Raw genomic sequence first — 56,080 nt, 5'->3', positions numbered from 1 at the left:
CCGCCTCGGCAAAATACCCTTGTACCTGCTCTGCTTCTTCCCGGGTGAAGTCGGCAATGGCGTCCCGGAAGCCGGGGTGCTGTATACCGTGCCAGGAATGGGTGATCACCGGTTCAAACCCCCGAACCAGTTTATGTTCGCCTTGGGCGCCGGCATCAAAATGTGTCAGCCCAAGCGCCAGCGCCAGCTCGATGCCCTGATAGTAACAGGTCTCGAAATGCAGGTGATTGTATTCGTCCAGACAGCCCCAGTACCGGCCGTAAAGCGTGTTTTGCCCCGACAGAAACAGGGCCCCGGCGATCATTTCGCCCTGTTTGATCGCCATGATCACGTGCATATGCTCGGGTAGCTGCTCTCTCAGTAACTCGAAAAACTGTTTGTTCAGGTATGGTCTCTGGCCCCGCTTCAGATAGGTGGCCTGGTAGAACACATAGAAGGCGGCAAGAACCTGGTCTGGAATATCCTTGCCATGGAAGCAGGCAAAAGTGATGCCCTGTTCCGCCACTTGCCGGCGTTCCTTGCGAATGGATTTACGCTTGCGGGAATTCAACGCTGCCAGATAATCGTCGAAGCTGTGGTAGTTGTGGTTGTGCCAGTGGAATTGGCAGCCGATGCGATGCAGTTCATCGTCATGCGTCAGCAGTTTCTGGTCCTCGGCGTTGGGAAACAGCAGGTGCCAGGAGTGTGCCCCAAGGTGGTGTGTCAGGGTATCCAGCAAGTCGTGCAGGCGTTCGGGTGTCAGCTGTCGCCGCACCTCAGCGTCCAGCAGCAGCCGGGGTCCGGCAGACGGTGTGAACGGAATGGCGAGCAACAGCTTTGGATAATAGGGCAGGCCGTATCGCTGGTAGGCCTCGGCCCAGGACCAGTCGAACACATATTCACCCATGGAGTGGGTTTTCAGGTAGGCGGGTGCCAGGCCCACAATCCGGCCTTCGTGTTTGAATACCAGGTGGCTGGGGGTCCAGCCCGTTTCGGTGCGGGTGCAGCCGCTCTCTTCCAGTGCCTGAAAGAATTCGTATCGAAGAAACGGGTTGGAGACCCCCGCCAGTCGTTGCCAGTCCGATTTCGGGATGTCGGCAATACTGGCTCGGGTCTCCAGAGTGAGCTCGCGTGGCGCGTTTTCTGACATGGTTGGTTTCAGGTCGTTGACGAATACCTTCTACCATACGCCAGAACCCGCCATTTGATCACTCCTTGTCTTGCTTCCCACTGTTGCTACAGCGTTGCTGCATTTTTTCCTGCCACTGATTCATGCGTTTTTCCTGTTTGATCTGTCTTTCCTGGTGGATCTCCGCCCAGATCTGGCGCTGCTCCTCATTCAGTTTCAGGCGATCGGCCATTTCTGCCCGGTACGTTTCCCTCTCGGCCTGGCGCTCTTCACGGTTAAAGGGGCCTTTGCCTTCACGGAAGTTCTCGCACAGTTCCTGTTTGTCCCACTTGCCGTTCTGGTGGTGTTTGCCGTGCCGTTCCGCGAGAACAGCCGTGCTGGCGGCCATCAGACTTGCCATCAGTACACCGGCGGTTAACAGGGTGGTTTTTGCTTTCATGGGTCTTTCCTCGTCGTTGTTCACAATGGATGATGACCATGCTACGTCGGTGCAACGTCAGATGGTGTCAGGGCTACGTAAAGGTTCGGTAAAGGCCGGGAGCCCGCCCGCAGCGGTACAGAAGGGCCATGCTAGACTGTGGCCGTCACATCCCAGAGAGAAGACTATGCAGAACCGGGTACTGTTGATTGAAGATGACGACGAGTTACGGGAGCTGCTGGCCCGTTACCTTGCCAGCCAGGGCTTCAGTGTGCGTGAGGCCGCCAATGGTCGTGATGGACTGGCTCTCGCTCTGGGCCAGGATTGTGACATTGTGGTGCTCGATATCATGCTGCCCGATATCAATGGTCTGGATGTTCTGAGGCAACTTCGGGGCAAGACGCACCTACCCGTGATCCTGTTGACGGCCCGTGGCGATGAAACCGACCGAGTCGTCGGCTTTGAAGTGGGCGCCGATGATTACATTCCCAAGCCCTGCAATCCCAGAGAGCTGGTGGCGCGGCTTCAGGCCCTGCTTCGTCGTATCGCCTGGGATCAGAAAACCGAGGTAGACGCCAGCCGGACTTATGGCGACTTGCGGGTGGAGCCCGGCCAGCGCCGCATCTACCAGAATGACGCGCCCGTGGAACTGACGGGCACCGAGTATGAAGTGCTTCAGGTGTTGCTGGCCCATGCCGGCAGTGTGGTCCGCAAGACCGATCTCATGCAGTGGGCGCTGGGGCGCCGCCTTGAGGCCTACGACCGCACTCTGGATATGCACATCAGCAATCTTCGCAAGAAACTGGGCAATGATGACCCACCCCGCATCGAGACGGTGCGAGGACTGGGATACAGCTACCGGATACCCACATGATGAAGCGTTTCATGTTTCCTCTGTTCTGGCGGATTTTTCTATCCATCTGGCTGGCCATGGCGGTAACCGTGGTGGCCAGCCACCTTGCCTCGCGTTATCTGTTGGACCGGGAACGGCAGGCGATTGAACGCCAGGTGGGTTTACAGGAACTGGCTCGCGAAGCTCTAGTCATTCGTGAACAGCGGGGTCGGGGGGATGCCTGGCGCTTTTTGCGTTCGGAAGGTGAACGCCTGGATTTGCACCTGATGCTGATCGAAAAGGAGCAGGGCCAGCATCGACTGCCCCGGGCGATTCGGGAACGTATACAGTCCGGTTGGTACCCCCACAAACCAGCCGTTCTGGATCTGCAGGAGGGCTATCAGCTAGTTGCCTGGCCCCGGATGGGCGGCGATGGTTGGCTGGACCCGAGAATGTTCCGGTTTGTGGAGATGGGGCTGGCGTTCCTGTTGATCTCCCTGGCCTGTTGGTGGATTGCGCGAATGGTCTCGCGGCCGTTGAGACACATGGAGGGAACCGCCCGGGCGATTGCCGGGGGGGATACTGGTCTGCGGGTTGCTGGTCGCATTGCCCGGCGCCGTGATGAAGTGGGCCAGTTGGCGACGGCATTCAACGGTATGACAGACCGGCTGTGCCAGCTGCTGGACCGTCAGAACCAGCTGTTGCGGGATATCTCCCATGATCTTCGTACCCCGCTGGCACGCCAGCGGGTGGCGATTGAACTGGCTTCGGACAGCGGCGCCGATGAGGCATTGATGACCAGTATTCTGCGCCAGAACGAGCGGCTGGAAACCATGACCGGCCAGATTCTGACCCTGTACCGGGTGTCCGAGAACGGCGATGATATGGCGCGTGAGCCGGTCAAGCCGATGGTCCTGGTCAATCACGTGCTTCAGGATGCCGCCGATTATGCTGAGCACCAGCGCGTGGACTGCAAACTGGTGGCCTCGGAGGAGAGCAAAGCGGTGTCTGTGCTTGGCGACGGTGGTTTATTGCAGCGTGCGTTTGATAACGTGCTGCAAAACGCCCTGGATCACACGCCGCCGGGCAAATCGGTGAAGCTCTCTCTGTCCACGGGCAATGAGAGAATCCGTTTGATCGTCGCTGATGAGGGACCGGGTGCTCCTGAAGACCTGCTACAACACTTGTTTGAGCCTTTTTTCCGGGCTGACAAATCCCGTGGTGGCAAAGGTTGGGGGCTGGGGCTCGCTATTGCCCGTGATATCATTCAGGCCCACGACGGGCACATCAGTGCCCGCAACCGGGACGAGGGTGGCCTGGAAGTGATCCTTGAGCTACCGGTCTTTGTCGGAGGCTGAGGAATCGGCGTTCGGGCTTTGATCCGGTGCGTTGTCACTGCCCGGTTTCAGCTTGCTGGCGGCAGAAAAATCAATGCCTTCCTGCAGCTCGTCCTCATCAAACCGGATGCCGCAGGCGGCCTTACGTATCCGCGCAGGGGCCGCGGTCCCGGGTTGGGTCTGTTCGTTGTCTTCGGTCGTCATAGGATCGCCCATGAGTAAGGATTACCCGATTCCTGCAGGATACCTTGAGCGGGAAACGGAAGTGAAGAAAAGCCGTTTTATTGCCCGAGTGTATCCCGTCAGTGACCGGGACGACGTACGAACATACGTTGACCAGGCCCACCGTGACTACCCCGATGCCCGTCATGTCTGCTGGGGGTATCAGATCGGCCGGCCCGGCTCTGCGGCCGAGGCTGCCATGAATGATGATGGTGAGCCTTCCGGAACCGCCGGCAAACCCATTCTGGGCGTGATCCAGCACAAGGATATGGGAGACGTGCTGGTGATCGTTATCCGCTATTTTGGTGGTATCAAGCTTGGAGCCGGTGGCCTGGTTCGGGCCTATGCCGGCGCCGCTGAAAGTGTCTTGTCCGCCGTTGACCGCGTGGTGCAGCAGGCACGTGTGCAGGCAACGGTGCAGTTCGGGTTTGCCGATGAGCAACCGCTGCGGCACTGGTGCGACGGGCATGAAGGGCGCATCGACGCGATTTCCTATACTACGCGGGTGACAGCCAGCGTTTCCTTGCCTGTGGCTCAGCAACAGGACTTCAGCGCGTTTTGCGAGTCCCAGAAGATGGATTACCGTTTTGAAACCTGACTCACTGAGGCAGGCCGGTAGCCCTGGGCACGCGTATACTGGAGACATATGAGAGCAACGGAGTTAAGCCTATGCGTATTATCATGATCGCTGCTTTGGCGTTGGCCATCACCGGCTGTGCCAGCAATGTGGTGACCGACTACAATCCAGCCACCGTTTTTGGCAATTACAGCAGCTGGGCCTTTGCCAGCAACGCCCAGGACTCTGGTTTCACCTCGCTGGATGACGCCCGGGTTCGGGACGCGGTAGAGCGCGAGCTGAACCGGAAGGCCATGAAAAAAGTGACGGAAACTGAAGCTGATCTTCTGATCAGCTGGCAGATTGTGGCCGAGGAACGGCTTGAGCAGGTAGGCGTTGGCCTGGGGTTCGGGTTCGGCCATGGCAACTTCGGCTGGGGCCTCTCATCGCCGCCACCGGTGCGAGAGGTAACCGAGGGCAAACTGGTGGTGAGAATGGTTGATCGGACCACCGAGGAAGTGGTCTGGCAAGCCGCGAGCCGGCGCTATCTCAATGAAAACCAGTCGCCGGAAACCCGTCGGAAACTGATTGACGAGGTTGTCTCGGAAATGTTTTCCAAATACCCTCCGGGCCTGAACTGATTGCAGATAAAGGCGTAACCATGGGTATGAACAAGCGCAAAGGCGGCCTTGTGTTCTCCACGGACCAGGGGCGGATGTGCCCGGAGTGCCGTAACCCGGTGGATGACTGCACCTGCCGGGGAGCGCAGAGGCCGGCCGGAGACGGTATTGTGCGCGTCAGCCGGGAGACAAAGGGGCGCAAAGGCAAGGGCGTGACCCTGGTGACCGGTATTCCGCTCGACGACAAAGAACTGAAAGCCTACGCCAAACAGCTAAAGGCCAAATGCGGTACAGGTGGTACAGTAAAAGACGGAGTGGTGGAGATACAGGGCGACCAGCGAGATATTCTGGTGCCGTTACTGGAGCAGAAAGGCTGGACCGTCAAGCGCGCGGGCGGCTAACGTTCTGAAGCTACCACAGTTGATCAATCAGGGGAGGCAGGCATGCACATAGCGGTACTTGGGGCAGGCGTCGTTGGTATCACCACCGCGTGGTACCTGCAGAAACAGGGGCACCAGGTAACCGTGGTCGACCGACAGAACCAGTCAGGACTGGAAACCAGCTACGCCAATGGCGGGCAGGTATCGGTGTCCCATGCCGAGCCGTGGGCCAATCCTTCGGCGCCCCTGAAAGTCGCAAAATGGCTTTTCCAGCCGGATGCCCCACTGTTGTTCCGGCCCCGGCTGGATCTTTACCAGTGGCGCTGGGCGCTGTCGTTCCTGGCTCAGTGTACCTCTGCCAAAGCCGCCCATAATATCCGCCAGATGGTCAATCTCGGTACTTACAGCCGTTCATGCCTGCAGTCACTGCGAGACGAACTGAAGCTCGATTATGACCAGTTAGCCAAGGGCATTCTGCATTTCTACACCAACCCTGCCGAATTCGATGCGGCCCTGGAACCTTCCCGCATCATGCGTGATCTGGGCTGTGACCGTCAGGTTATCGATGCTGGTCGTGCGGTTGAGCTGGAGCCGGCCCTTGAACCGATCCGTCATCGTATTGCCGGCGCGACTTACACCGCTGATGACGAAAGCGGCGATGCCCGAAAATTTACCCAGGCTCTGGCTGAGAAATGTAAAGAAGCCGGGGTGGCTTTTGAATATGGCACCGAAGTGCTGGGTTTTGATCGGGCGGGTGACCGGATCCTGGGAGTGCTGGCGCTCAAGGACGGCAAACACCACACGCTTCGGGCGGACAGCTATGTGTTGAGCCTGGGCAGTTTCAGTGCGGTACTTGCCCGCCAGCTCGGGATGTTCCTGAATATCTATCCGGCCAAGGGTTACTCTATTACCGTGCCGGTGAAAAACGAAGAAGCAGCTTTTAACGTCAGCCTGACCGACGATGAATACAAGCTCGTGTACTCGCGTCTGGGTGACCGAATGCGTGTCGCTGGCACGGCAGAACTGAACGGTTACCGTCGCGACCTGAACTTTACCCGTTGTCGGGCGATTGTCCGTCGGGCTGCGGAAGTCATGCCCGAGGCTGGCTATTGGGATCAGGCCGAATTCTGGACCGGTTTGCGGCCCGCAACGCCATCCAATGTGCCCTACATCGGTAAAAGCCACTTCAGCAATCTGTACCTCAATACCGGGCACGGTACCCTGGGCTGGACCCACTCCTGTGGCTCGGCGGCCGCTCTGGCGGATATTGTGGCTGGCAAGAGTCCCGAGGTGGACTTCACCTTCTCCGGTCTCTGAGCAGCCGACGATTCCGGCAGTGCACAAATAAAAACGCCGGCGTCTGTTGCCAGGACGCCGGCGTTTTTGCTTCCCCGGAAGATTAGTCTTTCAACTGATCTCGAATCAATTTCTTGTTGATCTTGCCGACGCTGGTCTTGGGAATGTCTTCCACAAAACGCATCTGCTCGGGAATCGCCCATTTATTAATGTCGCCACTGTCGACAAACTGTTGCAGGTGCTGCTTGATATCCTGCTCAGAGATGGATTCTCCGGGCTTCAGGGTGATCAGGGCGTAGGGACGTTCCCCCCATTTCTCATCGGGCACACCTACCACCGCAGCCCCGGCAACGGCAGGGTGCTGGCTGATCATGTTCTCCAGGTCGAGCGACGACAGCCATTCGCCTCCGGTCTTGATCACATCCTTGATGCGGTCTTTGATGGTCAGCGTGTTGTCCGGCTCCATGGAGGCGACATCACCGGTGTGCAACCAGCCTCCTTCCCACAGCTCCTCGCCTTTGTCCGGCTGTTTGAAGTAGCTCTGGGTCAGCCAGGGGGCCCGGGCGACCACTTCACCCTTGGCTTCGCCATCATGGGGTACCGGTTTGCCATCAGGATCGACAATTTCCAGTTCCACCATGGGCACGGCTTTACCGGTCTTCACCCGGATTGCGGTTTGCTGCTCCAGAGGCAGTTCAAAATCCGCCGGGGTGAGGTGCGTGGTGCTCAGCAGCGGGCAGGTTTCGGACATGCCGTAGCCGGTGAATATCTTGATGCCGAGTTTTGCCCCCGCATCGCACAGGCCCTTGGTCAATGCGCTGCCACCGATGAGCACATGCCAGTTGCTCAGGTCGGCGGTCTTGATGGACTCGGTGGCCATCATCATCTGCATGATGGTGGGCACGCAGTGGGAGAAACTGACTTTGTGCTCCTTGAGCAGATCCACCAGCAACTCGGGTTCATAGCGACCAGGATAGACCTGCTTTATTCCCATCATGGTGGCCGCGTAAGGCACGCCCCAGGCGTGAACGTGGAACATGGGCGTGACCGGCATATACACCGACGATGAACGCAACAGCGGCATTTCGTCGAAATGGGAGATGCTGCCGGCCATGGAAAGCGTATGCAGTACCAGCTGGCGGTGGCTGAAATACACGCCTTTCGGGTTACCGGTGGTGCCGGTGGTGTAGAAAGTGGTGGCGACGCTGTTCTCGTCGAAATCCGGGAAGTCGAAGTGGTCGCTGGCCCCCGCGAGCAGGGCTTCGTACTCGCCGTGGGTGTCGAAAGAGGCGTTGCCCGGCTTGTCGCTGTCGGTTACCTGAATCCAGGTTTTGACGGTTTTGATCTCGTCTTTCACGCCCTCGATGATGGGCAGGAAGTCATCGTGCACCAGTACCGCGTCGTCTTCGGCGTGGTTCATGGTGTAAACGATCTGCTCCGGCGACAGGCGCACGTTGACCGTGTGCAGTATGGCGCCAATCATCGGAATCGCAAAGAAACACTCCAGGTACCGTGGGGTATCCCAATCCATCACAGCCACGGTATCGCCGGGTTTTATACCGGCATCTGTCAGGGCATTGGCAAGTCGATGGATGCGTTCGACAAGGTCCTTGTAGGTGTACTTGCTGCGATCGGCGTAAACGATTTCCTGGTCCGGGTTGTAGCGGGGGCCGGACATCAGTAACCGCTTGATCAGGAGCTGGTACTGGTGGGCATTGTCAGCCGGTTTGAGAATTCGGGGTTGAGCCATGTTGTTGTCCTCTTTCTCTGCTTATGTTTGTTGTCACGGTAAGAAAGACGGGCTGAGTGGGGCTTATCCGTAGGTACAGAGATAAGCAGTATCGGCATCCGTTTTTGCTTTGAAGCTTGCTTGCCCCGCTACCTCAAAGCTCTCGCCGGCGCCGAAAGTTTGCCAGTCTTGCTGGCCTGGCAGCAGCACGGTCAGTTCACCGCTGACGACCGTCATGGTTTCTTTTTCTGAGGTGCCGAATTCGTATTCTCCGGCACTGATAACACCGATTGTGGCAGGCAGTGTGCTGGACTGGAAAGCCACTGATTTTACCTTGCCATCGAAGTATTCATTGACTGTCAGCATGTCTGGTATTCCTTGAAATGGTTTGCAGCCTACTATACTGGAAATTCCTGTGCTGCCAATCACAAACTATTGGTTTGAGGTACCTTTTCCAGTTCGGGTTGGCTGCCCGTGCTTTAGCTCCTCGAGCCCGCTATTGAGTTTGTGGGTAACCGGGTCATATCGTTCCTGCAGCTCATCCTTGATGGTGCCGGCCCAGAGTTTGGTGCCGGTGAAATAACCGGCCCGGCCTATGACATGAGCGGCGATCGGAGCTGTCAGAAAAATGAAGATAACAATGGCAACCGCCCGCGCGGCCACGGTACTGTCCCCGAAATAGAACGCCACGCCACCCATGGTCATCATGGCGCCCAGGGCACCGGCTTTGGTGGTGGCGTGCATGCGGGTGGGGAGGTCGGGCAACCTCAGAACGCCGATGGCGGCCAGTACCATGAAAGCAGCGCCCACCAGGAGCAGGACCGATACCAGTATTTCAATCATTCTTTACGCCTCCCCGCTCGACGAATCTGGCGAAGCCGATGGCTGCCAGAAAGGCAGTCAGAGCGATAACGATGGCAACATCCAGAAAACTGGCCACGCCGGTGTCAATCGCGTGCACTCCCACATAGCCGACCACGATGGAGGCGATCAGCTCCAGTGCGACCACCCGGTCCGGCAGGGATGGCCCCCGGGTGAGCCGAATGAAGGCGAAGAGCAACGCCAGTGACAGCATGAGATAGACAATATTGATCACCACATTCAGCATGACTGGCCTCCTAGCGCGTCACCTTCAGGATTCGGCGTTCGAGTTCTCTCAGGTCGTTTCTGAGCTGCTCTTCGTCGTGAAGAAACATGGCGTGGATAAACAGCACCTTCCGATCGTCAGAGACATCCAGGCTCAGTGTCCCGGGTGTGAGAGAAATGACACTGCTGACAAACAGAATTTCCATGTCGGTCTCAGCCCGGAGCGGAAACGCGATCACCCCCGGCTTCATATGCCAGACGGGCGTTGCGATGTCATAGGCGACCCGCAGATTCGACTTCACCAGTTCTTTCAGAAAATACAGCAGGAAAGCGACAAGGCGGGGTATCCGGCGGGAATACCCTTTCAAAACCGGGACCTGTTTTTGCAGCACCATGAGGGCGACATAGCCAAAGATAAAACCAGCGAGCAGGTTCATGGCTGTGATACTGCCCGTGAGGGTTACCCACGCGAGCGCCAGCAACAGGTTCCAGAACAGACCGATCATTCAGGCTGCCCTCCCAGAACGGCTGCGATGTAAAGCTGCGGGTTCATCAGCTGTTCGGCGGCGGATTCTGCAAGCATGTATATGGGCTGACCATAGAGGCCGATAATCAGAGTGCACACCGCAAGCGCCACCACCGGGGTGTAGTAGGCCCAACTGCGTTTTTCCCTGATCTCACCATTGAGCCGGCGCACATCAGTAACGTGCTCCGGGACTTTCTTCCAGAACACTTCCGCCCAGATCTTGATCATGGAGTAGAGCGTCAGCAAGCCCACCAGCAGGGCGACCGCTGCGACAAGATATTCGCTGGATTCCAGTGTGGCACGGACAACAACGAACTTGGCGAAAAAGCCGGACAAGGGCGGAATACCTGCCAGCGACAGGGCCGGAATCAGGAATAGTAACGCCAGGTAAGGGCGCTGCCGATACACGCCACCCAGGTCTTTCAGCTCATAGCTGCCCAGCAGGCGATAGGTGATGCCGCTCACCAGGAACAGATTCGTTTTAACGATGATGTGATGCATGATGTAAAACACACCGCCAATCAGCGCCAGGGGCGTAAACAAGGCTAGTCCCAGAAGCATGTAGCCGATCTGGCTGACGATGTGGAAGGACAGAATCCTGCGGAACTCGAACTGTGCGGCGGCGCCGAGTACACCGGTCAGCATGGTCAGTGCCGCCGCCCAGAGCAGGATGGTGTGGGTGTATTCCACATCCTGGGTGAATATCAGTGTAAATACCCGATAGAGCGCATACACCCCGACCTTCGTCAGCAATCCCGCAAACAGTGCGGATACTGCGACCTGAGGGGTGTGGTACGAGGCCGGGAGCCAGAAAAACAGTGGGAATGCCGCCGCCTTGATGCCAAACGACACCATGAACATCAGCGACACAACGGTGATCATGCCGGGATCTTCAACCCGGCTTACCTTCTGGGCGATATCCGCCATGTTGAGGGTGCCCACCATGCCGTACAGCAGGCCGACGGCTGACAGGAATAGGGCCGATGAAAACAGGTTCAGGGTAACGTATTTGATGGCGCCTTCCATCTGGGCTCGCTCGCCACCGAGGGTGAGCAGGGCGAATGAGGCCAGTAGCATGACCTCAAACCAGACGAAGAGGTTGAAAATATCGCCGGTCAGAAAGGCGCCAGCGACTCCGGCAAGCAACAGGTGCATCAGCGGGTAGTAGCCGAATCTTTCATGCCCCGGAGGCGTTGAAGCCAGAGAATAGACGGCGATGGCGAGCCCGATCATGCCAGTCAGCACAATCATGATGGCGCTGAGGATGTCCGCTACCAGCACAATACTGAACGGTGCCGGCCAGCTGCCCATTTCCACCACCAGGAAACCTTTGTCGATGGTTGAACGCAGCAGCCAGATGCTGGCAACAAGCAAAAGAGCGGTGGCCACCACGGCAACCAGGCGTTGCAGCTGAACCGAGCGCCACAGCGCCAGGGACAGGGCACCGGCGGTCAGGGGGATCAGGATCGGGAGAACAACTTCCAGGCTCAAGTGTCGGTATCCTTCATCTTGTCCAGATCATCGGTGCCTACTACCTCGTAGGCCCGGCGGATCAGAACCACGGCAAAAGCCAGAACACTGAATGCGATCACAATGGCCGTAAGGATGAGCGCCTGGGGTAGCGGATCTGCCACCGTTCCAGCCACCTGTTTCGCGCCGTCGGCTATGAGAGGCGGTGCGCCCCGGGTAAGCCCCGACACTACAAAAATCAGCAGGTTTGCCGCGTTACTCAGAATGATCAGGCCAATTACGATTTTCACGATCGAGCGCCTGAGCATCATGTAGATGCTGGCCGCGAAAAGGGTGCCAACCACCAGTGCCATCAGGCTCCCCATTGCAAGGCTCCCCGTTCCAAAAAGTGTGTTCGACTCATCCCTCAACCTCCATCAGACCGATCACGAATGTCATCAGTGTGCCAAGGACCGCCAGATACACGCCAATGTCGAAGACGAGTACGGTCGATAGCTTCAGGTAGCTGTCACCGGGCAGCGGAAGCTCCCACCAGTGGGCAGTCAGCATGGCCTGGCCGGAAAGCAGGGCCGGAATGGTTGAGGCCAGTCCGAACAGCAGGCCGGCTGCCAGGAGATCTTTGGGGTGCACCCTGAGGAGTTTCCGGGTAGCTTGCGCGCCGAAGGAGAAGGCATAGAGGACAAACGCGCTTGCGGCGACCAGGCCGCCGATGAAGCCGCCGCCAGGTTCATCGTGCCCGCGCAACAGCAGGAAAACCGAGAACATCAGTTGCAGCGGCATGATCGCCAGTGCCGCGGTGTGAAGGATCAGGGTATTGGGTTTCATGACTTGTACTGATCCTCCGCCCTGAGCTTGATCATGGAGTAGACGCCAATTGCTGAAAGGCCCAGTACAAAGATTTCTCCGAGGGTGTCCAGTTGCCGGAAGTCCACCAGAATGACATTGACGATATTCTTGCCAAACGCCAGGGTGTAGCTGTTTTCAACGTAGTAACTGGAAATACTGTCAAAGTACTGAATATCCAGTACCGCCATCATAATGAGTGTCATCACCACGCCTGCAAACACTGCGACAGACAGGTCCCGGTAACGTTCCCAGGAAGAGGAGAGCTTGGCGAACGGTGGCAACCGAAACAGTACCAGCACCAGCAGGATGACGGTGAGCGTTTCCACCAGCAGTTGGGTGATACCCAGATCCGGGGCACTGAAGTGAATGAAGGTCAGGGCCACACCAAACCCTGCAACCCCCAGCGACGCCACAGAACTAAGGCGGGATCGGGTGACACAGGCAAAAACCGTCGCCGCGACAATCAGCAGCGCGATGCCCCATTCGTAGAAAAAACTGTCGCTGAAGTCGAAATCCAGCTGCAGACCGTGCCGCGTCAGCAGCGTGAAGCCCGTCAGAGAAAACGTGACAAGAACCAGAACCAGTAAATAGGTGCCGAGCACGCCGTTCTGCAGGATTCGTGTCTGCCAGCCAGCAACCTGACTGATCCCTTCCATTAAGCGGAAATAACCGGCTTCCGGGCCGAATCGGCTGGCTGCGGTATTCATCGCATACAGGGTTGGCTGAAGTCTGTGCCAGGCCGCCACGAGGAACGAACCTGCCAGGAGACTGAGACCGGAAAGCATCAATGGAATGTTAATGCCATGCCAGAGGGCGAGGGCAGTTTCCACCGGGTAGCCGGAAATGGCCGAAATAGCCGCATCCAGAACCAGACTGGCGGGTAAAGATGGCATGACGCCGAAGATCAGGGCCAGCAGTGTCAGCACACCGGGGCCGACGAGCATCGCAAACGGAGCCTCGTGGGGCAGTTTGGGTGTTTTGACAACCGGGCCGAAAAAAGGCTTGATAATCACCAGGCCGGCGACGGCTACCACAAGAATGGCCGAGAGAACGGCTGCCACCAGCAGCCCGGTTTGCCATACCGGCGCATTCAACAACGACTCCAGCAACAGCTCCTTCGCCACGAAACCGAACAACGGCGGCAGGCCCGCCAGCGATAAGGCCGTGAGGCCGGTGATCACGGCTGTTTTGGGCATGCGATGCCTGAGGCCGCCCATCCTGGTAATGTCTTTGGTGCCGGTTTCGTGGTCCAGTGCGCCGGCGAGCATAAACAAGGCGCCCTTATACAGCGAGTGGGCCACCAGGAAACAGATGAAAGCTGTGATGGCCAGTTCCGTCCCCACGCCCACCAGCATGGTCAGGGTGCCCAGCGCCATCACCGTGGAATAGGCCAGAACCTTTTTGATGCCGGTGCTGCTGTAGGCAAGATAGGCGCCGGTGAGCATAGTGACGGCACCAAACACCAACAGCGAGCCGCTCCACAGCATGTCTCCGTTCATTGACGGGTTCAGGCGGGCCAGCAGATACACACCTGCCTTCACCATGGTGGCGGAATGCAGGTAGGCCGAAACCGGGGTGGGGGCAGCCATGGCGTTCGGTAACCAGAAGTGGAAAGGCACCTGCGCGGATTTGGTAAAGGCGCCAATCAGTATGCAGACTGCTGCCGCGGTGTAATACGGGTGCTCATGAATGGACAGTTCTGTCGCCAGAAGGCCCGAGAAGGAGGAATCCCCGGTGATAAAAATCAGCAGGATCAGGCCCGCCATCAACACGAGCCCGCCACCGGCGGTTACGAACAGGCCCTGGAGCGCACACTTTCGTGCCTCGGCATCTTCATGGTTGAAGCCGATCAGCATGTAGGAAGTGATGCTGGTCAGTTCCCAGAACACAAAAAAGGTAATGAGATTGTCCGAAAGCACCAGTCCAAGCATGGATGCCATGAAAGACAGCATGATGACATAGAACCGGGCGAGGTCTTTGTGGCCTTTCAGGTAAGAACCGGCGTAGATCAGAATGAAGGTGCCGATGCCGCTGATCAAAAGGGCAAACACCAGGGACAGGCCATCGACCATGAAGTCCAGGGTTATCCCGAGCCCCGGCATCCAGGGCGTTTCAATCAGGAGCCTTTCACCACCACGGATCGTGGGAATCAGGCTGGCGAAGTAAGCTGTGAGGGAAGCGGGGAGCAGAGCCAATACCCAGCCAATGTAACTGCCTGCCAAACGATAAAGCGCCGGTACCGCGACCGCCAGCAAAAAACCGGATAGCACAGCCAGTAACATCATGGGAGATGGCTCCTTTAAGGCCTGACTTTAAGTGTTTTTACAGATTCTGGTTGCCGGTAGCCCTTTGATAAATACGATCCTTTTTTACAAAAGGCTCACCGAGCCCATGGTTGCAGGGGACTCACTGATCCCAGCTTTGACCGCGAGTGTTCTCAGAGGTTCTGACTTCCAGGTGCATCGCGGCTTTTGCCAGGAAGTTGGCGCTGATGGGCGCCGTCATGAACAGGAACGCCGTGATCAGGATTTCCTCTATCCCGATGCCTCGTCCAAGCGTGCTGAAGTAAATCACGGAGCTGATCACGATGGCGCCAACGCCAACCGTGGTGGCTTTGGTTGGGCCGTGTAGTCGGGTGTAGAAATCCGGCAGTCGAGCCAGACCAATGGCACCGATCAGGGTAAAAACGCCACCGATAATCAGCATGGCGGAAATGGCGTATTCTGCGAAGGTGCTCATAGGGTGTCCTCCGGGTTATTCAATGACGCTGCCGCGCTTGAGGTATTTGGCCATGGCGACGGTTCCAACAAATCCCATAACCGCAATCAGCAGCGCAGACTCCAGATACATGCGTGTTTTCAGCGTGATGCCCAACAGAATGATCAATGCGATGGCGTTAATGTAGAGGGTGTCCAGCGCCAGTATCCGGTCCGGCGCATCCGGGCCCTTGATCAGGCGGTACACGTTCAGCAAGGCGGCCAGCGTGACCATGGCAATGGTGATGTAGAGCGCGGTTAGCATCATTGGAACATCTCCAGCAAAGGCTTTTCGTACCGGTTCCGGATAGTGTCGATGACTTCCTGCTCGTCCTCGGCGTCCAGGGCATGAATCAGCAGCAGTGTGTTGTCATCGCTCACATCCGCGCTAACGGTGCCCGGCGTCAGGGAAATGGTGCTGGCTAGAATGCTGATAGCCAGCGGATCCTTGAGTTCCAGGGTGTAGCAGATGAACATCGGGCGTGGTTCGCGAGGGCTCAGTATCAGCCTTGCCACATCAACGCTGGCGACCACAATGTCCCACAGAACCCGCAACAGGTAGGCGGGTGTCTTCCAGGCCTTGAGCAAGGTGGGTGGATCTGGCCAGAAACCCTGGGTCATCAGGGGGATTATCCAGGCCAGGATCAGCCCAAGAACAATACTACCGCCACTGATGCCGTCACTCAGAAACTGCCACATGACGAACAGGGTCAGGCTCAGCCAGGGGTGGGGAAACCTCAGTCGATCAAGCATCAGTCATCCTCCCCGACCATAGGCATCTGCAGGATTTCGATATAGGCATTGTTATTGTGTAGCTGTTCGGCCGTTGCATCGGTATAGCGTGTTATTGGACCGGCAAACACGACCAGGACGATCGCCAGTGCGGTGAGTGCGCCTGCTGCTACAGAAATCCGACCATTCAATGGGTCCGGCTTTTCCAGGTGACCGTCGACGGTTCGCCAGAAAACAATACTGCCGGCCCGACTGTAGGCAATGATTGTGAGGAAGCTGCCAACCAGCAGCACTGACCAGAGCCAGGCCATTTCGAAACCGGGCTCAACGGACTGTAGAATCAGCAGCTTGCCAATGAAGCCGCTGAGCGGAGGCAACCCGGCGGCGGCAACGGCACCGATCAGAAACAGCACGCTCAGGAAGGTGCGGTTATGCATCCTGGGCGCGGTGATGATGCGATCGTTCGCGCTGCCGCGCTGGTTGGCTATCAGTTCCGATACAAGGAACAGGCCGCCGACGGTCCAGGTCGTGCTGAGCATATAGAATAAGGCGGCAGACAGGCCGGCTTCGGAGCCCAGAGAGATGGGAGCCAGCAGGGTGCCCACGGATATGATCACCTGCCAGGCCACAAGCGTCTTCAGGCTACCAGAGCCCAGAGCGCCTATGACGCCCATGGCCAGGGTGGCCAGAGCGATCGGGAACAGCCAATCCATGCCGAGATTGGCAAGCTCACCGGCTTCGTCGCCAAACACCAGCGGGTATACCCGCAGGATGGCGTAGATGCCCACCTTGGTCATGACCGCAAACAGAGCCGCAACGGGCGCCGTGGCTTTGGAGTAGGCACGGGGCAGCCAGAAACACAGCGGCAGAATGGCGGCCTTCAGGCCAAAGACTACCAGCAGCATCATGCCGCCGGCCTTGACGATATTCAGGCTTTCACCGGTTACCTGGGGAACCTTGACCGCAAGGTCTGCCATATTCAGGGTGCCGGTGACGCTGTAGATCATGCCTACACTGATCAGGAAGATCGCCGAGCCGATCAGGTTGAGAACCACGTAGTGGAGGCCAGGCACAGTCCTTATGGTGCCTCCACCATGCATCAGCAGGCCGTAGGATGCGATCAGCAGCACCTCGAAGGCAACGAAAAGGTTGAACAGGTCACCGGTCAGGAAGGCGATGTTGAGGCCCATCAACTGGAACAGGAACAGGGCGTGGAACTGTCGGTTACCCTCGTCGGCGCCGCCGATGGCATACAGGTGGCAGAACAGGGCCAGAACGGAGGTCATGATCAGCATCAGCGCGGCCAGCCGGTCCAGAACCAGGACAATCCCGAACGGTGGCTGCCAGTTGCCAAAAGCATAAATGCGGTAACTGCCGTCGTTTGCCAGCACCAGAAGGACTATGGCCGAGACCAGGATCAGCACGGTGGTTGCCAGTGCCAGAGTCCGGCGCAGCGTGATGGGGGCATAGCCCATCAGTGCCTGCAGAATGCCGCCAAGCAGAGGAATCAGAATCGGAGCGGTAAGCCAATGGTTCATTTACCGGTTACCTCCTCGTCTTCCTGCTCCGGTGCTGGCGATTTATAGGGTTGTTTGCCATCAACATGGTCATCTTCGTTATCCGCAAGGTTTCGTAGCGACATCACCACCACAAAGGCCGTCATGGCGAAGCCAATCACGATGGCCGTTAAAACCAGCGCTTGCGGCAGCGGGTCGGCATAGCTTTCCGCTGTGCCGATAATCGGTTGCTTGCCGGTAGCCAGGCGTCCGGTGGAGAACAGGAAAAGGTTTACCCCATAAGACAGCAGTGTCAGGCCAACCACCACGGGGAACGTGCGCGCCCGCAGCAGAAGATAAACGCCGGAAGCAGTCAGTGCACCAATCACCAATGCATAGACAAGTTCCATTACGCGCCCTCCCTCTTGCTCTTGATGGCCGAATGCGGCGATATGCGGCCAATGGTCACCAGCGCCAACAGGGTGGCCCCGATTACCGTGAGATAAACACCCAGGTCGAACACCAGTGCTGAGGCTACCTCGAACTTGCCGACTACCGGCCAGGTGATATAGCCGAATGTTGAGGTCAGGAACGGATAGCCGAAGGCCAGGCTGGCTGCGCCGGCAATGGTTGCGAACAACAGGCCGAGGCCAATGACGTTGTGATATTTGAACGGAATCCGGTCCTGGGTCCAGTTCATGCCACTGGCAATGTACTGGAGGATCAGGGCTATCGAGGTGATCAGACCCGCGATAAATCCGCCGCCGGGCAGGTTGTGGCCACGCAGGAAGATGAATGCCGACACCATCAGGGACAGCGGCAACAGTGGCCGGGCGATCAAACGCAGCATTATCGGGTAGGCATCCCGGGACCAGGCATGGCCTTCGCCATCACTGGGTGGTGGCGTCAGTGGCGTATTTTTCAGCAGCGCGTAAATGCCCAGGGCAGCAATCGCCAGAACGGTGATTTCGCCCAGGGTATCAAAGCCCCGGAAGTCCACCAGAATGACGTTGACCACGTTGGTGCCGCCACCGCCCGGTTTGCTGTTCTCAAGGAAGAAATCGGAAATCGAACTGAACGGTTGCGTCAGCATGGCCAGGGTAACCAGAGTCATACCAATACCGGCAATACCCGCGATGGCGATATCCCGGAAGCGACGTTTCAGCGGGGTTTCCACGGGTGTCCAGCCAGGCATGTAGTAGAGTGCCAGCATGAGCAGAACAATGGTCACCACTTCCACCGACAACTGGGTCATGGCCAGGTCGGGCGCCGAGAAGCGGGCAAAAGCCAATGCCACGATCAGTCCCACCACGCTCAGTACAACCAGCGCGTAAAATCGCTGCCGGTGCACGGCTGCCGTCAACAGGGCGCAAATGATCAGCACGCCTGCGGCAATGGCCGTGGGCCAGTCCACAGGGCTCAGCCCGGTCTCGCCAACGAAGATGCCCAGATCCAGCAGCGGCATGGCAGCAACCGCCAGCACGCTGACCACAAGCAGCATGGCGTATCTTTGCAGAGAGCCGTTCTCGATTCTTGCCGTAAAGCCGTTCGCCAGGTCGACAATCCGCAGTACGATCGCTTCGAATACGGCCTTCTCGTCGATTTCCTTGAAGCGTGCGTGGAAATCAAAGAACTTCTGGCGCTGGCTATACATGATCAAACCGCCAAAGAAAGCCGCAAAACTCATGATCAGTGGCAGGTTAAAGCCATGGATAACCGCCAGTTGATAATCCGGCACCTCGCCGCCAAGGGTGGCGTGGGCGGCAGCGTATAGCAGAGGCCCGACCGATACCGCCGGAAACATGCCTACCATGATGCAGGCGAAGACCAGGATCTCCACCGGGATTTTCATGTACCGGGGCGGTTCGTGGGGCGGGTAGATGGGCAGATTGACGGGCTTGCCGTTAAAGAACACGTCGTGAATAAAACGTGCGGAATAGGCGACCGCAAAAATACCGGCCAGCGTGGCGACGATCGGCGGCAGCCAGGCCCAGATGCCGGGCAGATTCAGTTGCAGGGACTCGGCAAAGAACATTTCCTTGCTCAGGAAGCCGTTCAGCAGCGGAACCCCCGCCATGGATGACGCGGCCACCATGGCCAGAGTGGCCGTATGGGGCATGTATCGCCACAGGCCGTTAATCCGGCGCATGTCCCGGGTACCGGTTTCGTGGTCGATAATACCGGCGGCCATGAACAGTGAGGCCTTGAAGGTGGCATGGTTGATGACGTGGAATACCGCTGCCACCGCTGCCAGTTCGGTACCCATACCGAACAGCAGCGTGATCAGGCCCAGGTGGCTGACGGTGGAATGCGCCAGAAGCCCTTTCAGGTCGTGCTTGAACATGGCCACGTAGGCGCCAATCAGCAAAGTTGCCATGCCGGTAAAACTGACCATGTAGAACCATTGTTCCGTACCAGCCAATGCCGGGTACAAACGCGCCATCAGGAAAATGCCGGCCTTGACCATGGTGGCAGAGTGCAGGTAGGCCGAAACCGGCGTGGGCGCCTGCATGGCATGGGGCAGCCAGAAATGGAACGGGAACTGTGCAGACTTTGTAAACGCGCCCAGCAGTACCAGCGTCAGGGCGACGGGGTACATGGCGTGGGCTTTGATAACATCGCCGGCGGCCAGCACATCGTCCAGTTCAAAACTGCCGACAATGTTGCCGATGATCAGAATGCCCGCGAGCAACGCCAGCCCACCGCCACCGGTCACCGCCAGCGCCATGCGGGCGCCACGACGGGCGTCCTGTTTGTGGTTCCAGAAACTGATGAGCAGGAACGAGGTGAGACTGGTCAGTTCCCAGAAAATCATCATCAGCAAGAGATTGCTGGAGAGTACGATGCCCAGCATGGAGCCTTTGAAACAGAGCAGCAGCGCGTAAAACTTCCCGATATTCTCGGCCGGCTTCAGGTAATAGCGGGCATAGAGAATGATCAACACGCCAATAATCAGAATCAGCAGTGCGAACAGCAGAGACAGTCCATCGAGGCGGAAGCTGAAGGAAATGCCGATCGCCGGTAACCACTCCCAGGATTGCAGGACGGTGCCACCGTTGGCCAGTGTTTCCCAGTGCGGAAACAGGGCAGCCAGGGCAATAAGCGCCGGAACAGAAGAGGCAATCGCAATTGCTGTTCGCCCTCCAAGGGCAAACAGCGGGGCAGCTATAGCCCCCAGAAATGGCAGAAATACAACCAGCGGTAGCGACATCGCAACCTCGTTATCGGTGTTCTTTTACATGAGTACCAAAGGCGTGTTTGCCTGAGTCTAGTCTCCTACCAGCCACCGTGCACGATGAGCATCGGGATCGGGTCGGCATGGATCGGGTGGATTCAGCAGGAAACAGGCGGGTCCGGGAAATACGGAAGGCGTCCCCGATGCCGCGCGATGTCAGCGGTAACGGGTGGGCGGGTGATTCTAATGCAGCCGAAGGACCTTGCGGTCATGGTTGCTCCGTCAGTCAAACTTGAAATGCGATGATACGTGGCCCGTCGGTCAGGTCAAGTCAACTTGCCATTGATCAAGTGTATACTCCCGATAAATATTCGATGAGAGTGCGCCATGACCAACGCCTATCCCAACCTGCTGAAACCGCTTGAACTGGGGTTCACTGAGCTCAAGAATCGGGTGCTGATGGGGTCGATGCATACCGGCCTCGAAGACCGTTTCTGGAATATCCACAAGTTCGCCCGGTATTTTGCCGAACGGGCGGAAGGTGGCGTCGGGCTCATGGTAACCGGTGGCTTTTCTCCCAACCTGGTGGGGCAGCTGGCCCCGCTGGCGTCTACGATGAATAACCGTGCGACTGCTTTGCTGCATCGTCATGTGACCGGGGCCGTGCATGAAGCGGGCGGAAAAATCTGCCTGCAATTGCTTCACGCCGGTCGTTATGGTTATCAGCCGCTGATTGTGTCGGCCTCGGCCACCAAGGCACCGATCAGTCCGTTCAAGGCCAGAGCCCTCTCGACAAAAGGTGTGGAACGGCAGATCAATGACTTCGTGAATGCCGCCAAGCTGGCTAAATTCGCCGGCTATGACGGCGTTGAGGTGATGGGCTCCGAAGGTTATTTTATCAACCAGTTTCTGTGTGAGCGCACCAACAAGCGAACCGACAAGTGGGGTGGTCCCTACGAAAACCGAATGCGCTTGCCGGTGGAGATCGTTCGCCGCATGCGTGAGGCGGTGGGGCCGGAATTCATCATTATCTACCGCCTGTCCATGCTGGATCTGGTGGAAGGTGGTCAGACCTGGGATCAGATCGTCACTCTGGGCAAGGCCATCGAGAAAGCCGGGGCAACCATCATCAACACCGGTATTGGCTGGCACGAGGCTCGTGTTCCCACCATCGTGACCTCGGTACCCCGTGGTGGCTTTGCCGATGTGACGGCCAAGTTCTATGGCGAGGTGGACATTCCGGTGTGTACCACCAACCGCATCAACACCCCTGAAAAAGGCGAGGAAATCCTTGCTGCCGGAAAAGCTGATATGGTGTCCATGGCCCGCCCGCTGCTGGCAGACAGCGAGTTTGTCCGTAAGGCGGAACAGGGGCGCGGCGACGAGATCAACACCTGCATCGCCTGCAACCAGGCATGTCTGGACCATGTGTTCCAGGCCAAGCGCGCCTCCTGTCTGGTAAACCCGCGCGCCTGCCGCGAGACCGAACTGGTGCTCACGGTTGCGCCTGTGGTTCGACGCGTAGCAGTGGTTGGCGCCGGGCCCGCTGGATTGGCGGCAGCCACCACGGCAGCAAAACGGGGGCATCAAGTGACCCTGTTTGAAGCCGACGACAAGATTGGCGGCCAGTTCAATTACGCCAAACGCATCCCGGGCAAGGAAGAGTTCTATGAAACCCTGCGCTATTTCCAGCGTCAGATTGATCTGCTGGACATCGACCTGCGGCTCGAAACCCGCGTTGAGGCCAAAGACCTGATCGAACAGGGCTTTGACGACGTGATCATCGCCACCGGCGTCAAACCACGAACACCGAAGATTGAAGGCATCGACCACCCGAAAGTGCTTGGGTACCTGGATGTACTGCGCCACAACAAACCGGTGGGCAAGTCAGTTGCTGTGATCGGGGCGGGTGGTATCGGTTTTGATGTCAGTGAATTCCTGACTCACGACTTTGACAAACACCCGGAAGGTGAACAGGTGAGTGTGGCTGAATGGCAGGCGGAATGGGGGGTGAATCCCACGTTTGAGGGCCCCGGCGGCCTGGCTGAACGGGCGCAGACCCCATCGCCCCGCAAGATCTATCTGATGCAGCGTAAAACCGGCAAAGTCGGCGGCGGCCTGGGCAAAACCTCAGGCTGGGTGCACCGAAGCAGCCTCAAGCATCGCGACGTCGAAATGCTCCGGGGTTGCCGTTACGATCGAATCGACGATCAGGGCCTGCACATTACCCTGACCGACAAGGACGGAAAGACCGGTGAAACCAGAGTTCTGGCCGTGGACAACGTCATCATCTGCGCGGGACAGGAAAGCTATCGGGAACTGTTCGACCAGCTTGCTGATAAAGGCGTGAAAGCGCACCTCATTGGCGGTGCTGATGTGGCGGAAGAGCTGGATGCCAAGCGGGCCATCCGTCAGGGAACCGAAATTGCGGCAGCCATCTAAAAAGTGACCTGCTACGTCATCAGTTGACCGGAATTGGCGTTCGATAGCTGTTGTCTGGATAAATGGCTATCGAACGGTTTTCAGGGCATTGGAAATCGCCTCTGCTTCGGCTTCCAATACCTGGCAGCGCAGGCTGTTACCCTGCTGACTGGCCTGCGCGAGCTGCTTGCGCTTCATATCGTACAGCCGGTTAAGTACATCGGCCCGGCTCTGCTTCAACGGTGCGTTCATAGAAACGACCTCCCCCGAAGGGTTAAAACTGTCAAGATTATTTACGTACGGCGGCAAAAAAACGCCTACAAGACAGTTTGATGCATAACCCGCGCCACAGAAACGCTACCAAAGACTGAATTGTGACCTGTAACACCATACTATCGGCCGAATTTCGCCCGATAGGCGCCCGGTGAAAGCTTCGTATGCCGACGAAACAGCCGGCTGAACGAACTCACATCCTCGTACCCGACCGCCCGGGTGACCGACTCAAGCCCTTCCGTTGTGGATTCGAGTAGCCGGCGAGCTTCCTCCACCCGAAGCAGCTGCAGATAGGTGGACGGTGAATCCCCCGTCGCCTGCCGGAACCGACGTAACAGCGACCTTTCGGACAACCCGGCGAAGCTGGAAAGCTCTGGCAATGAAACCGGCTCTCTGAAATGCGCCTCCAGCCAATCCTGAACCTGGTGAATCACCTTGTCTGAATGGTATCGCTTGGCCTGCAGCACGCTATATGGCGCCTGGCTCGTGCGCCCGGCGTCAATCACAAACGCCTTCGCCAACTCCCGGGCCACCTGCGCACCTGCCAGCCGCTCCACCAGATACACCCCCAAATCCCACCAGGCCATACCACCCCCTGCGCACGCCACAGGGCCATCAACCGTGACCAGCTTGTCGGCATGGAGATTTACAGCCGGAAATTGCCGCCTGAACTGATCGCCAAACCCCCAATGCGTGGTGGCCTCCCGGCCATCCAGTAACCCCGCCGCCGCCAACAAAAACGACCCGGTACAATTACTGGCCACCCGAACATCGCCGGGCGTTGCATCCTGAAACTGAGAAAGCCACTGAATCAACGGACTGTTGGTTTGCAGAGCTTCATCAATAGGTGCACCAATGGTCGGAATAATCAGCAGGTCATCGGCACCCAGTTCGTCAACATCCTGCCAGGAACCATCCGCAAGCAAGGTCACGCCATTGATGCATCGGCAGGGCTCGCCATCCTCGGTCAGCAGACGGGTTCTGAACCATGCCGTCGGCTGCTCGCCATGAATTCGGGCCCAGGTCACTCCGGCCAGGCGAAACAGGTCGATCATACCGGTGATGGCGCTGGCCAGAGCTCCGTTAAAGCCGATGATAGTGACGGTTTTCACTGGGAAAATTCCTGTTTTCTGGCTTGTGGCGTTGCATGAACTGGCATGACGGCATTCTCTAAATCAGGCCGCTGGCATGGGGATTCTCTTCCGGGAGTGTGCGCAGCAGGGAAGCTGCGCTCAAGCCCTCAGGGATGGGTTCACGGCGTCTCCCGGAAGAGAATCCCCATGGCAGTGGCCGTCTTGCTAACGCAAAGGTTGGCGGAATCAGCCAAGAATAAGTCAGAAATGACAATTCCAACAACCATAGCCGTTATGAGACGCTATGGCCAATCAACAGGAGACCAAGAATGACCGACACCCTGATAGACCGCCGCGACCTCGCATTCCAACTCTACGAGGTGATGGACACCGAATCTCTCATCCAGCGCGAACGCTTCAGCGAACACAGCAAAGAAACCTTCGACGCCGTCATCGAAACCGCCGACAAAATGGCGAAAGAAAAATTCGCCAACCACAACAGTGCTGCCGACAAAGACGAACCCAAATTCGTCAACGGCCAGGTGGAAATGCTCCCGGACGTCAAACAGGCCTTCGATGCCTACGCCGAAGCCGGCTTCCTCGCTGGCCGATACGACTACGACCTCGGCGGCATGCAATTGCCGGAATCCGTCATGGCGGCCTGCAACGGCTTCTTCACCGCCGCCAATCCCGGCACCGCCGGCTACCCGTTTCTGACCACCGCCGCCGCCAACCTGATTCGTGTATTCGGCAACGACGAACAGAAAACCAAATTCCTGCCCAACATGCTCAGCGGTCGCTATAGCGGAACCATGGCCCTGACCGAGCCCCACGCCGGCTCCAGCCTGGCGGACATCCGCACCTCCGCCACGCCCACCGACGACGGCCACTACCTGATCAAAGGTGCCAAAATCTACATCTCCGGTGGCGAGCAGAGCATCACCGAAAACATCGTTCACATGGTGTTGGCCAAGATCAAAGGCGCTCCGGCCGGTGTGAAAGGCATCTCCCTGTTTATCGTCCCGAAATTCCATGTGGACGAAAACGGCAACCCCGGCGAACGCAACGGCGTCAGCCTGGCAGGCCTGATTCACAAGCTCGGCTACCGCGGCACCACTAGTACCGCCCTCAGCTTCGGCGACGATGCTCCCTGCCATGGTTACCTGGTGGGCGAGCCTCATCAGGGCCTGAAATACATGTTCCAGATGATGAACGAAGCCCGCATCGGCGTCGGTTTCGGCGCGGCGGTGATCGGTTACCGCGGCTACATGCACAGCCTGGAATACGCCAAAGACCGCCTGCAGGGCCGCAAAGCCAGCGAAAAGAACCCCGAAAGCCCGCAAGTGCCCATCATCGACCACGCCGACGTGCGCCGTATGCTGCTGGCCCAGAAAGCCTACAGCGAAGGCGGCTTGGCCCTGTGCCTGTATGGCGCCCGCCTGATGGACGACCAGCACACCCACCCGGATGAACAAAAGCGAATGGAAGCCGGCAAACTGCTGGACCTGCTCACCCCGGTGATCAAAGCCTGGCCTTCTGAGTACGGCCCCAAGGCCAACGACCTGGCGATCCAGGTTTATGGCGGCGCTGGTTACACAAGGGAATACCCGGTTGAACAATGCTGGCGCGACAACCGCCTGAACCCGATCCACGAAGGCACAAACGGCATCCAGGCCCTGGACCTGCTGGGCCGCAAAATCTGGCAGGACCAGAGCCATGGCCTGCAGCTGCTGATGCAGGAAATGCAGGTGGATCTGCAGGCGGCCACCACCGACCGCTGCCAGCAGTGGGCATTGTCTCTGAGTGAGACGTTGCAGCAGGCGGTGAAAGTCACCCAGAGCCTGGGCAAATCCCTGATGGGCGGCGAAGTCGACAAAACCCTGGCCAATGCCAGCTGCTACCTGCACCTGTTCGGGCACATCATCGTCGCCTGGATGTGGTTGCGGCAGGCTAATGCGGCTGCCAATGCCTTGGCTTCAGCCAACAGCGACAGCGAACGCAACTTCTACCAGGGCAAACTCCAGGCCGCCCAGTACTTCTTCCACTGGGAATTACCTACTGTGGCCCAGGATCTGGTGCTGCTTCGCAATCAGGATGATACGTGCTTGAACATGAAGGCCGATTGGTTCTAGCTCTGGAGTCTTGGTCCTGTTCGTAGCCTGCCTGTTTTGGTGGTAAGCACGTTCGGCCGGTGGGCCTTTCCGGGACACGCCCACGAGTACGTCCCTGTAGGCTCGTTTCGGGCCGTCCATGGCCCTCAACGGTCCCGGAAAGGCCCACCGGCCGAACGCGCCCGAGCACTGGTGCATTTCGCAGGCTCTGCAGACGTAGGGTTTAAGTCATCAAAAACTGACCAAAAGCAGCCCTGAATATTTAAACATTACTGCCAAGTTTGAGGCACGAGCGACGGGTAGAGCTTTCCGGGACTGTCTGCAGCAGGGATGCTGCAGTCAAGCGTACAGGGACGTATTCACAGCGTGTCCCGGAAAGCTCTACCCGTTGATCGTGCAAGCACCCAAACAAACAGGCTAGGTTCCCAAATTAGAGGACTCGAAAAATGCCACTGGTAAACGTAGAACAACAGGGTCACATCCTGAAGATCGGCCTGAACCGCCCGGAAAAAATGAACGCGATGAACCGGGCCATGTACCACGAAATCGCTGCCGCCTATTACCAGCTCCAGAACGACCCCGAACTGCGCGTCGCCGTGATGTACGCCGAAGGTGACCACTTCACCAGCGGCCTGCAACTGGACGACTGGGCCGGCGTATTCGCTAACGGTAAGGGTATCGAACCCGGCGAAGGTGAACTTGATCCGTTCCATATCACAGGCGAGGGACTTACCAAGCCGGTAGTCTTTGCCGCCCAGGGCATCTGCTTCACCTGTGGCGTTGAAATGATGCTCAACACCGACATCCGCGTGGCCGCCAAAGGCACCCGCTTCGCCCAGCTGGAAGTCAAACGCGGCATCTTCGCCTGCGGCGGCGCTACCATCCGTCTGCAAAGGGAAATCGGCTGGGGCAACGCCCAGCGCTACCTGCTAACCGGCGACGAATGGACGGCCGAGCAGGCGTATCAGTGGGGCTTGATTCAGGAACTGGTGGAGCCCGGGGAACAGTTCAACAAAGCGATGGAAATCGCTGAAAAGATCGCCAAAGCGGCCCCGTTAGGCGTTCAGGGCAGTCTGAAGTCGTCCAAGATTGCCGTTTCAGAAGGCCAGGAAGCGGCCAAGGAGCGCCTGTTCCCGGAACTACGTCCGGTCATGGCCAGCGAAGACGTAAAAGAAGGAATCCAGTCATTCCTGGAGAGAAGGGAAGCGGTGTTCAAAGGTAAATAGCTGGATTGGCCCGTCATTCAAAATCTCGTCCGTAGCGAATCGTAGGATCAACGACTATCCCACAGAAGCACAAGCAGCGGGCTGGGGCCACCCTTCCGGGAGTGTGCGCAGCAGGGATGCTGCGCTCAAGCCCCCATGGATGGGTTCACGGCGTCTCCCGGAAGGGTGGCCCCAACCCGCAGCCGGCACCATAACCGACAGGCTAGGGCCGGCAATCAAGCCAATAAATCAGTCAGATCTCAGGCAGCCTCAGACTCAGTTTTGCTTCCTGCTTTTCGGGCAGAGGCCTCAGCCGCCACTTTCGCAGCATAATCCGCATACTTGGCCATCAGCTCGTCCTTACGATCCGGATCCCAGTTGATCTTCGACAGATCCCCCTCGTAGTGATCAATCACCCGCTTATCCATCGTCTCGTACCACCACTGTGGCAGGTAAGCCGGCAACAACATCGACGCATAACCACCCGGCAACTGCGGCGCCTTCTCGAAATGCCTCAGGGCCTGATAACTCCGGGTTGGATGGGCGTGATGGTCAGAGTGCCGCTGTAACTGATACAGGAACAGATTGGTCACCACATGGTTGCTGTTCCAGCTGTGCTCGGGCTGGGTGCGTTCATACTTGCCGTTCTTGTCCTTCTGGCGCAGCAGGCCATAGTGCTCAATGTAATTCACACTCTCCAGCAGACTGGCCCCATATACCGCCTGCGCCGCCAGGAACGGCACCGCCCTCGGGCCGCAGGCCAGCGTAGTTGCACCAAAGAGCCCGGCACTCATGGCCCAGCCCTGCAGCAACTCATTGTCCAGGCTCCAGAAACCCTTGCCCTTGCGCTCAAGCCGCGCCTTCTCGATCTTCACCGCGGACTTCATGCCACCAAACACCGTGCGCGGCAGGAACTTCCAGAAACTCTCGCCCATCCGGCTGCTGGCCGGGTCTTCCGGCGTGGCAACCCGCTTGTGATGACCAAAATTGTGCTCAACCACGAAGTGGGTGTAGCCGGTCGGCGCCAGTGCCGCCATGGCCATCAACTTGTTCAGTTTGTTGGATTTGTGGCCCAGCTCGTGGGCGGTGTTGATGCCCACACCGTTGATTGCGCCCACCGTCAGGGTCAGGCCGATCTTGTCTTCGATCGGGGTTTTCTTGCGACTGGCCAGCCAGGCACCCATAACCGTCATGGCGTACTGGGTAGGAATAAAGGCTTTTACAATCCGGTCGTAGTACTTGTCCCGCTCCAGAGACCGCACGGCGGATTCCGGCGGGTTGCTCTTGTCTTCCCCGATTGCCCGGTCCAGCGCCGGGATAATGCCGTGCACCAGTGCCGGCCCGGTCCACGCCAGTGCCTTCAGCTTCCTGGGCGCCAGCGCGTATCCGGTCAAAGCGGCCAGGCCGATACCAGGCAGGGCAGGGCCCAGCAGCCACAGGTAACGCTTGGGATCTTTCCAGTCTTTTTCACCGGAGGCGGGAGTGGAATTGGCCGGTTGTTGCCCGACTGCTTGATTGGCCTTGGCGTTCATATCAGGGATCTCCGTTTTGTTCTTGGTTGTCCTCAATTTATGTCGGACAATCGGGCAATGCAACAATTTTGACGAATGTCATCGGAAGGTGGCCTGACATGACAATTCGGCCCCGGTTGGCGGATTCGGGATTTGTGGTCCAGACTTCTGCAAAACAAAAACAACAGGGACGATGGAACATGAGTGCTGCAACCCCCTCACCAGAGACTGTGTCTTTGCCGGTTCGGGAAATGCTTGTGGAGTATGTCCAGGGGCGACGGCTGGCCGAGATTATCTACCAGGATACCAACGGGCAGGTTTGCCTGGTTCATGAAAACATTCGGGACGTTCTGAGCCGGGCCGGCCATGATTTTCTGGTACTTGGCTCCGGCAAGGTGCTTGGTGTTGAGCATGTGATCATGATCGACGGCCAGCGGCTAACGAAAGGGTAATCGCCCGGTAATTGCCTGTGCAGGTGAACCGCTCTAGGCTGTTTGCGTCGTAAATACTTACCAACAGAGGGATATGGTATGAACAAGCTCACGTGGAGCGCACTGGCTCTACTGATGACACTCGGCCTGGCTGCCTGCAGTTCAGAAAGCGATGAAGGTGCCGATTTCGAGCAGGCCGGGGAGAACGCCGGTGAAATGATGGATGACGCCGCCGACTCCGTAGAGGAATCCTATGAAGAAGCCACAGGGCAGGACGAAAGCGCCATGGGCGAGTTACAGGAAGGCGCGGAAAACGCAGCCGAGGAGATGGGCGATGCCGCCGAAGAAGCGGGTGACAGGATGGAGGAGGCTACTCAATAACGCTCGGATTTCCGCCGGCGCGTCTCTGTCCGCGCCGGCAGGTCCTGGCCAGCGTCCCGGGGAGGAACGTATTGAAGCTGCCAGGCAACCTTCATGCCTGAGTAACACAAATGCAGGATTAACGTCATAACGAACCCCTATCTTTTTAGCGGAGTCGATCCGGAATTCTGTTCGATGAACAGGTTGTACCGGAGTGGCAGACAACAACACCGTTGAAAGGATATGCGCTATGAATCTGGAAAGAGCGTTAATTTCTGTGGCGATCGGGCTGGCATTGTCCGCCAGTGTCGTCGCAGAGATACTACCGACCTCACAAAAGGGCAATATCTGGTTTATTAACGCCGCGGCACAGCTTCAGCAGAAGCTCTCCCTGAAGTCCTCGGATAAGGCGAAAAACGTCATTCTGTTTGTGGGCGATGGCATGGGGGTGTCCACCCTTACTGCTGCGCGCATTCTGGAAGGCCAGAGGCAGGGCAGTCCGGGCGAGGAAAATCTGCTGAGCTTTGAAAGCTTTCCCTTCACGACACTCGTGAAAACCTATAACACCGATGCCCAGGTTCCGGACTCAGCGGGCACCATGACCGCCATGATGTCAGGTTTGAAAACCGATGCGGGCGTGCTGGGCGTGGACGAGGATGTCCAGCGGGGAGATTGCAGCACGGTTGCAGGCAATGAAGTAGTAACCGCTCTGGAGCTTGCGGAAATCAAGGGTTTATCCACTGGTGTGGTCTCCACCGCACGCATTACCCACGCGACACCCGCCGCTGCCTATGCCAAATCGGCAGATCGCAACTGGGAAGACATTTCGGATATGCCTGCTGAAGCGGTTCAGGCCGGTTGCAAGGACATTGCCGATCAGCTGGTCAGTTTCGAGCAACTTCTGGAACAACGTTACGCTGGCGTGGATACCGATGGGATTGACGTGGTCATGGGTGGCGGCCGTCGCCACTTCCTGCCAAATGATGCCAGGTTCAACAGCCCGGATGCGCGATCCAGTGTCGAAGGCGACCGCACCGATGGCCGCAACCTAGTCACCGAGTGGCAGGCTCAGTATCCACAAGGCGTATACGTGTATGACAAGGCCGGTTTCGACAGCGTCAACGCCGCAACCACGTCCAGGTTGTTCGGCCTGTTCAACGAGTCGCACATGCAGTACGAGGCTGACCGTGGCAACGATGTTGCCGGTGAGCCGTCACTGAGTGAGATGACTGCCAAGGCCATTGATATTCTTGATAACAATGATAAAGGCTATCTGCTGGTCGTCGAGGCTGGCCGCGTTGACCACGCCCACCATGCCGGCAATGCGGCCAGCGCTCTGGCGGATACCATTGAACTGGCCGAAGCCGTAAAAGTGGCCGCGGATCAAACCAACCCGGAGGATACCCTGATTATTGTCACCGCTGATCACAGCCATGTGTTCACGATGGCCGGTTATCCGAAGCGGGGCAACCCGATTCTGGGCAAGGTGGTTAATGTTGGCGAGACGCAGCCGGCACTGGCCGCCGATGGCATGCCCTACACCACCCTGGGATACGCCAACGGGCTCGGATTCCGCAATCTCGGCATGGAAACGGACGCAGACGCGGCCTACAGCCAGGCACCTAACGCCGGACGCCAGAATCTCACTGGCGTGGATACCACCACCACTGGTTATCACCAGGAAGCATTGGTTCCGCTTGGTAGCGAGACCCATTCCGGTGAGGATGTCAGCCTGCATGCGAAAGGCCCCGGCGCTCACCTTGCACAGGGCACCATCGAGCAAAGCACGGTTTTTCACCTGATCGATCAGGCCCTGGGCTTAATTGAAGAATAAGGAGCTAGGCAATGAACAAATACCTTTTCAGCGCACTGACGGCTTCAGTGATCGGCCTGACCGGATGCATGAATGACGACGACAAGAGCTCGGTGCAGCCAGCCGATGAGAGCGTTACCAGTCTTTCCTCGAAGCAACTCGAGACATCTCTGTCCAATTCCTGGTTCCAGCAGGGCCAGCAAGAGATCGTGGCAGCCAAAGAGACCTGGGCCACGGTTACCGGCAGTGGGGACGCTGTTGCTCAATCCGAATCTGTTCAGGAAGCCATTGCCGACGCCCGGGGTAAAGCAAAGAACGTGATCCTTTTCGTGGGTGACGGCATGGGCGTATCCACAGTCACCGCTGCCCGCATTCTGGAAGGTCAGAATCTGGGTAAGCTCGGAGAAGAACATCAACTGAGTTTCGAGCGTTTTCCTTTCGCCGGTTTAGCCAAAACCTACAATGTGGACGCACAGGTGCCCGATTCCGCAGGGACTATGACTGCCATGGTGTCTGGGGTAAAAACCAATGTGGGCGTGGTTGGCGTGGATGAAGACGTTATCCGCGGTGATTGCAGCTCGGCTGCCGGTAATGAGCTGATAACGACGTTGGAGCTGGCAGAAATTAGCGGCAAAGCCACCGGTGTGGTCACCACCGCGCGCATTACCCACGCCACACCGGCTGCTACCTATGCCAAATCGGCGGAACGCAACTGGGAAGACATTTCGGACATGCCTGCCGAAGCGGTTCAGGCCGGCTGCAAGGACATTGCCGATCAACTGGTCCGTTTCGAGCAACTTCTGGAACAGCGTTACGCCGGCGTGGATATCGATGGGATTGACGTGGTCATGGGCGGTGGCCGCCGCCACTTCCTGCCCAGGGATTCCACATTCAACAGCCCGGATGCGATGTCCAGCGTTGAGGGTGACCGTACCGATAGCCGCAACCTGATCGCCGAGTGGCAGGCTCAGTATCCCCAAGGCGTATACGTGTATGACAAGGCCGGTTTTGACAGCGTCAACCCGGCAACCACCTCCCGGCTGTTCGGCCTGTTCAACGAGTCTCACATGCAATACGAGGCGGATCGTGGCAATGATGTTGCCGGTGAGCCTTCACTGAGTGAGATGACCGCCAAGGCCATCGACATTCTCGATAATGATACCGATGGTTTCTTCCTGACCGTCGAGGCGGGCCGGATTGATCATGCCAGCCACGCGGGAAGTGCTTATGGCGCACTGACCGATACCATTGAACTGGCAAAAGCCGTTCAGGTGGCCGTGGATCAGACCAGTGCGGAGGATACGCTCATCATTGTGACCGCGGATCACAGCCACGGATTGACGATGGCGGGTTATCCCAGGCGCGGTAACCCGATTCTGGGCAAGGTCGTGGGTATTGAGGAAGATCAGCCTGCACTGGCGGCGGATGACCTGCCATACACTACGCTGGGCTACGCCAATGGCCTTGGCATGCGCGATTATGGAAGTGAGACTGATGCGGACCGTACCTATGGTGACCCTGTCAACGCCGGAAGAATGGATCTGACCAATGTGGATACCACCACACCGGGCTATCATCAGGAGGCATTGGTGCCGCTTGGTAGTGAGACTCACGCTGGAGAGGACGTAGGCATTTATGCCCGGGGCCCGGGCGCCAACCTGCTGACTGGCACCAATGAGCAGAACATGATCTATCATGTCATGGATTATGCGGCCGACATCAGCGGGGCTGCCAATCAGGAGGTTCAATAACCCCGGAAAGGTTGACGTTTTTTAGAGCATTAGATCCGCGCTGAAAACACCGTAAATCCGGCCCACCTGGTAACAGAGTGGGTCGGGTTTGCGGTTTTTTGTTTCAGAAAACCCTTTTCCTGCCGATAAGCCAGTTGAATACACTAAAGTATGAGTTATTAACTCACATCAATTCTTTAGTTTCCACGATGGCCTTAAATAACAAAATGTTGGCAGAAGCAACGATAAAGAAGAGGTTTCTATGGGGTTACTGGATCGGGCTTCAATACTATGGGGGGTGGCGGTTGCCGTTGTTCTTGCAATCATCAGTGCAGTGGTGGCGCCTTTGCTAGGTCTTGAACCAGCATCAACACTGGTTGGGCTGGTGGTTGGCCTTGTGGCCGCTGGCGGCTTTCTGATCGTCCGGGTGCTGGAGCCGACCGAACGCGGGCTCAAGGCCCTGAACGATGGCACCCTGGCAGAAGATCATCCGCTCCGGGCCCAGTGTCGGCAGTTGCTTTCCGATGCGAAAGCCGGGCGGGCTCTGGTGGAAACCCTCTCCGGAAGCGCGGACAGGAACGCTATTTCCGCCGCCCAGGTCTCCTTCGCCGCAGACCAGCTCAAGATCCGGCTGGACCGTCAGGTGGAAGAAACCGCCCAGATGGCCGATTACGCGGGCCAGATTACCGAGACCGTCCGGGAGTCCTCCGAGCAGGCGACCGATGCCGCCACCATGGCTCTCCAGAACAAGCAGGTCAGTATCGAGGGGCGCGAAGCGCTGATCTCGGCCATTGACAGTGTGCGCGCGGTACACCAGCAGTCCGGTGAGAATCTCCGGCTGATCCAGGAGCTGAACGAGAAGTCCAGCAAGATCCAGGGCGTGACCGCCACCATTCAGGGTATTGCCGAGCAAACCAATCTGCTTGCACTCAATGCGGCCATTGAGGCCGCCCGTGCGGGTGATCAGGGCCGGGGCTTTGCCGTGGTGGCGGATGAGGTTCGACAGCTGGCGGGGCGCACTGCACAAGCGACCAGCGAAGTGGCGGAAACCCTGGAAGAAATCCAGGGTGATACTTCCCTGATCGTTGCCCGAATTGAGGACCTGGCCCGCTCCGTGGAGCAGGGGCTGACATCCGTTGAAAGCGTTGGCGCGCAGCTGGATCTGATTCGCGACCAATCCGACCGGGTGCAGCAGCAGGTTGCCCGTATTGCCGAGATCGACCAGAACAACGAGCAGAGTCTGGCCCATGTGTTTTCGGCTATTGAGTCTGTCCGTGACCATATATCCGAAAGTGATACCAGTGTGGCATCGCTGGCGGACCAGGCTTCCACGTTGATGGAGCTGGCAGAGAAGGCGAATGCAGCCTTTGCGCTGAACAGTAGCGAAAGCTACCACCGGCCGTTTTATGAGAAGGCACTGGAAGGGGCGCAGCAGATTGGCCAGTTGTTTGAGGCGGCGATCCGCGATGGGCGTTTGAGTGAAACGGCGCTGTTTGACAAGAAGCGCACACCGATTGCCAACACCCAGCCCCAGCAATATTCCAGCAGCTTCGATCGGTTCACTGACCAGATGTTTCCGGCAATACAGGAACCCATCAAGAAATCTCATGAGGCCATTGTGTTCGCTATCGCCTGCACGCCGGACGGTTACGTGCCTACCCATAACAAGGATTTTGCCCACCCGCCGAGTGGTAATCCGGAAGTGGATCTGGTGAAAAGCCGCAGCAAGCGTTTGTTCAATGACCGTACTGGCATTCGCTGCGGGAGTCATACCGAGAGCATGCTGCTGCAGACCTATCGCCGGGACACCGGTGAAATCATGCACGATCTGTCGGTGCCCATCTATGTGAACGGTAAGCACTGGGGCGGTTTCCGGGTTGGGTATCGTCCGGCGGGGCATTGACCGCACTGGGCACCCGCCAAGGCTGTGATAGACTGCCGGGGACGTAACAAGGAGAACGCCTGTGTCCGAAACCGAGTACATCCCCGCAAAACCTGACGGCCAGCAATCACAGGAGCCCAGCTCTGCGAGGAATCTGGCGGTGGTGGTTTACATCCTGCAGGCGTTGTCTTTCTTCCTGGGAGGCGTGACGGCACTGGTGGGCGTGATCATCAACTACGTCAAGCTGGATGATGTCCGTGGTACCTGGATAGAGCCCCATTTCCGCTGGCAGATCCGCACCTTCTGGATTGGTTTGTTGTGGACAGTCATCGGGGTGATTACCACCATGCTGATCGTGGGCTGGTTTATTCTGCTGGGTATTGCGATCTGGGTGATCTACCGAATTGTCAAAGGCGCCCTGGCCCTGAACGATGGCAAGACCCCGATGTAACGGGGTCATGATAGCTCAGTCTTCCGTCACTTCTTCCAGCCGTAATGCGCTCAGCATGCCCGCCAGCCCCATCAGGCCCAACACCAGAATCACCGCCACGTCCGAAATCATGGAAATGGCGGCTGTGAAGCCCCCGGTTACCAGCAGCAACACACCGATAACGGTATTGCTGACCGCTGTATAGTCTGTCCGTTTGTTGCCACCGGCCATATCCACCAGATAGGTTTTGCGCCCCAGGCGCACGCCGGCATGGGCAATGCTCAGGACGAAAAAGGCGACCGGATAGAACCAGGCACCGCCAAACCCGGGGCCCAGCACCAGCGCCAGAACACCAACCACCAGGCAGACCGAGCTGGCCATGGCGGCACCCCGAATCATTACTCGGCGGCTGGAGGTGTCGGCGGCCCAACCCCAGAAGCTGGCGCTCAGGGAGCTGGCCAGACTGCTGGCGAGCAGAAAAACACCCAGCATCCAGCCGATATCGGATTCCTGTTGGGCGAGCACCACGAAATAGGGAGACGCCAGAGCCGAACACAAAAGCAGTGCACGAGTGATGACAAAATGCCTGAAGGGCGCATCGTCCCGTAGCAGCGACAGGCTTTTAAAAGCCTCGTTGATAGCGTTGCCACCGCCCCCTGTTTCCCCGGCGTACTCTTCCACATTGGCAAACAGAACCCCGGCAATCACCCACAGCGTAGCTGCCAGGAGCAGCAATGTGGTGTAGAACGCAATGCTGGGGTCGCCCCGATCCCAGAACAACAGTCCTGTGAGCACTACCGTGGCGGTGCCACCAATGGTGGTTGCCAGCCCAGACAGCCGACCCCGGCGGGTTTTTGGGATACATTTGCCCTGAACGTCTTTCATGGAGACCGAACAGAATCCCCGGGCCAGTGAAAACACAATAAGCGCCGCGACAATGCCGCCACCGGCCGCATAGCCTTCAAGAAACCACACGCTTGCCGCCATCGCAGCCACGCTGACGGCCTGCCCGAAACTGCCCAGGGTCCAGAACCATTTGCGCACCGCCTTGCGACGCACCCAGGCGGCGATCACCATTTGTGGCACCATGGAGCCGGATTCCCGGATAGGCACCAACCAGGCTACCAGAGCCGGTGCGCCAACGGCACTCATCAGCCAGGCCAGCACGGTCTTGGGGCTGATCAGCAAGTCTCCGAGTTTGGTGAGCACATTGCTGAACAGAATCAGGAAGAAGTTTCGGGGTACTTCCCGACAGGCTTCCTCCGGGATGTCTTTACAGACCCGTGCGTCCTCTTCGTTGGCAATCAGTCCGTAGAGCTGGTCGATGGTGTCGGGTTTGGTTGCTGGCAAAGGGCCGTCCTCCGGAAAAATGTTTGCCAAGCATACCAGTTAGCTCGGGTGTGCTTAAGCGGGAGGACCAGCGGTGCCGGTCAGACCAGGTGGTGGTCCCACTGTACCGGTAGCCGCGCGATGTCTTTCGCAGCTTGTCCGGCGCTCAGTTGCACCAGTCGGCCCTGTCCCGAGGACACCAGGAAATCGCCTCCTGCCAGAGTCTGAATGCCGGCGCAGTCAGTGATGCGGGCTTTGGCAACCAGCTCCCCGGTCTTGCCGCGGAAGACAATAACGGTGCCGCCCACGGGGGAAGCGGCGGCGATCAGGTCGTTTTCAGGATGGGCCACCACGCTGGCGATGTAGTTGCCGAGGGCGGCCTGGGTTTCCGGGTCAAAGCGATATTCCCGGAGTTGCCCATCTTCTATGCGCGCCAGCAGCGGAGGTCGCTCGTAGAGCGGGCCCTGGTACTGGTAGGCAACATAGATTTTGCCTTCGGTGCTGACGCTGACGTGGCGGGAGCTCTGCTGGTGGTGGGCAGGGGCAAAGCGGCCAACGATCTGGCCGGACCGGCGGTCCATCAGAATCAGGGCCGGCTGCATGGTATCCAGATTGAGTTTGATGCGGTCGTAATCAGGGTGGGTCAGAATGCCGCCCAGGCCGATGACCAGAGTGTTGCCGTCCGGATGCAGGGTAAGTTCATGGGGCCCGATGCCGGCCAGTTCAAAGGTGTCCACCCGTTTATAGTCCTGCTCGGCATCGTAGACGGCGACAATGCCTTCGCCGGGCTGGTAGCGGCTGGCCGTGGCGTAGAGCCACCGGCCATCAGGTGAGAACACGCCGTGGCCGACAAAGTGTTCGCCTTCCGGGGCCATAATGCGGTGTCTGCGTTGCCCGGTTTCTGCATCGAAAACATAGAACGACCAGCCCGGTCGGCGCTCAAAAAACAGAGTATCTTTTCGGCCGGGCCGGTTACAGCCGCTGTGGCATCGGGTGTCTACCGGCGCCTGCCACTGAACGTTGCCGGATCGATCAAAGGCACTCACGCCAAAGCGTCCATCCGGCAGGCCAACCGCGCCGGCATAGCGTTCGGGCTGTGGGCCGGTTTTGCGGGGGAGCAACGAGCAGCCGGTGAGGGTGGCGGCCATACCTCCGGCGATGGTGGCTTTGATCAGGGTTCTGCGATGGATGTGCATGGGTATACCTGTTCAGTCGCCGTCACTTGAGTTGAAGCCACGCACTACGCCAAGCGCCACGGCGGCTTCGTCATTGATCAGCGTTGAAAGCTGGGAGACATCCACAAAGAGCCCTTGCAGAATGCGGAACCGCTCATCACTCTCCATGAGCGTTGTCATGGCAGCATGGGCTTCCGGAAAGTTGTCAGCCACTTCCTCAAACTGCCTCTGAATGCGCTCTGCCAGTCTGGCCTCACCGTCGGTTTTCAGCAAAGTGATCAATCCGGGAAGGTAGAATTTCTCGAGCCCTGCCACTGTTGCTTCCACCGCCGTCAGGCTCTGGCCACTGCGCCAGGCATCGGTGATGTAAGGGTTGCGTTTGCCATTGCCCCTTAGCCCCATGGGCTGCGCCAGCCGTCGCTCTTCCAGTATTTCAAGCGCCGTCATGCCGGCTTTGATGGTGGTGTCGCGGTATGGCCCGGTGTCCAGATAGTGTTGTTTGAAACTCGCCCAGCTGTCTGCGAGCCCCCGGGCATTACGTGCCATATGCCGGGTGACCGCCGAGAGCACCTCACAGTTTTTGGCTGCGGGCAGGGCGTTTTCTCCACTGTTGAGTTGCTCATCGAATAGCAGGTATTCGGCCATGGGAAAGCCCTGAACCGCTACCCCGGATTGGTTGATCACCTCGGCGTTAACGGGGGCTTCGGTGCCAAGCAGATACCGGGCCTTGCGAGCGACCAGGTTTTTCGGGTCCGGCCAGAACTGGAACTGCCAGGACAGGTTGTTGTTCTCCACCGGGCCGAAGTCAACAAAGCGGACCCGCTGCCAGGCCAGGAAGGCATCGAGCCAGGCATCGTTCAGGGCCGGTCGGCTGTCGGACGTTGGCGTATTGCAGTAACCGACTGCCGCCGATGCCAGTTGTTCGGTTTTGGTTGCCAGCGATTCGTAGCCGTTTTGAATAGCGCCATGCCACTGTTCGCGGGCCCGGGTATCGGCGTTGGCCGCGAGTGCCGCCGTAGTGCAGACGAGCAGGGCGGAGGCGAAGAACAATCTGGTGATCGGTTGCATAGTAGATCCTCAGAGTGAATTCAGAAAATCGATCAGGGCGCTGCGCTCCGGCTCGGCCATCTGACGATAGCGGTCAGCTGCCGGCTGGGCTTCGCCACCGTGCCAGAGAATGGCTTCTTCCAGCGTGCGGGCGCGGCCGTCATGCAGAAAACCGGACTGGGGGTTAACCACCTGGGCCAGGCCGATGCCCCAAAGCGGTGGCGTGCGCCACTCGTTGCCGTCAGCGAGGAACTCGTCCCGGCCGTCTGCCAGGGCCGGGCCCATGTCGTGCAGTAACAGGTCGGTGTAGGGCCAGATGGTCTGGTTGCTCAGATCCGGGCGGTCGGCCACTTCTCCGGTCTGGTGTTTCGGGGTGTGGCAACCGGCACAGCCGGTTTCATTGAATAGCCTGGCGCCTTTCTGCACGGATTCAGCGACCAGATCCCGACGGGCAGGGACCGCCAGACTCTTGGCGTAGAAGGTGACAAAGTTGGCGACCTTGTCGCTCACTTCGGGCTCACCACCGTGAGTAAACCGTTCGCACTGTTGTTCCGGGGTGCAGTCGGTGGTGGGTTTGATGGACGATGTCAGGCCCATATCGCCGGCGAAGGCGCCCATGCTTTGCTGGTGCACATCCGGTTCCGCGGCTTTCCAGCCAAACCGGCCCGGCAGCGTTTGCTGGCTGGCGACATCCCACACCTGATTAAGCTTGCCGGAAATCCCGTTGTTGTCGGTATCTTCCGGATCGGCCAATGCCTCAAGATCGGCAATAGGGATGGCTTCCAGCAGTCCCATGCCGATCATTTGTGGTGCCACCCGGGGAGAGACCAGCAAATTCGATGGCATAGGGCCATAGTTGGGATTTTCGATGCGATATTCCGGTTTGCGCAGTTCAACCACCGTTCCATCCCCAAGTGTTTCCTGAACGGGCTCCCAGTCAATCACCAGATCCGCTTCCGGTTTTGCGGCCGGCAGGGCCGCAGTCTGCAACTGACTACCGTAGACCGGTGCGGGTTTGAAACCGTGCTTGCGCAGGAGCTCTGCATCCTTGACTGGATCGGCGGGTACCGCCAGGCGCAGGAACAGGGAGACCGGGGGTTCATCAACGCCGGGCGGGTGTCCGCGGCCATCCTTGATGTGACAACCCTGGCACGAGTTGGTGTTGAACAGGGGGCCCAGGCCGTCCCGGGCATCGGTGCTGGCCGGTGCTTCCACCCAGGGATTGCGGAAGAAACTGTTGCCAACGCTGAAATCCAGGCGTTTGGTCATGGACAGGTTGCCCTGGGGCAGGGAGTAGGCGTTGGTGTCGGCCTGATTGACCGTGCCTTCACCGCCTGTGGCCGGTGTAGTTTGTATCGGGTAACCAGCGTGAGTCTCTGCAATCAGGGGTTGAGTGCTGAAGGCCAGCGGCAGCAGACAGGAGATGAGTGCTCGTTTCATAACTACTCGCGTTTCAGAATGGAAGAAGCCATGGAAAATCAACCTTCGGGTAAAGGAGGGCTTTCCATGGCTTATTCTTGTTAGCAGGATACCGGGAGTTTCTCTCTCCCGGTATCCGTTTACTGCAACCGGATCAATCAGAATGAATGGCCGGCATCGTCCGGTGACAGGGCTTGAATGCCCAGTTGCCGTGCGGCCTGCTCGATAGAGCCGGTCTGCTCAACCAGCGCCATGATAGCACCGTTGACAATGCGGGTGCCTTCCGCGTTACCCGGGGCGATCATGGTGTCAAAGGCCATCGGGTTCTGGCTGCTTTCGGCGCGGGCTTTCATCAGCGCCAGGGCTTCCATTGATGCATCCAACTGACGGTTAAGGCGAGCGTCCAGTTCCGGGTTGGTTTGCTCAACCAGGTCAGACAGGGAAGGGCCGGAAACCACAGAGCCATCTACGCGGCGATAGGTGCCGGTGTACACGTTCTGGATGCCCTGGCCGTTGTAGTAGTGCGAGTTGTGGGTGTTATCGCTGAAGCAGTCGTGTTCGTCTTCATAGGAGTTGGCTTCCAAGGCAACTTTCATGCGCTCACCGGCCAGCTCGCCGAGGGACAGGGAACCCATACCGAACAGCATTTTCTGGATGCCCTCGTCGGCGTTTGCGGACGTCAGCTGGGAACGGTAGTTGTCTGAGGTGCCCGGGGCCCACTGGGCAACCATCCACTCCAGATCATCGACCAGCAGATCAGTCACGGCATCCAGGTACTGGGCACGGCGCTCACAGTTGCCGTTGGTGCAGTCGTTGCCTTTGGCGTAGTCAGTAACCGGGCGCTCGCCTGCGCCACCTTCAAAACCGTGCAGATCCTGGCCCCATAGCAGGAATTCGACCGCATGGTATCCGGTGGCTACGTTGGCTTCGGAACCGCCCACTTCGTTCAGGTCAGCCAGCAGTTCGGGGGTGAGTGTTGCCACATCCAGAGTTTCCCCGCCGACGTTAATGCTGTTGCTGGCGACGATGTTGGCGGTTGCACCGGCATTGCCGAGTTCGTGCTGGTAGTCGTCGGCTTTGACGTAGTCGATCAGGCCTTCGTCCAGTGGCCAGGCGTTCAATTGGCCTTCCCAGTCATCCACGATGGCATTGCCGAAGCGGAAAACTTCTGACTGCTGGTAAGGAACCCGTGAGGCCAGCCAGGCTTCTTTTGCCGCTTTGAGGTTGGCTTCGGTGGGGTTGGCAATCAGGCGGTCAGTAGCCTCGTCCAGCGCACGCGCAGTAATCAGGGCATCCTCGTAGGTGGCATGGGCCAGATCGGTGTAATGGGTTACCACCGATGCTTTGGTGGCCGGCGCACTGTGCTCGGCGGACCAGGGCGCGTTTGCGCAGCCCGCGGTAAGGGCTGTGGCAATGGTCAGTGCCAATGGGGCTGGGCGAAACAGGTTTTTCATTTCAAACTCCATGTTGATGAGGTCTTTTTGTAAATAAGAAATATTAGCGTTCAGATTATGGGTTTGGAAACCCTACATAGCAAGGGGTTTTTGATATAGGTGATTGTCGGGCCGCTTGCGTGGCCAGGGTGACTGCGGCTTAATGGGCTCCTGATTCCGGGAGCCCGTTATGCTGAGTTACCTTCACGCCTTTCACGCCGGCAACTTTGCCGATGTTCAGAAGCATGCTGCACTGTCACTGGTGCTGGCCATGATGCAATCCAAGAAATCTGCCATAGCCTGTTTTGACACCCACGCGGGCAGCGCCCGTTACGATTTGGGCAGCGAGCGGGCAAGAAAAACCGGCGAAGCTGATACTGGTGTTCAGGCCTTGTGGCGGATCCGGGAGCAACTGGCCACCGGCGACTGGCAGCCGGTTCTGGAGGTATTGGCGCGGTACAACCCAGGCAATGGGCCGCTACGGACGTATCCGGGCTCGCCGGCATGGTTTGCGGAATTTTGCCGTCCGGGTGATTCCGTCACCGCTTTCGAGCTGCACCCTTCGGAAGAGCGTCAGCTGGCTCAGTGGGCTGATGAAGTGGGGGTGAAGGTGCGCCATGAGGATGGCCTGAAAGGGCTCCTGAAATGCTTGCCGCCGGCACAGCCACGACTGTTGGCGCTGATTGATCCTTCTTACGAAATCAAAACCGATTATGAGACCGTAGCCCGGACATTGATGGACGCGTGGAAAAAATGCCGCCATGGCGTCTATCTTATCTGGTATCCCCTGTTAACCAGTGGCCTGGAACAAAAGCTGATGGATTCGCTGAGGGCGTCCGGTTCGGTGCGCAAGATTCTTCAGTGCGAGGTTATGCTGGATCAGCCGCCCGAACGGGGCATGGTGGGTTCCGGCATGCTGATTGTGAACCCGCCCTGGGGGTTCGATGAACGTTTTGCGGCCATGATGTCGGATCTGACCGGCCCCGATCGGCTCGGTCTGTCGCCTTCCATGGATTGGCTGGTGCCTGAATAGGCCCGGAGTATCGCCTTTGACTGACAACAACCAAGCTGATCACCCATGCCTGCCTGGCGGGCTGATTCCTCTGGAGCAATGGCGGGTTCCGGAGACCTCCGTCCGCAGAACCATTCGCAGTGGTCTCCGGGATATTCTGGATCAGTTAAAAGCGGGCATTCATCCTGACGAACAGGCGTTCAGAAGTCTGGATGATTTGCCTACCCTGTCGGAACGCCAGATTCAGGACTATGCCCCGGTACCGGATCGTGAAGAACTTGCCCGGGCTTTATTGAACGAGCTGGAACAGTTGCGCCGGTCAGGCGGGCAGTCACGCAAGGCCAGTTTTCTGGTGGCACCACCATTCTCAGGTATTGCCGAAGCTTTGGGGGCCTCGGGGCGGCGGGTGATCGCCCCGCCGGACAATCTGTTAATGCCTGAAAGAGACATTACCGGCTGGTGGGATCACCAGCTTCAGGACGATGACTGGGTAATACCGGAACTGGCAGATTTCTGGCTGCGACACCGGTCCGGTCTTGGCTTGTTGCGTGAATTATTCGCGCGCCTGGCGCGGGATAAAGTGGGTGAGGGCATCATTGGCTGTTCCAGCTGGTGTTGGCAGTTCTGGGCTCAGTACCTGCCAGAGCTCCACCTGGCCCCATTGACCCCCAGCCCTTTGTCGGGGGATCGTCTTACCAACTGGCTTGGACATCTGGCGGGGGAGCGCTCGCAAGGACCACTGACGGCGAGAATGACCCAGGATGGCCTGTATGTACTGCCGGCGCCAACCGGGGACGACGAGCGAAAATACAGCCTGTTTACCCGGGATTTGGCCACTTTGGCTCGGGGAAATCCGGGGGTTGCCCTGGCTATCTGGCGCCGAACTCTTCGGGCACGGCCCGAGGATGAGGCGCAGCAGCAAGGGGAAGGGGATGCACATCAAGAGGGCCGCCAGTGCTGGGTGGCGCCACTGGATCAGCTGAGTTTGCCTGCCGTGCCCCAGAGTTCAGCCCGGCGGTCCGGCTACCTGCTGCATGCGTTGTTGATGCATGGCGGCCTGAGCCTGGGGCAGCTGGAGCTGACGTCGGGGTTGCCTGGCGAGGAATTGCGGATAGCGCTGTCCCGGCTGGAACGAGCCGATGTAGTGACCGGGGATGAGCAGGAAGGCATCTTTCGGGTGCAGGCATTGGCGTATCCGGCTGTGCGGCGGTATCTGCAATCCAAAGGGTATCCGGTGGACAGCTTCTAGGAGAAACGGTTATGGGCGATTTCGGTATCAAGGACGCACTGTCTTCAATTACCTCCGAGGCTTTGCTGGAAGCCCTGGCGGTCATCGTTGCGGCTTCGTTGCTGATCCTGATGGTTCAGAAAGCAGTTCCGGTACTGGCTGCGAAACTATCGGGAAAACCGAGGCTGTACCTTCTCGCATCCGTTCCTCTTTTCCGGCTTCTGGTCATTGTTCTGACGATCATTGTGGTGGTGCCCATTCTGGTGGAACCCTCATTCGAGAACATGATTGCCATCTTCGGTGCCCTGGGTCTTGCCTTGGGTTTTGCGTTCAAGGACTACGCCAACAGCCTCATTGCAGGTATCGTTACGCTCTATGAAATGCCTTACCGACCGGGTGACTGGATCGAAGTGAACGGTCGCTATGGTGAGGTGCGGAGTATCGGTACCCGGGCCGCAGAAATCGTGACGCTGGATGATACCGTGATTGTGATTCCCCACAGCCTGCTGTGGAATACACTGCTGGCCAATGGCAATGACGGCACGGATAACCTGATGTGCGTGGCCGAGGTTTTTCTGGACCCGAACCACGATGTCGGCCGGATGCTGGGCCTGTTCCGGGATGCGATCTTTGCCTGCCCGCTCACCAAAACCTACCAGCCGGTGCTGGTCACGGTTGCCGCACGGGAAGCCGGTATGTGCTATCGGTTGAAAGCCTACCCGCTGGAGCCCAGAGAGCAGGCGCGTTTCATTTCAGACCTGACCGCAAGGGCCGCGGAGATCTGTGGTGACGAGGGTGTCCCGATGGTCTCCTACCCTTATCTGCAGGCTCAGAAAGCCTGATCCGGGCAGGGCTGATCAGTCACCCGCAATCGACGTTGCCCGCTGAATCAGCGCCTGGCCTTTCTCTCCGGTCAGTTCGATAAAGCGTTGCCGGGCGGGCAGGCTCGCATCGCGGAAGGCCGCCCTTTCAGCTTCCGTCAGCCGTACGACCCGGATACCGCCCTGTTCCAGTATGGTCTCCAGCCGCTCCTTGTTCAGGTCCTCCTGGAGAGTCCAGGCTTCCTCGGATAGCTGTGCAATGGTTTCCTCCAGCCATTTCCGTTCCTGCGAGGGGAGTCCTGCGAACCAGTCCTCATTGGCCACAACAGATGCGATAAACCGTGAGGCCCTGGCCATGGTCATGACGTTCTGGACTTCATGGAACCCCATTTCCTCAATAGCAAACACCGGGTTGCTCTGGCCGTCGATGTTGCCGAGCTGGAGATCGCTGTATACCTGGGCGAAAGGCGTCTGTACGGGGTCAGCACCATAGCTTCGGAAAGCCTCTGCTGCGGTTTCCGAGGTCATGGTGCGAAATCTTAACCCCTGGAAATCGGCGGGGGTTCTCAGGGGGTTGTTGGCCGTCCAGGTCATCCAGCCTTCCGGCACGAACCCCAGCAGTTGCAGGCCAGCGTTGTGGTAGGCCGGTTCAAATGCGGAAATAAACGCGGGCGCCTCCAGAAGGCGACGGGCCGGTTCCTGTTCTTCCGGAAGCAGGAAGTGAAGATTAAAAAGGCCGGTTTCCGGAACGGTATCGGCCAGGTGGCCGGGCGAGGCAAAGGCCAGGTTGACTGAGCCGTTGCGAGTCAGTTCTGTCAGTTGGGCCGAGGTGCCCAAAGAGCCATAAGGAAAGACATCGACCTCAATCCTTCCACCAGACAGCGCTTCGACCTGTTCCCTGAACTGCTGTGCGTAAAGATGCTGAACACTGCCTTCAATCTCTTCCAGGGCAAAGCGCCAGGTGACCGGATACTCTGGTTTGCCGTCCGCCGAACTCTGCGCGGCTGACGAGGAGCCATTGTCGGAGCAGCCGGTCAGCAGCATCACTGCCGCAGTGGCAACGAGGCTGAAGCTGAGAAGCGGGTGGCGTTTGGTCATTGTATTCAGGGCTCCAGAATCCGGCGCATTTGAGTCTAGAGGGAAAAGGTAACACAACAGACCGAGGAGAAAAGGCCGATGTGTAAACGCCAGACGAACAGCCACAAAAAAGCCCCGCCGAAGCGGGGCCAGACGACGAACCGGATGCAGGAAATTTACATCAGAGCGTCAACGCGGTTGCGTACCTTCGGCTCACTGCTGTAAGCGGTGGCAATGGCGTTATAGGTGGGGATATCGATACCCACGTCTTCGATCACCGAGACCATTTCATCATTGGCTTCCATCTGCAGTTCCTGGGCCTTCTGCTGAGACTCGGCTGATTCGATCTTCTCGATGTATTCCTCTCGCACTTCCATAACACCGGATTGTGCCTCAATGAATTGTTTCAGCTCAGCATCGCTGTAATTGGTGCTTTGGCTGCCTGCGGCGGCGGGGTTGCTGTAACCGGAGCCCTGTTCGGCCGGGGCCGGGTTCTGTTGTGCTATCACCGGTGCGGTTGCCAGCAGTGCCAGAGATGCGGTGATGGATACAAGCAGTTTGTTCATAGCTTTACTCCTGGTTTTAATGAGGCCGGCTCGGTCGTCCAGCCACAAACTTGTGAATGTCGATGTGACAATAGCGATTCCCGTGCCAGGTTTTAATTTCTCTATAAAGGCAATAAAAACAGTAGTTTATGGATGCTCTATGGTTAAAGCTCAGTAATCTGTCTTGTGGCAAAATGCCACATGTGGCAGAAAGGCTGTGACATTTCTGCAGAGTGGTGTTTATGGCGTTGATGGGAAAACGGGTGGGAGCACTGTTCCGGTCGCTGCAATTAACGTTGGTGCTCAGTATTGTAGTGCCGCTGCTGCTGTTCAGTGGCATTGCTATCTACATTGGCATGGGGGCGGTAGAGCGCGCTCTGAACGATCGCCTTCGTGAAGACCTGGAACTGGTGGCGCGAGCGGTCAGCGGGCCGGTGAGTAAGGCGCTGGCCGAAAGCGATGAACTGGTCCTGGGCGAATCCCTGAAATCCATCTTCCAGATCGGGCGCATTTCCGGGGCCTCGGTGTTTGACGCAGAGGGTGATCGGGTGGCCAGTCTCGGTGTTGCTGACTCCGATGTCACCAACAGCGCCAGCGCCGAAAAGGCAATCGCCAGTGGTGAGCTCGGGGGCGCGTTTCGTTGGGTGGATGGCGAGTCGGTGTTTTCCCAGTTCACGCCGCTGGTTGCGGAAGACGGGCGGATTCAGGGTTTGTTGCAGGTAACGCGGCAACGCAGTGATTTCCATGACCTGGTGGCCACCAGCCGTTGGTGGGCAGTGGTGATCTGGTCGATGATTGCGGCCACCATCATCCTCGTTGTCGTTCTGGGGCATTACCGCACCGTGGGGCGACATGTGAACCGTTTGCTGGAGAGCATGGCTTCTCTGCAACCGGGCGCCTGGCGGTTGGAGACTCCGGAGGCAGGGCCACAGGAGCTGCGCCAGATCCAGCAGGGCATTCGTGCTCTGGGCGAACGAATGGCCGAGGCCGAGGCCGAAATCGAAGACAGGATTGCCCGGGAACGGGCGCTGGCAGAACAGCTGGAATACCAGGAGAAAGTGGCGATGATTGGCCGGGTCGCAGGCGGGGTAGCTCACGAACTGGGGGCGCCTCTGAACGTTATTCAGGGCCGGGCCCGCATTCTGGCCAGGGCCGGGCTGGAGCAGGAGCAGCAACGGCATCTGGATGATATCGAACATCAGGTGGACCGGATGACCATGATTATCCAGCAACTGCTGGACTGTTTCCGGCATGTGCCCGAGTCCCGGCGACCCGTAAACCTGGCAGACATTCTCGAGGACGTCGTTACCCGCGCCCGTGAAGACAGGCGCTGCCAGGCGGTTTCGCTGCAAGCCGACGCTTTTGACAGGCCGATGCCGACACGGGCAGAGCCGCTCCGGGTTGGCCTGGCGTGTCTGAATGTGGTGAGAAATGCCTGTCAGGCTGGCCGGAAACAGGTCGCGCTCTCTGTCGGCGAGACCGGGGAGTTTTGGGTGTTCCGGGTCGAGGACGATGGCCCTGGTATACCGGCGGAGCATCACGCCAGGGTTTTCGAGCCGTTCTTCAGCACCCGCCCGGCCGGCGAAGGCACAGGGTTAGGGCTGGCAGTGGTTCAGAGTGTCATGAAAGAACATGGGGGATCCGTTGAGGTGATTGATAGCGAGTTGGGTGGTTGTGGTATGGCGCTGTATTTTCCGAAAGAGGTGGGCCAATGAGCAGCCGGCCTGTCACCATCTTGCTGGTAGAAGATGACGCCAGCCTTGGCCAGCTGCTGATGGAGGAGTTGGAAGTGGATGGTTACCGCGTACGCAGGGTCAGTATGGTGGCCGAGGCGCGGACTGCTCTGACAGACGAACGCCCGGGCCTGATCGTGTCGGATCTGCGCTTGCCCGATGGTGACGGTCTGGAGATTCTGTCGCTTCAGCAGGCCGAGCATCCAGGTATTCCCTTTATCGTGATTACCGCGTTTGGGACGGTGGACCAGGCGGTCGATGCTTTGAAGGCCGGCGCTGATGATTTTCTGACCAAGCCGCTCTCAACGGATCATCTCCGGTTAAAGATCAAACGGTTGCTGGCCCAGGCAGATCTGAACCGGCAGCTGGCGGAATATCAGTCCGGGCGCGGCGGCGATGAAAACATGGGCTTGATCGGCGGCAGTGCGATGATGGATCGCCTAAGGTCAGACATTCGCCAGGTTGCCCGCAGTCAGGCCGCGGTTCTGATTAATGGCGAAAGTGGAACCGGGAAAGAACTGGTTGCGAGGGCAATCCACCAGCAAAGTGAGCGCTCAGCACGGCCGTTCCTTGCGGTGAATTGTGCCGGTATACCGCCAGACTTGATGGAAAGTGAATTCTTCGGTCACGAGGCTGGTGCTTTTACCGGTGCACGGCAGGCCCGTAGGGGGCTGTTTGCAGAGGCGAACGGTGGCACCTTGCTGCTGGACGAGATTGGTGAAATGCCATTGGCGCTGCAAGCCAAACTGCTTCGGGTGTTGCAGGAGGGCTGCATCAAACCAGTGGGGGCTGACCATGAGGAAATGGTGGATGTTCGCATTCTGGCGGCAACGCATGTGGATTTGCTTCGGGCTGTTGAGCAGGGCCATTTCCGCGAAGACCTGTATTATCGTCTCGAAACCCTGTCGTTAACGGTGCCTCCCCTGAGGGAGCGGGATGAGGATGTTGAATTGCTGGCCATGCATTTTCTGGGTGAGGCAGCACGTCGTCACAGCCGGGGGTTCCTGAAGTTCAGTGACGTCACGTTAAGGATACTCCGCGATTATCCGTTCCCGGGCAATGTGCGTGAGCTGTCCAGTGCGATTGAGCGGGCGGTCACTTTTTGTGAAAGCGATACCATACAGCCCGAGCATTTGCCCGAACGCATCCGGAAGCGCCAGGGCGGGATTGTTCAGGCTGCCGTTGCCGCTTCGCCCGGGAAACTTTCCGAATGGCCCACCCTGGAGATGCTCCAGCAGGATTACGTGCGCCGGGTCATGGCTGCCGTTGATGGTAATAAACGCCGGGCGGCCCAGATACTCGGCATTAATCGCAGAACACTGTATCGCTGGCTGGAGTCGGATTTGGAGCATGGGCATGACTGATCAGAAACAGGCCATGATGTACGGCCTTGCCACGGTGCTGCTGTGGTCGACCGTTGCTACCGCCTTCAAATTGTCACTGGCGGATCTTGCGCCGGTTCAGATGCTGCTGGTGGCCTGTACCGCATCCATCGTCGTGATGGCGGCTATCCTCATGCTACAGGGGCGCTGGGGACTGGTGTTCCGTTTGCGGCGTGGCCAATACCTGCAGTCCATGCTGATGGGGCTGATCAATCCCTGTCTGTATTACTTTCTGCTGTTTGGCGCGTTCGACCGTCTGCCCGCCCAGGAGGCCCAGCCTCTGAACTACACCTGGGCACTGGTGCTGGCCTATCTGTCGGTGCCGTTTCTGGGGCAGAAACTGCGCAGGATCGATATTCTGGCGGGGTTGGTGTGTTACGCCGGAGTGGTAGTGATCGCCACCCGCGGTGCGGTAACCTCGCTCTCATTCTCGGACCCGCTCGGTGTCTCGCTGGCGTTGGGCAGCACGCTGGTTTGGGCGTCTTACTGGATTATTGCCACCCGGGATACCCGGGACCCGGTGGTTGGCCTGTTTCTGAATTTTCTATTTGGACTGCCGGTCATTGTGCTGGTGTGCTGGCAGACGGCGGGGTTGGTCATGCCGGTCGGGAGTTCGATGGCCGCTGCGGTTTACGTCGGCGTTTTTGAAATGGGCATAGCCTTTGTGCTGTGGTCCCAGGCCATGAAAAAAGCAGAAAACACCTCGAAAGTGAGCAATCTGATTTTTATCTCGCCTTTTCTGTCCCTGGTGTTTATCTACTTCATTCTGGGCGAAGTTATTCTCACCTCGACCTACGTCGGGCTGGTGCTGATCATTGCGGGATTATGGCTGCAGCAGAAGAAAGTCCGTGACCGGGAGCAGGCGTTGAACCATGGCTGAGAACTGGTATCTGTACCTTGTTCGCACCGCATCGGGTAGCCTCTACACCGGAATTGCCACAGATGTGGAGCGGCGGTTTGCCGAGCATCAGGCGGGGGCACCTAAAGGTGCCCGGAGCCTGAGAGGTAAAGGGCCGTTAACCCTGGAGTTCCATGTACCTGCCGGCGACAGGAGCCGCGCCTCCCGACTGGAATGGCAGGTCAAGCGCTGGCCCAAGGTTCGAAAGGAAGCTTTGATCCGGGGTGTCGTCAGGCTTGAAGATGATGCCTGATGTGACGCCCGGCAACGGCCAGAGCGTCTCTGGCCCGGTCAAGCTGCGCGGCGTGCACCTGGAATACATGCCAGAGATTGTTGTAGATCTCCAGCGTGGTTTCCACGTGTTCCTGTTTGGCCGCCTCCGCCAATCGACGGGCGTCGTTGAGCAGAACTTCCTGGCTTCCGACCTGAATCAGCAGGGGAGGCAGGCCACTCAGGTCACCGTAGACAGGCGACACCAGCGGGTGCGTCAAAGGCACGCCGTTGGCATACATTTTCGCGGCTTTGAAGGTCCAGGCAGCGTGCAGGACCGGTTCACATTCCGGAGTGTAAAGATCCTTTTCTGACAGATCTGTCCAGGGCGAGAAGCAGGTGACGGATGAGGGTAGTGGATGACCGTGGTCGCGCAATCGCATGGCCAGTACCACCGACAGACCGCCGCCGGCGGAATCTCCGGCCAGGGCAATGGAGCCGGGGCTTACCCCCTGGTTGATCAAGGCCAGATATACGGCTTCGGCATCGTCCGGCGCGGCTGGAAACGGATGCTCCGGCGCCAGCCGGTAATCCGGGATCAGTACGTCGCAGCCAGAGAATTTGGCCAGATGGCCGGCAATGCCCCGGTGGGTATCGGCAGAGCCCATAACATAGCCTCCGCCGTGAAAATACAGTACGGTGCCGCCAGAACGGTCTTCCGGGGAGGCGCGCAGCACCGGTACATCGCCCAGGTCTTCCCACGCGAAACTGACGTCTTTAGGCGGGTAGGATGTTCGATAAGCTTCCCGGGTGTATCGGCGCTGCACCGATAACGGAAACGCCCGGGACAGGACGGGCTTCACAAAACGGTGCATGGTCCCTCTCAACCCGGCCTCAAGAAGCGGCTGGAACATCTGTGTTCTCCCTTGTGAATGCGTTAGGATGACTGGCATTTATGGATTCATGACAGGCGTTTAACTCTACGTGTACTGGAAAACAGATACCATAGAAATACCGAATTGGGACAGACATTCCCTGCTGGACCGTCTGGAACCGTTTGATCCGTCCGCCAGCCGGGAACTGAGTTCCGAGATGGAGGCGTATTGCCGGTTCTATGGCCTTGATCTTTGGGTTGAGCATCCGGATGTGGTCTACCATCAGGGGTACATCTGTGCCGAGCGGCATGAAGTGATGGTGCATTACTTCCGGCTGCCGGAGAGCGCCAGCCCGAAAGGCACGGTGTTCATTCTGCATGGTTATTTTGATCATGTGGGTCTGTATACCCAGTTGATTGACCGCTGTCTTGGTGCAGGCTTCGATGTTCTGGCCTACGATCAGCCCGGGCACGGATTGTCGAGTGGCACGCCGGCCGCCATTGGCAGTTTCCTGGAGTACCAGGCCGTACTGTCGGAAGTAATGGCGAAGGTCAGGGACAAGATTCGGGGGCCCTGGTACGCAGTGGGGCAGAGTACGGGTGGCGCAATATTGATTGACTACCTGCTGTCGAACCACCACAACCGGGAGTCCTCGGCGTTCCGCAAAGTGGTGTTGCTGGCGCCACTGGTAAGGCCTATGGGCTGGCTGGGGGCAAAGATTCTCCACAGTCTGGTCAAACCGTTCCTGACTCGCTGGAAACGGGTATTCGGCCCGAACAGTGGCGATACCCGCTTTCTTCGGTTCCTGCGGGAACACGACCCGTTGCAGGCAAGAGCGGTTCATGTCGATTGGGTGACTGCATTGCGACAATGGGTGCCGCACATTGAGTCGGCGAGGCCGGTGGATTTTCCGGTCACCGTGGTGCAGGGTGAGAAGGATCTGACGGTAGACTGGCAGCACAATCTGAGGATTATCCGGAATAAATTCTCCTCAGTGAAGGAACGAAGAATACCGGACGGTCGTCATCATCTTGTGAACGAAGCGCAGGATTTGCAGGCGACGGTATTCAATACCATTATCGATACATTCTCGGAGTAAGCAGTGGCTGTAGTGCCAAAAGCTCCGGACCAACGATTACAGAAGCGGGAGAAGACAGTGAAAAAGACAATTCTTGCCTTTGCGGTAGCAACTGTTGGCCTGAGTGGCTGTATGACCTATGACCCGTATACCGGGGAAGAGAAAACTTCGAACGCCACCAAGGGCAGTATTATTGGCGCGATCGGTGGTGCTGCTATTGGCGCAGCAACCTCCAGCAGCAGTGATCGTGGCAAAGGCGCACTGATTGGTGCCGCTGGCGGTGCGGCCGTGGGTGGCGGTATCGGCTACTACATGGATCGCCAGGAAGCCCAGCTGCGCCAGAAGCTGGAAGGTACCGGTGTTCGCGTCGTCCGTAATGGTGACCAGATCGACCTGATCATGCCGGGTAACATCACCTTTGATACGGATCAGTCCACCATCCGTTCCGGTTTTACCGGCACTCTTGAGTCTGTGGCTCTGGTTCTGAAAGAGTTCGACAAAACCATCATCCAGATTGAAGGCCATACTGACAGCACCGGTTCAGACAGCTACAACCAGCTGTTGAGTGAGCGTCGCGCGTCTTCCGTCCGTGATTTCCTGCTGAATCAGGGTATTGAGCCCCGTCGTACCCGGGCAACTGGTTATGGAGAGCGCTACCCGATTGCCTCCAACGATACGGCGGCTGGTCGTGAGCAGAATCGTCGTGTTGAGCTGACGCTGGTGCCGATGCAGTAATATCCTGCTCAGCATTCAACAAAAAAGCCCCGGTTTATGCCGGGGCTTTTTGCGTTATGGCAGGAGCAATCAGTTGGTATTGCTCGGCAGCCATTCGTCGATTCGCTTCTTCAGATCCTCCAGCTGATCTTCGCCGGAGTCCTTGAGTTCGCCCAGTTTGCTTCGGGCAGTCTCGATGTGGTCTTCAACGGCCTGAATGCGCTCTGAAAACTCTCTCTGAATTTCGGCTTCCGCTTGGTCATCCTTTGCCTTGGCCATCTTTTCGTCGGCTTCGGCACGCAGGCTGTCGATCTGTTTGCTCCAGTACTCGGTCTGGGTTTCCAGTTTCTTCTGCAGAGATTCCTTCAAGGACATAATTACCTCCATGCTGGGCCTGTTCCGGCCCGGTTTGAATGACTGGTACTTTTCAGCATGGCTACGTATGGCCGAATCTCAAGGGCGGCAGCATGAAGTTTTGTTGAAATGCGGCGTTGTGGCCCGAAATGGCATAAAAAAACCGGAGCTCCCAGGGGGATGCTCCGGTTCTTGAAGGCAGCTGTCTGTCAGAACAGTACGCGGCAGCGAATAGTGCCTTTTACCTGGCGGAGCTTTTCCAGCGCCAGCTCACCGTAGGCCTTGTCCACATCGACCACCACATAACCAATATCTTCCTTGGTTTGCAGGTACTGGCCACAGACGTTGATGCCGTTTTCGGAGAACACCTGGTTGATTTCCGACATTACGCCCGGCACGTTCTCGTGAATGTGCAGCAGGCGGTGCTGGTTCGGGTGCGACGGCAGCGCCACTTCCGGGAAGTTCACCGAAGAAACGGAGGTGCCGTTGTCGCTGTACATGGCCAGCTTCTCGGCCACTTCGCGCCCGATGTTTTCCTGGGCTTCAATGGTTGAGCCACCCACGTGCGGAGTCAGGATGCAGTTGTCGAACTCGCGCAGTGGCGAGACAAACTCTTCGTCGTTGGACTTGGGCTCTACGGGGAATACGTCGATGGCTGCGCCCAGCAGTTTACCGGAACTCAGCGCATCGGCCAGGGCGTCGATATCCACCACGGTACCGCGGGAAGCGTTCATCAGAATGCTGCCCGGCTTCATCTGGGCAAACTGCTCGGCCTTGAACATGTATTTGGTCGCCGGAGTCTCCGGTACGTGCAGGGAAACCACATCGGAAATGTTCAGCAGTTCCTGCAGCGTGCCCACTTGCGTGGCGTTACCAATCGGCAGTTTGGAAACCACGTCGTAGAAATAGACGTCCATTCCCAGGCTTTCGGCCAGCACGCTGAACTGGGTGCCGATGTTGCCGTAACCGATGATGCCAAGCTTCTTGCCACGAATCTCGTAGCTGTTCTTGGCGGATTTCAGCCACTCGCCACGGTGGGCTTTGGCGTTTTTTTCCGGCACGCCGCGCAGCAGCAGGATGGCCTGGGCCAGAACCAGTTCTGCCACGGAACGGGTGTTGGAGAAAGGCGCGTTGAACACGGCCACTCCACGGCGGGTCGCGGCCTGCAGGTCAACCTGGTTGGTGCCGATACAGAAGCAGCCCACAGCCACCAGCTTCCTGGCGGCTTCAAATACTTTCTCGGTCAACTGGGTGCGAGAGCGGATACCAACGAAGTGCGCATCGGCAATCTTCTCGATCAGCTCTTCCTCACCCAATGAATGGGTCAGATACTCGATATTGGTGTAACCCGCGGCATTCAGGGTATCAATGGCAGATTGATGCACGCCTTCCAGCAGCAGGATCCGGATTTTGCTCTTTTCGAGAGACGTATTTGACATGGGCTTGCTTCCGAACCTTTCGTCACGTGAAATGACCTGCAGCCAGGGATCGTCGGCCTGGCTCACAGAACAGGGGCGGTATGATACCATAAACGCAGATTTTCACAGCGCGCCGGTTTGCCTGAATCAATTCTTTGTGAGTGATCTCTGAACAGGCCCTGGCCCAACTTCGAAGAGACTGACACATCCATGAGTTCCGAACAGATCATCGCTTCCCTTAAAGAGCTGGTTGCCACCTCTGAAAACCCGGGCAAGGTTCTCACCGATCCTGCGGATCTGGACAATTACGGCAAGGACTGGACCAAAATCTACCCGCCCAAGCCGCTGGCCATTGTCCTGCCGAAAACCACGGAGCAGGTGCAGGCGCTGGTGAAGTTTGCCAATGACAATCAGGTGGCTCTGGTACCTTCGGGCGGACGTACCGGCCTGAGTGCAGGCGCCGTGGCCGCCAATGGCGAAGTGGTGGTAGCGTTCGACAACATGAAC

The 56,080-nt window shown here is 58.1% G+C and carries 56 protein-coding genes (2 of these 56 running past the window's edge); 25 read left to right on the top strand and 31 right to left on the bottom strand.

The window, feature by feature from the left end; genetic code table 11:
• Positions 1 to 1,129 carry the 5' portion of a GNAT family N-acetyltransferase gene (locus tag OZ656_RS14715; protein ID WP_199452381.1) on the bottom strand. Its footprint begins 38 nt before the window's first position, so only the first 1,129 of its 1,167 coding nucleotides appear in the window; its start codon is at positions 1,127 to 1,129; its stop codon lies beyond the left edge, outside the window.
• A 58-nt stretch (positions 1,130 to 1,187) separates the two neighbouring features.
• Positions 1,188 to 1,547 (bottom strand): hypothetical protein, encoded by a 360-nt coding sequence (locus OZ656_RS14710; protein WP_014422230.1) that lies wholly within the window; start codon positions 1,545 to 1,547, stop codon positions 1,188 to 1,190.
• A gap of 166 nt (positions 1,548 to 1,713) precedes the next feature.
• On the opposite strand from OZ656_RS14710, the gene OZ656_RS14705 reads away from it, so the two are divergent.
• Both OZ656_RS14705 and OZ656_RS14700 read left to right on the top strand, forming a co-directional pair.
• Entirely contained in the window at positions 1,714 to 2,400 is a 687-nt protein-coding gene (locus tag OZ656_RS14705; RefSeq protein ID WP_199452380.1) for a response regulator transcription factor, read from the top strand.
• Positions 2,397 to 3,716 carry a HAMP domain-containing sensor histidine kinase gene (locus OZ656_RS14700; RefSeq protein WP_199452379.1) on the top strand — a complete coding sequence of 440 codons (1,320 nt, stop codon included), beginning with the start codon at positions 2,397 to 2,399 and terminating at the stop codon, positions 3,714 to 3,716. Before OZ656_RS14705 ends, OZ656_RS14700 begins: the two co-directional genes overlap by 4 nt.
• On the opposite strand, the gene OZ656_RS14695 is transcribed toward OZ656_RS14700, so the two are convergent.
• Positions 3,693 to 3,899, bottom strand: coding sequence for a hypothetical protein (locus OZ656_RS14695; RefSeq protein ID WP_223268788.1), 207 nt, complete (start codon positions 3,897 to 3,899; stop codon positions 3,693 to 3,695). The two genes, OZ656_RS14700 and OZ656_RS14695, sit on opposite strands and share 24 nt — an antisense overlap.
• A 10-nt stretch (positions 3,900 to 3,909) precedes the next feature.
• Here OZ656_RS14695 and OZ656_RS14690 point away from each other — a divergent pair, with 10 nt between their 5' ends.
• The 4 genes from OZ656_RS14690 (at position 3,910) to OZ656_RS14675 (ending at position 6,790) form a co-directional block, all read left to right on the top strand.
• On the top strand, positions 3,910 to 4,515 hold the full coding sequence (locus OZ656_RS14690) for a YigZ family protein (protein WP_022991475.1): 606 nt from the start codon (positions 3,910 to 3,912) through the stop codon (positions 4,513 to 4,515).
• Between the two features lie 71 nt (positions 4,516 to 4,586).
• Entirely contained in the window at positions 4,587 to 5,114 is a 528-nt protein-coding gene (locus tag OZ656_RS14685; RefSeq protein ID WP_153741000.1) for a DUF4136 domain-containing protein, read from the top strand.
• A 20-nt stretch (positions 5,115 to 5,134) separates the two neighbouring features.
• A complete protein-coding gene (locus tag OZ656_RS14680; protein ID WP_011786309.1) occupies positions 5,135 to 5,494 on the top strand; it encodes a translation initiation factor Sui1 in 360 nt (119 codons plus the stop codon).
• A gap of 42 nt (positions 5,495 to 5,536) precedes the next feature.
• Positions 5,537 to 6,790 (top strand): D-amino acid dehydrogenase, encoded by a 1,254-nt coding sequence (locus OZ656_RS14675; RefSeq protein ID WP_023009140.1) that lies wholly within the window; start codon positions 5,537 to 5,539, stop codon positions 6,788 to 6,790.
• 82 nt (positions 6,791 to 6,872) lie between these two features.
• Here OZ656_RS14675 and OZ656_RS14670 read toward each other — a convergent pair whose 3' ends face one another.
• The 15 genes from OZ656_RS14670 to OZ656_RS14600 all read right to left on the bottom strand — a co-directional run bounded on the left by OZ656_RS14670 (position 6,873) and on the right by OZ656_RS14600 (position 20,621).
• Positions 6,873 to 8,519, bottom strand: a complete 1,647-nt coding sequence (locus tag OZ656_RS14670) for a fatty acid--CoA ligase (protein WP_153741002.1) — start codon at positions 8,517 to 8,519, stop codon at positions 6,873 to 6,875.
• Positions 8,520 to 8,582: 63 nt separating this feature from the next.
• Positions 8,583 to 8,864 carry a pyrimidine/purine nucleoside phosphorylase gene (locus OZ656_RS14665; RefSeq protein ID WP_011786306.1) on the bottom strand — a complete coding sequence of 94 codons (282 nt, stop codon included), beginning with the start codon at positions 8,862 to 8,864 and terminating at the stop codon, positions 8,583 to 8,585.
• 66 nt (positions 8,865 to 8,930) lie between these two features.
• Entirely contained in the window at positions 8,931 to 9,341 is a 411-nt protein-coding gene (gene mnhG, locus OZ656_RS14660; RefSeq protein WP_153741003.1) for a monovalent cation/H(+) antiporter subunit G, read from the bottom strand.
• Positions 9,334 to 9,606 carry a monovalent cation/H+ antiporter complex subunit F gene (locus OZ656_RS14655; protein ID WP_011786304.1) on the bottom strand — a complete coding sequence of 91 codons (273 nt, stop codon included), beginning with the start codon at positions 9,604 to 9,606 and terminating at the stop codon, positions 9,334 to 9,336. Before OZ656_RS14655 ends, mnhG begins: the two co-directional genes overlap by 8 nt.
• A 10-nt stretch (positions 9,607 to 9,616) precedes the next feature.
• Positions 9,617 to 10,090 carry a Na+/H+ antiporter subunit E gene (locus OZ656_RS14650; protein WP_153741004.1) on the bottom strand — a complete coding sequence of 158 codons (474 nt, stop codon included), beginning with the start codon at positions 10,088 to 10,090 and terminating at the stop codon, positions 9,617 to 9,619.
• Entirely contained in the window at positions 10,087 to 11,601 is a 1,515-nt protein-coding gene (locus tag OZ656_RS14645) for a Na+/H+ antiporter subunit D (protein ID WP_153741005.1), read from the bottom strand. The genes OZ656_RS14650 and OZ656_RS14645 overlap by 4 nt, the downstream gene beginning before the upstream one ends.
• Positions 11,598 to 11,945, bottom strand: a complete 348-nt coding sequence (locus OZ656_RS14640; RefSeq protein WP_153741006.1) for a Na+/H+ antiporter subunit C — start codon at positions 11,943 to 11,945, stop codon at positions 11,598 to 11,600. Before OZ656_RS14640 ends, OZ656_RS14645 begins: the two co-directional genes overlap by 4 nt.
• Before the next feature lie 34 nt (positions 11,946 to 11,979).
• Positions 11,980 to 12,405, bottom strand: a complete 426-nt coding sequence (locus tag OZ656_RS14635; protein ID WP_153741007.1) for a Na+/H+ antiporter subunit B — start codon at positions 12,403 to 12,405, stop codon at positions 11,980 to 11,982.
• Positions 12,402 to 14,711, bottom strand: a complete 2,310-nt coding sequence (locus OZ656_RS14630) for a putative monovalent cation/H+ antiporter subunit A (protein WP_153741008.1) — start codon at positions 14,709 to 14,711, stop codon at positions 12,402 to 12,404. Before OZ656_RS14630 ends, OZ656_RS14635 begins: the two co-directional genes overlap by 4 nt.
• A 121-nt stretch (positions 14,712 to 14,832) precedes the next feature.
• Positions 14,833 to 15,165 (bottom strand): Na+/H+ antiporter subunit G, encoded by a 333-nt coding sequence (locus OZ656_RS14625; protein WP_153741009.1) that lies wholly within the window; start codon positions 15,163 to 15,165, stop codon positions 14,833 to 14,835.
• A 15-nt stretch (positions 15,166 to 15,180) separates the two neighbouring features.
• Positions 15,181 to 15,450, bottom strand: coding sequence for a K+/H+ antiporter subunit F (locus OZ656_RS14620; protein WP_011786297.1), 270 nt, complete (start codon positions 15,448 to 15,450; stop codon positions 15,181 to 15,183).
• Positions 15,447 to 15,935, bottom strand: a complete 489-nt coding sequence (locus OZ656_RS14615) for a Na+/H+ antiporter subunit E (RefSeq protein WP_023009135.1) — start codon at positions 15,933 to 15,935, stop codon at positions 15,447 to 15,449. Before OZ656_RS14615 ends, OZ656_RS14620 begins: the two co-directional genes overlap by 4 nt.
• Positions 15,935 to 17,452, bottom strand: coding sequence for a monovalent cation/H+ antiporter subunit D (locus tag OZ656_RS14610; RefSeq protein WP_153741010.1), 1,518 nt, complete (start codon positions 17,450 to 17,452; stop codon positions 15,935 to 15,937). Before OZ656_RS14610 ends, OZ656_RS14615 begins: the two co-directional genes overlap by 1 nt.
• Complete coding sequence (locus OZ656_RS14605) at positions 17,449 to 17,820, bottom strand: Na+/H+ antiporter subunit C (RefSeq protein ID WP_011786294.1); 372 nt, start codon at positions 17,818 to 17,820, stop codon at positions 17,449 to 17,451. Before OZ656_RS14605 ends, OZ656_RS14610 begins: the two co-directional genes overlap by 4 nt.
• The gene (locus OZ656_RS14600; RefSeq protein WP_153741011.1) at positions 17,820 to 20,621 is read right to left on the bottom strand and encodes a monovalent cation/H+ antiporter subunit A; all 2,802 of its coding nucleotides are present in this window, start codon (positions 20,619 to 20,621) and stop codon (positions 17,820 to 17,822) included. Before OZ656_RS14600 ends, OZ656_RS14605 begins: the two co-directional genes overlap by 1 nt.
• A 351-nt stretch (positions 20,622 to 20,972) precedes the next feature.
• Between OZ656_RS14600 and OZ656_RS14595 the strand changes: the two genes are divergently transcribed.
• Positions 20,973 to 23,027, top strand: a complete 2,055-nt coding sequence (locus OZ656_RS14595; protein WP_273030446.1) for an NADPH-dependent 2,4-dienoyl-CoA reductase — start codon at positions 20,973 to 20,975, stop codon at positions 23,025 to 23,027.
• A gap of 66 nt (positions 23,028 to 23,093) precedes the next feature.
• Here the strand turns inward: OZ656_RS14595 and OZ656_RS14590 are convergent, their stop codons facing one another.
• Together OZ656_RS14590 and OZ656_RS14585 are read right to left on the bottom strand one after the other, a co-directional pair.
• Complete coding sequence (locus OZ656_RS14590) at positions 23,094 to 23,258, bottom strand: hypothetical protein (RefSeq protein WP_011786291.1); 165 nt, start codon at positions 23,256 to 23,258, stop codon at positions 23,094 to 23,096.
• 140 nt (positions 23,259 to 23,398) lie between these two features.
• Positions 23,399 to 24,391, bottom strand: a complete 993-nt coding sequence (locus OZ656_RS14585; RefSeq protein WP_273030445.1) for a GlxA family transcriptional regulator — start codon at positions 24,389 to 24,391, stop codon at positions 23,399 to 23,401.
• A 290-nt stretch (positions 24,392 to 24,681) separates the two neighbouring features.
• On the opposite strand from OZ656_RS14585, the gene OZ656_RS14580 reads away from it, so the two are divergent.
• Positions 24,682 to 26,484 (top strand): acyl-CoA dehydrogenase, encoded by a 1,803-nt coding sequence (locus OZ656_RS14580; protein ID WP_379944684.1) that lies wholly within the window; start codon positions 24,682 to 24,684, stop codon positions 26,482 to 26,484.
• 425 nt (positions 26,485 to 26,909) lie between these two features.
• Positions 26,910 to 27,689 (top strand): crotonase/enoyl-CoA hydratase family protein, encoded by a 780-nt coding sequence (locus OZ656_RS14575; protein WP_379944683.1) that lies wholly within the window; start codon positions 26,910 to 26,912, stop codon positions 27,687 to 27,689.
• A 239-nt stretch (positions 27,690 to 27,928) separates the two neighbouring features.
• Here OZ656_RS14575 and OZ656_RS14570 read toward each other — a convergent pair whose 3' ends face one another.
• A complete protein-coding gene (locus tag OZ656_RS14570) occupies positions 27,929 to 29,200 on the bottom strand; it encodes an alkane 1-monooxygenase (RefSeq protein WP_278350301.1) in 1,272 nt (423 codons plus the stop codon).
• Positions 29,201 to 29,379: 179 nt separating this feature from the next.
• On the opposite strand from OZ656_RS14570, the gene OZ656_RS14565 reads away from it, so the two are divergent.
• From OZ656_RS14565 to OZ656_RS14540, 6 genes are all read left to right on the top strand, one after another.
• Complete coding sequence (locus OZ656_RS14565; RefSeq protein ID WP_058341393.1) at positions 29,380 to 29,631, top strand: hypothetical protein; 252 nt, start codon at positions 29,380 to 29,382, stop codon at positions 29,629 to 29,631.
• A 78-nt stretch (positions 29,632 to 29,709) separates the two neighbouring features.
• Positions 29,710 to 29,991: a hypothetical protein gene (locus tag OZ656_RS14560; protein WP_278350300.1), complete on the top strand. Its 282-nt coding sequence runs from the start codon at positions 29,710 to 29,712 to the stop codon at positions 29,989 to 29,991.
• A 229-nt stretch (positions 29,992 to 30,220) separates the two neighbouring features.
• A complete protein-coding gene (locus OZ656_RS14555) occupies positions 30,221 to 31,804 on the top strand; it encodes an alkaline phosphatase (RefSeq protein ID WP_379944681.1) in 1,584 nt (527 codons plus the stop codon).
• Positions 31,805 to 31,815: 11 nt separating this feature from the next.
• Positions 31,816 to 33,534 (top strand): alkaline phosphatase, encoded by a 1,719-nt coding sequence (locus tag OZ656_RS14550; RefSeq protein ID WP_286715252.1) that lies wholly within the window; start codon positions 31,816 to 31,818, stop codon positions 33,532 to 33,534.
• Positions 33,535 to 33,775: 241 nt separating this feature from the next.
• Complete coding sequence (locus tag OZ656_RS14545; RefSeq protein ID WP_286715255.1) at positions 33,776 to 35,416, top strand: methyl-accepting chemotaxis protein; 1,641 nt, start codon at positions 33,776 to 33,778, stop codon at positions 35,414 to 35,416.
• A gap of 61 nt (positions 35,417 to 35,477) precedes the next feature.
• Positions 35,478 to 35,846, top strand: a complete 369-nt coding sequence (locus OZ656_RS14540) for a hypothetical protein (RefSeq protein ID WP_226595593.1) — start codon at positions 35,478 to 35,480, stop codon at positions 35,844 to 35,846.
• A 15-nt stretch (positions 35,847 to 35,861) separates the two neighbouring features.
• Here OZ656_RS14540 and OZ656_RS14535 read toward each other — a convergent pair whose 3' ends face one another.
• The 5 genes from OZ656_RS14535 to OZ656_RS14515 all read right to left on the bottom strand — a co-directional run bounded on the left by OZ656_RS14535 (position 35,862) and on the right by OZ656_RS14515 (position 42,249).
• Positions 35,862 to 37,175, bottom strand: a complete 1,314-nt coding sequence (locus OZ656_RS14535) for an MFS transporter (protein WP_011786281.1) — start codon at positions 37,173 to 37,175, stop codon at positions 35,862 to 35,864.
• A gap of 80 nt (positions 37,176 to 37,255) precedes the next feature.
• Positions 37,256 to 38,350 (bottom strand): DUF1513 domain-containing protein, encoded by a 1,095-nt coding sequence (locus OZ656_RS14530; RefSeq protein ID WP_286715258.1) that lies wholly within the window; start codon positions 38,348 to 38,350, stop codon positions 37,256 to 37,258.
• Between the two features lie 12 nt (positions 38,351 to 38,362).
• Positions 38,363 to 39,397: an imelysin family protein gene (locus OZ656_RS14525; RefSeq protein WP_286715259.1), complete on the bottom strand. Its 1,035-nt coding sequence runs from the start codon at positions 39,395 to 39,397 to the stop codon at positions 38,363 to 38,365.
• Positions 39,398 to 39,406: 9 nt separating this feature from the next.
• On the bottom strand, positions 39,407 to 40,816 hold the full coding sequence (locus OZ656_RS14520) for a di-heme oxidoredictase family protein (RefSeq protein WP_286715261.1): 1,410 nt from the start codon (positions 40,814 to 40,816) through the stop codon (positions 39,407 to 39,409).
• A gap of 137 nt (positions 40,817 to 40,953) precedes the next feature.
• Positions 40,954 to 42,249 (bottom strand): imelysin family protein, encoded by a 1,296-nt coding sequence (locus OZ656_RS14515; protein WP_286714704.1) that lies wholly within the window; start codon positions 42,247 to 42,249, stop codon positions 40,954 to 40,956.
• A 169-nt stretch (positions 42,250 to 42,418) separates the two neighbouring features.
• Between OZ656_RS14515 and OZ656_RS14510 the strand changes: the two genes are divergently transcribed.
• The 3 genes from OZ656_RS14510 to OZ656_RS14500 are packed head-to-tail and all read left to right on the top strand — an operon-like array spanning position 42,419 to position 45,310.
• A complete protein-coding gene (locus OZ656_RS14510; protein ID WP_286714703.1) occupies positions 42,419 to 43,261 on the top strand; it encodes a 23S rRNA (adenine(2030)-N(6))-methyltransferase RlmJ in 843 nt (280 codons plus the stop codon).
• 16 nt (positions 43,262 to 43,277) lie between these two features.
• Entirely contained in the window at positions 43,278 to 44,489 is a 1,212-nt protein-coding gene (locus OZ656_RS14505) for a hypothetical protein (protein ID WP_183576545.1), read from the top strand.
• Between the two features lie 11 nt (positions 44,490 to 44,500).
• Positions 44,501 to 45,310, top strand: coding sequence for a mechanosensitive ion channel family protein (locus tag OZ656_RS14500; RefSeq protein WP_011786274.1), 810 nt, complete (start codon positions 44,501 to 44,503; stop codon positions 45,308 to 45,310).
• A 15-nt stretch (positions 45,311 to 45,325) separates the two neighbouring features.
• Here OZ656_RS14500 and dctP read toward each other — a convergent pair whose 3' ends face one another.
• A complete protein-coding gene (dctP, locus tag OZ656_RS14495; protein ID WP_183576543.1) occupies positions 45,326 to 46,387 on the bottom strand; it encodes a TRAP transporter substrate-binding protein DctP in 1,062 nt (353 codons plus the stop codon).
• A gap of 155 nt (positions 46,388 to 46,542) precedes the next feature.
• Positions 46,543 to 46,932 carry a DUF4168 domain-containing protein gene (locus OZ656_RS14490; protein WP_014422193.1) on the bottom strand — a complete coding sequence of 130 codons (390 nt, stop codon included), beginning with the start codon at positions 46,930 to 46,932 and terminating at the stop codon, positions 46,543 to 46,545.
• Positions 46,933 to 47,153: 221 nt separating this feature from the next.
• On the opposite strand from OZ656_RS14490, the gene OZ656_RS14485 reads away from it, so the two are divergent.
• Genes OZ656_RS14485 through OZ656_RS14470 form a run of 4 tightly spaced genes read left to right on the top strand, consistent with a single transcriptional unit; the run spans position 47,154 to position 51,177 of the window.
• Positions 47,154 to 48,626: an ATP-binding protein gene (locus OZ656_RS14485; protein WP_022989986.1), complete on the top strand. Its 1,473-nt coding sequence runs from the start codon at positions 47,154 to 47,156 to the stop codon at positions 48,624 to 48,626.
• Complete coding sequence (locus OZ656_RS14480; protein ID WP_183576541.1) at positions 48,623 to 50,008, top strand: sigma-54 dependent transcriptional regulator; 1,386 nt, start codon at positions 48,623 to 48,625, stop codon at positions 50,006 to 50,008. Before OZ656_RS14485 ends, OZ656_RS14480 begins: the two co-directional genes overlap by 4 nt.
• Positions 50,001 to 50,906 (top strand): DMT family transporter, encoded by a 906-nt coding sequence (locus OZ656_RS14475; protein WP_036219955.1) that lies wholly within the window; start codon positions 50,001 to 50,003, stop codon positions 50,904 to 50,906. Before OZ656_RS14480 ends, OZ656_RS14475 begins: the two co-directional genes overlap by 8 nt.
• Positions 50,899 to 51,177, top strand: a complete 279-nt coding sequence (locus tag OZ656_RS14470) for a GIY-YIG nuclease family protein (protein WP_014422188.1) — start codon at positions 50,899 to 50,901, stop codon at positions 51,175 to 51,177. Before OZ656_RS14475 ends, OZ656_RS14470 begins: the two co-directional genes overlap by 8 nt.
• On the opposite strand, the gene OZ656_RS14465 is transcribed toward OZ656_RS14470, so the two are convergent.
• Entirely contained in the window at positions 51,155 to 52,048 is an 894-nt protein-coding gene (locus OZ656_RS14465; RefSeq protein WP_023009116.1) for an alpha/beta hydrolase, read from the bottom strand. The two genes, OZ656_RS14470 and OZ656_RS14465, sit on opposite strands and share 23 nt — an antisense overlap.
• A 70-nt stretch (positions 52,049 to 52,118) precedes the next feature.
• Here OZ656_RS14465 and OZ656_RS14460 point away from each other — a divergent pair, with 70 nt between their 5' ends.
• Both OZ656_RS14460 and OZ656_RS14455 read left to right on the top strand, forming a co-directional pair.
• A complete protein-coding gene (locus tag OZ656_RS14460) occupies positions 52,119 to 53,108 on the top strand; it encodes an alpha/beta hydrolase (RefSeq protein ID WP_011786266.1) in 990 nt (329 codons plus the stop codon).
• Between the two features lie 57 nt (positions 53,109 to 53,165).
• Positions 53,166 to 53,822: an OmpA family protein gene (locus tag OZ656_RS14455; protein WP_014422186.1), complete on the top strand. Its 657-nt coding sequence runs from the start codon at positions 53,166 to 53,168 to the stop codon at positions 53,820 to 53,822.
• Positions 53,823 to 53,891: 69 nt separating this feature from the next.
• Here OZ656_RS14455 and OZ656_RS14450 read toward each other — a convergent pair whose 3' ends face one another.
• Complete coding sequence (locus tag OZ656_RS14450; protein ID WP_011786264.1) at positions 53,892 to 54,176, bottom strand: hypothetical protein; 285 nt, start codon at positions 54,174 to 54,176, stop codon at positions 53,892 to 53,894.
• 188 nt (positions 54,177 to 54,364) lie between these two features.
• Positions 54,365 to 55,594 carry a phosphoglycerate dehydrogenase gene (serA, locus tag OZ656_RS14445; RefSeq protein ID WP_011786263.1) on the bottom strand — a complete coding sequence of 410 codons (1,230 nt, stop codon included), beginning with the start codon at positions 55,592 to 55,594 and terminating at the stop codon, positions 54,365 to 54,367.
• Positions 55,595 to 55,783: 189 nt separating this feature from the next.
• Between serA and OZ656_RS14440 the strand changes: the two genes are divergently transcribed.
• Positions 55,784 to 56,080: the 5' end (the start) of an FAD-binding oxidoreductase gene (locus tag OZ656_RS14440; RefSeq protein WP_014422184.1), read on the top strand. The gene runs 1,107 nt beyond the window's last position; 297 of the gene's 1,404 nt are visible here — the first part of the coding sequence; it begins with the start codon at positions 55,784 to 55,786; the stop codon falls past the right edge of the window.

The organism is Marinobacter sp. LM1, assembly GCF_042763285.1.
Classification (GTDB): domain Bacteria; phylum Pseudomonadota; class Gammaproteobacteria; order Pseudomonadales; family Oleiphilaceae; genus Marinobacter; species Marinobacter nauticus.
The sequence above is the reverse complement of the archived record's forward strand: the minus strand, read 5'-3'. Positions and strand labels throughout refer to the sequence as shown.

Bases quoted from the DNA above. Each gene is read 5' to 3' on its own strand.
- OZ656_RS14705 (WP_199452380.1), top strand. From the start codon at position 1,714: ATGCAGAACCGGGTACTGTTGATTGAAGATGACGACGAGTTACGGGAG.
- OZ656_RS14655 (WP_011786304.1), bottom strand. From the start codon at position 9,606: ATGCTGAATGTGGTGATCAATATTGTCTATCTCATGCTGTCACTGGCG.
- OZ656_RS14610 (WP_153741010.1), bottom strand. From the start codon at position 17,452: ATGAACCATTGGCTTACCGCTCCGATTCTGATTCCTCTGCTTGGCGGC.
- OZ656_RS14475 (WP_036219955.1), top strand. From the start codon at position 50,001: ATGACTGATCAGAAACAGGCCATGATGTACGGCCTTGCCACGGTGCTG.
- OZ656_RS14620 (WP_011786297.1), bottom strand. From the start codon at position 15,450: ATGATGCTAACCGCGCTCTACATCACCATTGCCATGGTCACGCTGGCC.
- OZ656_RS14685 (WP_153741000.1), top strand. From the start codon at position 4,587: ATGCGTATTATCATGATCGCTGCTTTGGCGTTGGCCATCACCGGCTGT.
- OZ656_RS14700 (WP_199452379.1), top strand. From the start codon at position 2,397: ATGATGAAGCGTTTCATGTTTCCTCTGTTCTGGCGGATTTTTCTATCC.
- OZ656_RS14450 (WP_011786264.1), bottom strand. From the start codon at position 54,176: ATGTCCTTGAAGGAATCTCTGCAGAAGAAACTGGAAACCCAGACCGAG.
- OZ656_RS14635 (WP_153741007.1), bottom strand. From the start codon at position 12,405: ATGAAACCCAATACCCTGATCCTTCACACCGCGGCACTGGCGATCATG.
- OZ656_RS14490 (WP_014422193.1), bottom strand. From the start codon at position 46,932: ATGAACAAACTGCTTGTATCCATCACCGCATCTCTGGCACTGCTGGCA.
- OZ656_RS14710 (WP_014422230.1), bottom strand. From the start codon at position 1,547: ATGAAAGCAAAAACCACCCTGTTAACCGCCGGTGTACTGATGGCAAGT.
- OZ656_RS14680 (WP_011786309.1), top strand. From the start codon at position 5,135: ATGGGTATGAACAAGCGCAAAGGCGGCCTTGTGTTCTCCACGGACCAG.
- OZ656_RS14665 (WP_011786306.1), bottom strand. From the start codon at position 8,864: ATGCTGACAGTCAATGAATACTTCGATGGCAAGGTAAAATCAGTGGCT.
- dctP (WP_183576543.1), bottom strand. From the start codon at position 46,387: ATGACCAAACGCCACCCGCTTCTCAGCTTCAGCCTCGTTGCCACTGCG.
- OZ656_RS14530 (WP_286715258.1), bottom strand. From the start codon at position 38,350: ATGCACATCCATCGCAGAACCCTGATCAAAGCCACCATCGCCGGAGGT.
- OZ656_RS14615 (WP_023009135.1), bottom strand. From the start codon at position 15,935: ATGCTTGATCGACTGAGGTTTCCCCACCCCTGGCTGAGCCTGACCCTG.
- OZ656_RS14625 (WP_153741009.1), bottom strand. From the start codon at position 15,165: ATGAGCACCTTCGCAGAATACGCCATTTCCGCCATGCTGATTATCGGT.
- OZ656_RS14695 (WP_223268788.1), bottom strand. From the start codon at position 3,899: ATGACGACCGAAGACAACGAACAGACCCAACCCGGGACCGCGGCCCCT.
- OZ656_RS14670 (WP_153741002.1), bottom strand. From the start codon at position 8,519: ATGGCTCAACCCCGAATTCTCAAACCGGCTGACAATGCCCACCAGTAC.
- OZ656_RS14675 (WP_023009140.1), top strand. From the start codon at position 5,537: ATGCACATAGCGGTACTTGGGGCAGGCGTCGTTGGTATCACCACCGCG.
- OZ656_RS14465 (WP_023009116.1), bottom strand. From the start codon at position 52,048: ATGTTCCAGCCGCTTCTTGAGGCCGGGTTGAGAGGGACCATGCACCGT.
- OZ656_RS14480 (WP_183576541.1), top strand. From the start codon at position 48,623: ATGAGCAGCCGGCCTGTCACCATCTTGCTGGTAGAAGATGACGCCAGC.
- OZ656_RS14470 (WP_014422188.1), top strand. From the start codon at position 50,899: ATGGCTGAGAACTGGTATCTGTACCTTGTTCGCACCGCATCGGGTAGC.
- OZ656_RS14575 (WP_379944683.1), top strand. From the start codon at position 26,910: ATGCCACTGGTAAACGTAGAACAACAGGGTCACATCCTGAAGATCGGC.
- OZ656_RS14595 (WP_273030446.1), top strand. From the start codon at position 20,973: ATGACCAACGCCTATCCCAACCTGCTGAAACCGCTTGAACTGGGGTTC.
- OZ656_RS14605 (WP_011786294.1), bottom strand. From the start codon at position 17,820: ATGGAACTTGTCTATGCATTGGTGATTGGTGCACTGACTGCTTCCGGC.
- OZ656_RS14485 (WP_022989986.1), top strand. From the start codon at position 47,154: ATGGCGTTGATGGGAAAACGGGTGGGAGCACTGTTCCGGTCGCTGCAA.
- OZ656_RS14555 (WP_379944681.1), top strand. From the start codon at position 30,221: ATGAATCTGGAAAGAGCGTTAATTTCTGTGGCGATCGGGCTGGCATTG.
- OZ656_RS14580 (WP_379944684.1), top strand. From the start codon at position 24,682: ATGACCGACACCCTGATAGACCGCCGCGACCTCGCATTCCAACTCTAC.
- OZ656_RS14630 (WP_153741008.1), bottom strand. From the start codon at position 14,711: ATGATGTTACTGGCTGTGCTATCCGGTTTTTTGCTGGCGGTCGCGGTA.
- OZ656_RS14560 (WP_278350300.1), top strand. From the start codon at position 29,710: ATGAACAAGCTCACGTGGAGCGCACTGGCTCTACTGATGACACTCGGC.
- OZ656_RS14640 (WP_153741006.1), bottom strand. From the start codon at position 11,945: ATGGGGAGCCTGATGGCACTGGTGGTTGGCACCCTTTTCGCGGCCAGC.
- OZ656_RS14600 (WP_153741011.1), bottom strand. From the start codon at position 20,621: ATGTCGCTACCGCTGGTTGTATTTCTGCCATTTCTGGGGGCTATAGCT.
- serA (WP_011786263.1), bottom strand. From the start codon at position 55,594: ATGTCAAATACGTCTCTCGAAAAGAGCAAAATCCGGATCCTGCTGCTG.
- OZ656_RS14690 (WP_022991475.1), top strand. From the start codon at position 3,910: ATGAGTAAGGATTACCCGATTCCTGCAGGATACCTTGAGCGGGAAACG.
- OZ656_RS14565 (WP_058341393.1), top strand. From the start codon at position 29,380: ATGAGTGCTGCAACCCCCTCACCAGAGACTGTGTCTTTGCCGGTTCGG.
- OZ656_RS14510 (WP_286714703.1), top strand. From the start codon at position 42,419: ATGCTGAGTTACCTTCACGCCTTTCACGCCGGCAACTTTGCCGATGTT.
- OZ656_RS14500 (WP_011786274.1), top strand. From the start codon at position 44,501: ATGGGCGATTTCGGTATCAAGGACGCACTGTCTTCAATTACCTCCGAG.
- OZ656_RS14525 (WP_286715259.1), bottom strand. From the start codon at position 39,397: ATGCAACCGATCACCAGATTGTTCTTCGCCTCCGCCCTGCTCGTCTGC.
- OZ656_RS14590 (WP_011786291.1), bottom strand. From the start codon at position 23,258: ATGAACGCACCGTTGAAGCAGAGCCGGGCCGATGTACTTAACCGGCTG.
- OZ656_RS14550 (WP_286715252.1), top strand. From the start codon at position 31,816: ATGAACAAATACCTTTTCAGCGCACTGACGGCTTCAGTGATCGGCCTG.
- OZ656_RS14515 (WP_286714704.1), bottom strand. From the start codon at position 42,249: ATGAAAAACCTGTTTCGCCCAGCCCCATTGGCACTGACCATTGCCACA.
- OZ656_RS14570 (WP_278350301.1), bottom strand. From the start codon at position 29,200: ATGAACGCCAAGGCCAATCAAGCAGTCGGGCAACAACCGGCCAATTCC.
- OZ656_RS14545 (WP_286715255.1), top strand. From the start codon at position 33,776: ATGGGGTTACTGGATCGGGCTTCAATACTATGGGGGGTGGCGGTTGCC.
- mnhG (WP_153741003.1), bottom strand. From the start codon at position 9,341: ATGATTGAAATACTGGTATCGGTCCTGCTCCTGGTGGGCGCTGCTTTC.
- OZ656_RS14520 (WP_286715261.1), bottom strand. From the start codon at position 40,816: ATGAAACGAGCACTCATCTCCTGTCTGCTGCCGCTGGCCTTCAGCACT.
- OZ656_RS14650 (WP_153741004.1), bottom strand. From the start codon at position 10,090: ATGATCGGTCTGTTCTGGAACCTGTTGCTGGCGCTCGCGTGGGTAACC.